The sequence below is a fragment of the Pseudomonas sp. B35(2017) genome (assembly GCF_002113645.1).
GTDB classification, from domain to species: Bacteria; Pseudomonadota; Gammaproteobacteria; order Pseudomonadales; family Pseudomonadaceae; genus Aquipseudomonas; species Aquipseudomonas ekonensis.
This window is the reverse complement of record NZ_NEIZ01000012.1, coordinates 115,344-169,221: the sequence shown is the minus strand read 5'-3', so window position 1 is coordinate 169,221 and position 53,878 is coordinate 115,344. Positions and strand designations below refer to the sequence as shown.

At 65.4% G+C, this 53,878-nt stretch carries 56 protein-coding genes (1 of these 56 running past the window's edge); 24 read left to right on the top strand and 32 right to left on the bottom strand.

Going from position 1 to position 53,878, the window contains the following annotated elements; genetic code table 11:
• Positions 1-175 precede the first annotated feature (175 nt).
• The 8 genes from CAG41_RS19690 to CAG41_RS19655 all read right to left on the bottom strand — a co-directional run bounded on the left by CAG41_RS19690 (position 176) and on the right by CAG41_RS19655 (position 7,913).
• Positions 176-1,459 (bottom strand): FAD-binding oxidoreductase, encoded by a 1,284-nt coding sequence (locus tag CAG41_RS19690; RefSeq protein WP_085707361.1) that lies wholly within the window; start codon positions 1,457-1,459, stop codon positions 176-178.
• A gap of 80 nt (positions 1,460-1,539) precedes the next feature.
• Positions 1,540-2,904, bottom strand: coding sequence for a glutamine synthetase family protein (locus CAG41_RS19685; RefSeq protein ID WP_085707360.1), 1,365 nt, complete (start codon positions 2,902-2,904; stop codon positions 1,540-1,542).
• 425 nt (positions 2,905-3,329) lie between these two features.
• Positions 3,330-4,676, bottom strand: coding sequence for a chromate efflux transporter (chrA, locus tag CAG41_RS19680; protein WP_085639929.1), 1,347 nt, complete (start codon positions 4,674-4,676; stop codon positions 3,330-3,332).
• 179 nt (positions 4,677-4,855) lie between these two features.
• Positions 4,856-5,317 (bottom strand): molybdopterin synthase catalytic subunit MoaE, encoded by a 462-nt coding sequence (gene moaE, locus CAG41_RS19675; RefSeq protein WP_085707359.1) that lies wholly within the window; start codon positions 5,315-5,317, stop codon positions 4,856-4,858.
• A gap of 3 nt (positions 5,318-5,320) precedes the next feature.
• Positions 5,321-5,572, bottom strand: a complete 252-nt coding sequence (locus tag CAG41_RS19670; protein WP_085583364.1) for a MoaD/ThiS family protein — start codon at positions 5,570-5,572, stop codon at positions 5,321-5,323.
• Complete coding sequence (moaC, locus tag CAG41_RS19665) at positions 5,569-6,054, bottom strand: cyclic pyranopterin monophosphate synthase MoaC (RefSeq protein ID WP_085707358.1); 486 nt, start codon at positions 6,052-6,054, stop codon at positions 5,569-5,571. The genes CAG41_RS19670 and moaC overlap by 4 nt, the downstream gene beginning before the upstream one ends.
• Positions 6,051-6,881 carry a formate dehydrogenase accessory sulfurtransferase FdhD gene (gene fdhD, locus CAG41_RS19660; RefSeq protein WP_085583367.1) on the bottom strand — a complete coding sequence of 277 codons (831 nt, stop codon included), beginning with the start codon at positions 6,879-6,881 and terminating at the stop codon, positions 6,051-6,053. The genes moaC and fdhD overlap by 4 nt, the downstream gene beginning before the upstream one ends.
• A 132-nt stretch (positions 6,882-7,013) precedes the next feature.
• Complete coding sequence (locus tag CAG41_RS19655) at positions 7,014-7,913, bottom strand: LysR family transcriptional regulator (protein ID WP_085583369.1); 900 nt, start codon at positions 7,911-7,913, stop codon at positions 7,014-7,016.
• A 298-nt stretch (positions 7,914-8,211) separates the two neighbouring features.
• On the opposite strand from CAG41_RS19655, the gene moaB reads away from it, so the two are divergent.
• The 3 genes from moaB (at position 8,212) to CAG41_RS19640 (ending at position 10,502) form a co-directional block, all read left to right on the top strand.
• Positions 8,212-8,751: a molybdenum cofactor biosynthesis protein B gene (gene moaB, locus CAG41_RS19650; RefSeq protein ID WP_085583371.1), complete on the top strand. Its 540-nt coding sequence runs from the start codon at positions 8,212-8,214 to the stop codon at positions 8,749-8,751.
• Positions 8,748-9,953: a gephyrin-like molybdotransferase Glp gene (gene glp / locus CAG41_RS19645; RefSeq protein WP_085707357.1), complete on the top strand. Its 1,206-nt coding sequence runs from the start codon at positions 8,748-8,750 to the stop codon at positions 9,951-9,953. The genes moaB and glp overlap by 4 nt, the downstream gene beginning before the upstream one ends.
• A 240-nt stretch (positions 9,954-10,193) precedes the next feature.
• Positions 10,194-10,502 (top strand): RcnB family protein, encoded by a 309-nt coding sequence (locus tag CAG41_RS19640; protein WP_085583375.1) that lies wholly within the window; start codon positions 10,194-10,196, stop codon positions 10,500-10,502.
• A gap of 54 nt (positions 10,503-10,556) precedes the next feature.
• Here the strand turns inward: CAG41_RS19640 and CAG41_RS19635 are convergent, their stop codons facing one another.
• The gene (locus tag CAG41_RS19635; RefSeq protein WP_085583377.1) at positions 10,557-11,633 is read right to left on the bottom strand and encodes a sensor domain-containing diguanylate cyclase; all 1,077 of its coding nucleotides are present in this window, start codon (positions 11,631-11,633) and stop codon (positions 10,557-10,559) included.
• Positions 11,634-11,793: 160 nt separating this feature from the next.
• Here CAG41_RS19635 and CAG41_RS19630 point away from each other — a divergent pair, with 160 nt between their 5' ends.
• The 3 genes from CAG41_RS19630 (at position 11,794) to CAG41_RS19620 (ending at position 13,476) form a co-directional block, all read left to right on the top strand.
• The gene (locus CAG41_RS19630; protein WP_139831360.1) at positions 11,794-12,513 is read left to right on the top strand and encodes a hypothetical protein; all 720 of its coding nucleotides are present in this window, start codon (positions 11,794-11,796) and stop codon (positions 12,511-12,513) included.
• A 34-nt stretch (positions 12,514-12,547) separates the two neighbouring features.
• Positions 12,548-13,072 carry a hypothetical protein gene (locus tag CAG41_RS19625; RefSeq protein ID WP_085583381.1) on the top strand — a complete coding sequence of 175 codons (525 nt, stop codon included), beginning with the start codon at positions 12,548-12,550 and terminating at the stop codon, positions 13,070-13,072.
• Positions 13,073-13,137: 65 nt separating this feature from the next.
• Complete coding sequence (locus CAG41_RS19620) at positions 13,138-13,476, top strand: FKBP-type peptidyl-prolyl cis-trans isomerase (protein WP_085583383.1); 339 nt, start codon at positions 13,138-13,140, stop codon at positions 13,474-13,476.
• A 120-nt stretch (positions 13,477-13,596) separates the two neighbouring features.
• Here CAG41_RS19620 and CAG41_RS19615 read toward each other — a convergent pair whose 3' ends face one another.
• Positions 13,597-13,866 (bottom strand): hypothetical protein, encoded by a 270-nt coding sequence (locus CAG41_RS19615; protein ID WP_085634082.1) that lies wholly within the window; start codon positions 13,864-13,866, stop codon positions 13,597-13,599.
• 53 nt (positions 13,867-13,919) lie between these two features.
• Positions 13,920-14,291 (bottom strand): DUF6124 family protein, encoded by a 372-nt coding sequence (locus tag CAG41_RS19610; protein ID WP_085583387.1) that lies wholly within the window; start codon positions 14,289-14,291, stop codon positions 13,920-13,922.
• A gap of 617 nt (positions 14,292-14,908) precedes the next feature.
• On the opposite strand from CAG41_RS19610, the gene CAG41_RS19605 reads away from it, so the two are divergent.
• Both CAG41_RS19605 and dmeF read left to right on the top strand, forming a co-directional pair.
• The gene (locus CAG41_RS19605) at positions 14,909-15,184 is read left to right on the top strand and encodes a metal/formaldehyde-sensitive transcriptional repressor (RefSeq protein ID WP_085656575.1); all 276 of its coding nucleotides are present in this window, start codon (positions 14,909-14,911) and stop codon (positions 15,182-15,184) included.
• 11 nt (positions 15,185-15,195) lie between these two features.
• Positions 15,196-16,125: a CDF family Co(II)/Ni(II) efflux transporter DmeF gene (gene dmeF, locus CAG41_RS19600; RefSeq protein ID WP_085707356.1), complete on the top strand. Its 930-nt coding sequence runs from the start codon at positions 15,196-15,198 to the stop codon at positions 16,123-16,125.
• A gap of 90 nt (positions 16,126-16,215) precedes the next feature.
• Here the strand turns inward: dmeF and CAG41_RS19595 are convergent, their stop codons facing one another.
• The 5 genes from CAG41_RS19595 to CAG41_RS19575 form a co-directional block, all read right to left on the bottom strand.
• Positions 16,216-17,235 (bottom strand): branched-chain amino acid aminotransferase, encoded by a 1,020-nt coding sequence (locus CAG41_RS19595; protein ID WP_085583393.1) that lies wholly within the window; start codon positions 17,233-17,235, stop codon positions 16,216-16,218.
• A gap of 312 nt (positions 17,236-17,547) precedes the next feature.
• Positions 17,548-18,921, bottom strand: coding sequence for a dihydrolipoyl dehydrogenase (lpdA, locus tag CAG41_RS19590; protein ID WP_085707355.1), 1,374 nt, complete (start codon positions 18,919-18,921; stop codon positions 17,548-17,550).
• A 7-nt stretch (positions 18,922-18,928) separates the two neighbouring features.
• Entirely contained in the window at positions 18,929-20,203 is a 1,275-nt protein-coding gene (locus CAG41_RS19585) for a dihydrolipoamide acetyltransferase family protein (RefSeq protein ID WP_085694077.1), read from the bottom strand.
• Positions 20,204-21,262, bottom strand: a complete 1,059-nt coding sequence (locus tag CAG41_RS19580) for an alpha-ketoacid dehydrogenase subunit beta (RefSeq protein WP_085583401.1) — start codon at positions 21,260-21,262, stop codon at positions 20,204-20,206.
• Between the two features lies 1 nt (position 21,263).
• Positions 21,264-22,499 (bottom strand): 3-methyl-2-oxobutanoate dehydrogenase (2-methylpropanoyl-transferring) subunit alpha, encoded by a 1,236-nt coding sequence (locus CAG41_RS19575; RefSeq protein ID WP_085583403.1) that lies wholly within the window; start codon positions 22,497-22,499, stop codon positions 21,264-21,266.
• A gap of 185 nt (positions 22,500-22,684) precedes the next feature.
• Between CAG41_RS19575 and bkdR the strand changes: the two genes are divergently transcribed.
• On the top strand, positions 22,685-23,173 hold the full coding sequence (gene bkdR / locus CAG41_RS19570; RefSeq protein ID WP_007988200.1) for a Bkd operon transcriptional regulator BkdR: 489 nt from the start codon (positions 22,685-22,687) through the stop codon (positions 23,171-23,173).
• A 13-nt stretch (positions 23,174-23,186) separates the two neighbouring features.
• Here bkdR and CAG41_RS19565 read toward each other — a convergent pair whose 3' ends face one another.
• Both CAG41_RS19565 and CAG41_RS19560 read right to left on the bottom strand, forming a co-directional pair.
• Positions 23,187-24,044: a tyrosinase family protein gene (locus CAG41_RS19565; RefSeq protein ID WP_085583405.1), complete on the bottom strand. Its 858-nt coding sequence runs from the start codon at positions 24,042-24,044 to the stop codon at positions 23,187-23,189.
• 123 nt (positions 24,045-24,167) lie between these two features.
• Positions 24,168-25,031: an MBL fold metallo-hydrolase gene (locus tag CAG41_RS19560; RefSeq protein WP_085583407.1), complete on the bottom strand. Its 864-nt coding sequence runs from the start codon at positions 25,029-25,031 to the stop codon at positions 24,168-24,170.
• Between the two features lie 104 nt (positions 25,032-25,135).
• Here CAG41_RS19560 and CAG41_RS19555 point away from each other — a divergent pair, with 104 nt between their 5' ends.
• From CAG41_RS19555 to CAG41_RS19545, 3 genes are all read left to right on the top strand, one after another.
• Complete coding sequence (locus CAG41_RS19555) at positions 25,136-25,486, top strand: helix-turn-helix transcriptional regulator (protein WP_085583409.1); 351 nt, start codon at positions 25,136-25,138, stop codon at positions 25,484-25,486.
• Between the two features lie 136 nt (positions 25,487-25,622).
• On the top strand, positions 25,623-26,867 hold the full coding sequence (locus CAG41_RS19550) for an FAD/NAD(P)-binding oxidoreductase (protein WP_085583411.1): 1,245 nt from the start codon (positions 25,623-25,625) through the stop codon (positions 26,865-26,867).
• A 9-nt stretch (positions 26,868-26,876) separates the two neighbouring features.
• Positions 26,877-27,677: a sulfite exporter TauE/SafE family protein gene (locus tag CAG41_RS19545; protein WP_085707354.1), complete on the top strand. Its 801-nt coding sequence runs from the start codon at positions 26,877-26,879 to the stop codon at positions 27,675-27,677.
• A gap of 39 nt (positions 27,678-27,716) precedes the next feature.
• Here the strand turns inward: CAG41_RS19545 and CAG41_RS19540 are convergent, their stop codons facing one another.
• On the bottom strand, positions 27,717-28,667 hold the full coding sequence (locus CAG41_RS19540; protein ID WP_085583415.1) for a polysaccharide deacetylase family protein: 951 nt from the start codon (positions 28,665-28,667) through the stop codon (positions 27,717-27,719).
• A 352-nt stretch (positions 28,668-29,019) separates the two neighbouring features.
• On the opposite strand from CAG41_RS19540, the gene CAG41_RS19535 reads away from it, so the two are divergent.
• On the top strand, positions 29,020-30,675 hold the full coding sequence (locus CAG41_RS19535) for an MFS transporter (RefSeq protein ID WP_085694071.1): 1,656 nt from the start codon (positions 29,020-29,022) through the stop codon (positions 30,673-30,675).
• A complete protein-coding gene (locus CAG41_RS19530; protein WP_085583419.1) occupies positions 30,672-31,811 on the top strand; it encodes an HlyD family secretion protein in 1,140 nt (379 codons plus the stop codon). The genes CAG41_RS19535 and CAG41_RS19530 overlap by 4 nt, the downstream gene beginning before the upstream one ends.
• A gap of 162 nt (positions 31,812-31,973) precedes the next feature.
• Here CAG41_RS19530 and copD read toward each other — a convergent pair whose 3' ends face one another.
• The 3 genes from copD to CAG41_RS19515 are packed head-to-tail and all read right to left on the bottom strand — an operon-like array spanning position 31,974 to position 33,669.
• The gene (gene copD, locus CAG41_RS19525) at positions 31,974-32,822 is read right to left on the bottom strand and encodes a copper homeostasis membrane protein CopD (protein WP_085707353.1); all 849 of its coding nucleotides are present in this window, start codon (positions 32,820-32,822) and stop codon (positions 31,974-31,976) included.
• 3 nt (positions 32,823-32,825) lie between these two features.
• Positions 32,826-33,185 (bottom strand): copper homeostasis periplasmic binding protein CopC, encoded by a 360-nt coding sequence (gene copC, locus CAG41_RS19520; protein ID WP_085632595.1) that lies wholly within the window; start codon positions 33,183-33,185, stop codon positions 32,826-32,828.
• Positions 33,186-33,234: 49 nt separating this feature from the next.
• Positions 33,235-33,669, bottom strand: a complete 435-nt coding sequence (locus CAG41_RS19515; protein WP_085583425.1) for a GNAT family N-acetyltransferase — start codon at positions 33,667-33,669, stop codon at positions 33,235-33,237.
• 147 nt (positions 33,670-33,816) lie between these two features.
• Here CAG41_RS19515 and CAG41_RS19510 point away from each other — a divergent pair, with 147 nt between their 5' ends.
• Complete coding sequence (locus CAG41_RS19510) at positions 33,817-34,437, top strand: TetR/AcrR family transcriptional regulator (protein WP_085583427.1); 621 nt, start codon at positions 33,817-33,819, stop codon at positions 34,435-34,437.
• A gap of 119 nt (positions 34,438-34,556) precedes the next feature.
• On the opposite strand, the gene preA is transcribed toward CAG41_RS19510, so the two are convergent.
• The 3 genes from preA to hydA form a co-directional block, all read right to left on the bottom strand.
• On the bottom strand, positions 34,557-35,831 hold the full coding sequence (gene preA / locus CAG41_RS19505; protein WP_085583429.1) for an NAD-dependent dihydropyrimidine dehydrogenase subunit PreA: 1,275 nt from the start codon (positions 35,829-35,831) through the stop codon (positions 34,557-34,559).
• Positions 35,832-37,199 carry an NAD(P)-dependent oxidoreductase gene (locus CAG41_RS19500; protein WP_085694066.1) on the bottom strand — a complete coding sequence of 456 codons (1,368 nt, stop codon included), beginning with the start codon at positions 37,197-37,199 and terminating at the stop codon, positions 35,832-35,834.
• A 181-nt stretch (positions 37,200-37,380) separates the two neighbouring features.
• Positions 37,381-38,820, bottom strand: coding sequence for a dihydropyrimidinase (gene hydA, locus CAG41_RS19495; RefSeq protein ID WP_085707352.1), 1,440 nt, complete (start codon positions 38,818-38,820; stop codon positions 37,381-37,383).
• A 624-nt stretch (positions 38,821-39,444) separates the two neighbouring features.
• Between hydA and CAG41_RS19490 the strand changes: the two genes are divergently transcribed.
• From CAG41_RS19490 to sigJ, 5 genes are all read left to right on the top strand, one after another.
• A complete protein-coding gene (locus CAG41_RS19490; RefSeq protein ID WP_085707351.1) occupies positions 39,445-40,929 on the top strand; it encodes an NCS1 family nucleobase:cation symporter-1 in 1,485 nt (494 codons plus the stop codon).
• A gap of 156 nt (positions 40,930-41,085) precedes the next feature.
• On the top strand, positions 41,086-42,369 hold the full coding sequence (locus CAG41_RS19485; RefSeq protein ID WP_085583437.1) for a Zn-dependent hydrolase: 1,284 nt from the start codon (positions 41,086-41,088) through the stop codon (positions 42,367-42,369).
• Positions 42,370-42,445: 76 nt separating this feature from the next.
• Positions 42,446-42,649, top strand: a complete 204-nt coding sequence (locus CAG41_RS19480) for a hypothetical protein (protein ID WP_085707350.1) — start codon at positions 42,446-42,448, stop codon at positions 42,647-42,649.
• Between the two features lie 40 nt (positions 42,650-42,689).
• Complete coding sequence (locus CAG41_RS19475; protein ID WP_085583439.1) at positions 42,690-43,124, top strand: carboxymuconolactone decarboxylase family protein; 435 nt, start codon at positions 42,690-42,692, stop codon at positions 43,122-43,124.
• 3 nt (positions 43,125-43,127) lie between these two features.
• The gene (gene sigJ / locus CAG41_RS19470) at positions 43,128-44,021 is read left to right on the top strand and encodes an RNA polymerase sigma factor SigJ (RefSeq protein WP_085583441.1); all 894 of its coding nucleotides are present in this window, start codon (positions 43,128-43,130) and stop codon (positions 44,019-44,021) included.
• Positions 44,022-44,112: 91 nt separating this feature from the next.
• Here sigJ and CAG41_RS19465 read toward each other — a convergent pair whose 3' ends face one another.
• Positions 44,113-44,322 carry a hypothetical protein gene (locus CAG41_RS19465; protein WP_085583443.1) on the bottom strand — a complete coding sequence of 70 codons (210 nt, stop codon included), beginning with the start codon at positions 44,320-44,322 and terminating at the stop codon, positions 44,113-44,115.
• A gap of 165 nt (positions 44,323-44,487) precedes the next feature.
• On the opposite strand from CAG41_RS19465, the gene CAG41_RS19460 reads away from it, so the two are divergent.
• The 3 genes from CAG41_RS19460 to CAG41_RS28650 all read left to right on the top strand — a co-directional run bounded on the left by CAG41_RS19460 (position 44,488) and on the right by CAG41_RS28650 (position 46,781).
• Positions 44,488-45,984 (top strand): helix-turn-helix transcriptional regulator, encoded by a 1,497-nt coding sequence (locus CAG41_RS19460; RefSeq protein ID WP_085707349.1) that lies wholly within the window; start codon positions 44,488-44,490, stop codon positions 45,982-45,984.
• A gap of 167 nt (positions 45,985-46,151) precedes the next feature.
• Positions 46,152-46,406: a DUF1652 domain-containing protein gene (locus tag CAG41_RS19455; protein WP_085583447.1), complete on the top strand. Its 255-nt coding sequence runs from the start codon at positions 46,152-46,154 to the stop codon at positions 46,404-46,406.
• Between the two features lie 204 nt (positions 46,407-46,610).
• Positions 46,611-46,781: a hypothetical protein gene (locus CAG41_RS28650; RefSeq protein ID WP_170930025.1), complete on the top strand. Its 171-nt coding sequence runs from the start codon at positions 46,611-46,613 to the stop codon at positions 46,779-46,781.
• A 357-nt stretch (positions 46,782-47,138) separates the two neighbouring features.
• On the opposite strand, the gene CAG41_RS19450 is transcribed toward CAG41_RS28650, so the two are convergent.
• A complete protein-coding gene (locus CAG41_RS19450) occupies positions 47,139-47,906 on the bottom strand; it encodes an SDR family oxidoreductase (protein WP_085583449.1) in 768 nt (255 codons plus the stop codon).
• A 36-nt stretch (positions 47,907-47,942) separates the two neighbouring features.
• A complete protein-coding gene (locus CAG41_RS19445) occupies positions 47,943-49,010 on the bottom strand; it encodes a phosphotransferase family protein (RefSeq protein WP_085583451.1) in 1,068 nt (355 codons plus the stop codon).
• A 190-nt stretch (positions 49,011-49,200) separates the two neighbouring features.
• Here CAG41_RS19445 and CAG41_RS19440 point away from each other — a divergent pair, with 190 nt between their 5' ends.
• The gene (locus tag CAG41_RS19440) at positions 49,201-49,596 is read left to right on the top strand and encodes a DUF4280 domain-containing protein (RefSeq protein WP_085583453.1); all 396 of its coding nucleotides are present in this window, start codon (positions 49,201-49,203) and stop codon (positions 49,594-49,596) included.
• 151 nt (positions 49,597-49,747) lie between these two features.
• On the opposite strand, the gene CAG41_RS19435 is transcribed toward CAG41_RS19440, so the two are convergent.
• The 4 genes from CAG41_RS19435 to CAG41_RS19420 form a co-directional block, all read right to left on the bottom strand.
• A complete protein-coding gene (locus tag CAG41_RS19435) occupies positions 49,748-50,290 on the bottom strand; it encodes a toxin-antitoxin system YwqK family antitoxin (RefSeq protein ID WP_085707348.1) in 543 nt (180 codons plus the stop codon).
• Between the two features lie 12 nt (positions 50,291-50,302).
• Positions 50,303-52,312 (bottom strand): type VI secretion system tip protein VgrG, encoded by a 2,010-nt coding sequence (gene tssI / locus CAG41_RS19430; protein WP_085639896.1) that lies wholly within the window; start codon positions 52,310-52,312, stop codon positions 50,303-50,305.
• 64 nt (positions 52,313-52,376) lie between these two features.
• A complete protein-coding gene (locus tag CAG41_RS19425) occupies positions 52,377-53,657 on the bottom strand; it encodes an endonuclease/exonuclease/phosphatase family protein (protein WP_085632607.1) in 1,281 nt (426 codons plus the stop codon).
• Positions 53,658-53,709: 52 nt separating this feature from the next.
• Positions 53,710-53,878, bottom strand: the end of a protein-coding gene (locus tag CAG41_RS19420; RefSeq protein ID WP_085583461.1) for a hypothetical protein. 1,352 nt of this gene lie beyond the right edge of the window; 169 of the gene's 1,521 nt are visible here — the last part of the coding sequence; its start codon lies off the right edge, out of view; the stop codon is at positions 53,710-53,712.

The following is a 53,878-nucleotide window of genomic DNA, read 5'->3' as shown; positions in this document are numbered from 1 at the left end:
GCGTCGGGCAGTGTGGAGGATTACCGGCGGCTGGGGATTGCGGTGGAGCAGTTGCCTGACTGAGGTGTTGCGGTGGGGGCGAGGGCCCCATCGCCAGCAGGCTGGCTCCCACAGGTTTTGTGTTCGCCGCACATTCACTGTGGGAGCCAGCCTGCTGGCGATAGGGCCGATATGGTCAGCGCAGTTTTTCCAGCATCTGGTAGTACCACATCCCCGCCGCCAGCATCGGATTGCCCAGCAGGTTCCCCATCGGCACGCGAATGTGCGAACAGGCGGCGAACGTGTCGAACTGCGTCATCTGCCCGGTGATCGCGCGGCCCATGATCTCGCCCATGATGTGCGTGGTCGCGATGCCGTGGCCGGAATAGCCCTGGCAGTACCAGACGTTGTCGGAGAGCTTGCCCAGCTGCGGGATGCGGTTGATGACGATGCCCATCGCGCAGCTCCACTGATAGTCGATCCTCACGCCCTTGAGCGCGGGGAAGGTCTGTTCGATGCACGGGCGCAGTTCGCCGGCGATGTCCCGCGAGTCCTTGCCGCTGTAGTTGGCGCCGCCGCCGAAGAGCAGGCGGCCGTCGGCGGTGAGGCGGTAGTAGTCGAGGACGAAGCGGCAGTCGTACACCGCCAGGTCCTCGGGGTTGATCTGCCGGGCCAGGTCGCCCAGGGGCTCGGTGGTGACGATGCCGCCCATGGCCGGGAAGATCTTGCCCTTGAGCTGCCCCGGTTCGAGCTTGTGGTAGACGTCGCCGGCCAGCAGCACCTGGCTGGCGTCGATCTGGCCGTGGGCGGTTCTGACGCCGGGCCTGTCGCCGTGGAGGATCTCCAGCACTTCGCTGTGCTCGAAGATCAGCGCGCCCAGGCTTTCGGCGGCACGCGCCTCGCCGATGCACAGGTTGAGCGGGTGCAGGTGCAGGTTGCGGGTGTTCTTGATGGCGCCGTGGTAGAGGTCGCTTTGCAGCAGGTCGCGCACCTGGCTGCGGTCGAGCAGGCTGACGTCATCGCCCATGCCCCGGCGCACGGCCTCTTCGTAGTCGCTGCGCAGGCCGTCCAGGTGGGCCGGCTTGTAGGCGGCGTGCAGATGGCCGTGCTTGAGGTCGCAGGCGATGGCGTATTTCGCCACCCGGTTCTTGATGATCTCGTGCCCGCGCCAGCGCAGGTGCCAGATGAAATCGTCCACGTCGTCGCCCAGGGTGCGGCGCATCTGTTTGCGCATCGCGCCGTCGCCGGAGAGGCTGCCGGTGACCTGGCCGCCGTTACGCCCGGTGGCGCCCCAGCCGATCTTGTGGCTTTCGACGATGGCGACTTTCAGGCCCTTTTCGGACAGTTCCACGGCGGTGGCGACGCCGGTGAAGCCGCCGCCGATGATGACCACGTCGACGCTGTGCCGCCCCTGCAAAGTGGGGTAGTCGGTGTCGCGGTCGAGGGTGGCGGTGTAGTAGGAATTGCAGCGTTCGGTCATGACAGTGTCCACACGGAATTCAAGTCGGTTGCAGCCCCTGTGGGAGCGGAGGCTCCCACAGGGGGATTCAGCAGCGGGGTTCAGGCCTCGGTCAGGTACCAGCGCCAATCCTGCTCACCCACCTCCGCCATGAACTGCCGGTACTCCGCGCGTTTCACCGCCAGGTACACCCCGAGGAAATCCTGCCCCAGCGCATCCCGGGCCCAGGCCGAGTTCTCCAGGGCGGTGAGCGAGGTCAGCCAGTCGGTCGGCAGCAGCTCCTTGGCCTGGGCATAGCCGTTGCCTTGCACCGGTTCGCCCGGGTCGAGGTTGTCCTTGATGCCGCGGTGGATGCTGGCGAGGATCGCCGCGGCCGCCAGATAGGGGTTCGCGTCGGCGCCGCAGATGCGGTGTTCGACATGCCGGGTAGGGGCCGGCCCGCCCGGCACGCGCAGGCTGACGGTGCGGTTGTCCACGCCCCAGGTCGGCGCCAGCGGCGCATAGCTGTTGGCCTGGAAGCGCCGGTAGGAGTTGGCGTTGGGGCAAAACAGCAGCAGCGAATCGAGCAGCGAGGCGAGCATGCCGCCGATGGCCGTGCGCAGCAGCGGCGTGCCGGCAGGATCCTCCGAGGCGAACAGGTTGCGCCCCTCAGCGTCCGCCAGGCTGACGTGCATGTGCATGCCGGTGCCCGCCAGGTGGTCGAACGGCTTGGCCATGAACGTCGCCTGCATGCCGTGCTTGTGCGCCACGGCCTTGACCAGCCGCTTGTAGCGCACGGCCTGGTCCATCGCCTCCAGCGCATCGCCGTGTTCAAGGGTGATTTCCACCTGGCCCGGCGCGTATTCCGAGATTGCCGTGCGGGCCGGAATGCCGTGCAGCTTGCAGGCGCTGTACAGGTCGGCGAGGAACGGCTCGATCTGCTCCAATTCACGCAGGCCGTACACCTGTGTGTGCCGCGGTCGGCCGCCGTCGGCGTCCAGCGCCGGTTGCGGCCGGCCGTTGCCGTCGCGCCGGGCGTCGAGCAGGTAGAACTCCAGCTCGCACGCCATCACCGGGTGGAAACCCTCGGCCTTCAGGCGTTCGATGACCTTGATCAGCAGGTGGCGCGGGTCGGCGATGCTGGCCGGCATGCCTTGCTGCGGGTGCATGCTGACCTGCACGGCGGCGGTCGGAATCTGCCGCCACGGCAGGCGCACCAGGCTGCCCGGCAGCGGGTAGGCGCGGCAGTCGATGTCGCCGACGTCCCACACCAGGCCTGAGTTTTCCACGTCCTCGCCGTGCACGGTCAGGCCGAGGATGGTGCTGGGCAGGGGGCGGCCGCTTTCGTACACGGCGAGCAGTTCTTCGCGGTGCAGCAGCTTGCCGCGCGGCACGCCGTTGGCGTCGAGGATGAACAGCTCGAACATGTCGATGTCGGGGTTCTGCTCCAGAAAGGTACGGGCGTCTTCAATGGCTGCGAATTTCATGTCAATCACTCACGGTGGCGCCGCACAGGCGCGCAGGTTCGGGCCGGACGCGGCAACGGGCCAAGGCCCGGGCGTTCCGGCAGGGATATCGGATGGCAAGGGGAGGGCTGTCGCGGTCCGGACGGACGCGATCAGACGGGCAGGGCGATATCCGGCGGGCGTGCGGAGTGACGCAGCTTGGAGCGGCTCAGGGCCATGGGGAGATTGACGATGCGGTTCATGCGCACCCCCGGTGAGGGAGGGCGCACGCAGAAGAGACGTTCAACGTTTGTCGTTGTTGGGGTGACGTGCTCATGAAGCGTGTTTCCGTTGGCGGAAAACGTCGGCGGCGGGAGTGCCCCGCCAGGCCGGTGTGGCTGGATAGTAAGGGGGAATCCGCGCACAAGTAAACGCCTGATTCCGGCACGTCTGTCGTCGGCGTCGGCTCAGCGCAGCAGGTAGACCCCCAGCCCCGTTAGGGCGCAAACGATCAACACCTCGATCACGCCGCGCTTGAAAAAGAACAGCGCGATGGCCGCCGCCAGGGCCAGCAGCACCGAAAAGACATCGGGCCGGCCGGCGAACCCCTGGGGCCAGAACACATGCCAGGCGAAGAAGCACGCCAGGTTGAGGATCACCCCGACCACCGCCGCCGTGATCGCCGTGAGCGGCGCGGTGAACTTCAGTTCGTTGTGGGTCGACTCCACCAGCGGCCCGCCCGCCAGGATGAACAGGAACGAAGGCAGGAAGGTGAACCAGGTCACCAGCGCGGCGGCGAGCGCCCCGGCGGCGAACGCGTGTTCCGGGCCGAAGGCCGGCTGCACGTAGCCACCGACGAAGCCGACGAACGCCACCACCATGATCAGCGGCCCCGGCGTGGTCTCGCCCAACGCCAGGCCGTCGATCATCTGCGCGGGCGTCAGCCAGCCGTAGTGGCCGACCGCTCCCTGATACACGTAAGGCAACACCGCATAGGCGCCGCCGAATGTGAGCAGCGCCGCCTTGGTGAAGAACCAGCCCATCTGCGTGAACGTACCGTGCCAGCCGAACAGCGCGGTCAGCAGCGCCATCGGCAGGCACCACAGCGCGGCGCCGGCCAACGCCAGGCGCAGCAGTTTCCCCGGATTGAATCGGGCATGCTCGGGCGGCGGGGTGTCGTCATCGATCAGGGCCGGACCGTAGGATTTCTCACCGCTGCGATGGCCGCCGGCCGTGAACCGTTGCGGCGCCCAGCGGCCGCCGACGTAGCCGATCAGCGCGGCGCCCAGCACGATCAGCGGAAAGGGCACGTTGAAGGCGAAGATCGCCACGAAGGCGGCTGCGGCGATCGCCCACAGCCAGGCGTTCTTCAGGGCCCGAGAGCCGATGCGGTGGGCCGCGTGCAGGACGATGGCAGTGACCGCCGGCTTGATCCCGTAAAACACCCCGGCCACCGCCGGCACGTCACCGAAGGCGATGTACACCCACGACAGACCGATCAGGAGGAACAGCGACGGCAGCACGAACAGCGCCCCGGCCACCACGCCGCCCCAGGTGCGGTGCAGCAGCCAGCCGATGTACGTCGCCAGTTGCTGGGCCTCGGGGCCGGGCAGCAGCATGCAGTAGTTGAGCGCGTGCAGAAAACGCTTCTCGGAGATCCAGCGCCGGCGCTCCACCAGCTCCTGATGCATGATCGCGATCTGCCCGGCCGGGCCGCCGAAACCGATGCAGCCCAGCTTGAGCCAGAAGCGCCAGGCCTGGCGCAGGCTGACGGGGTCGGGTTTGGGCAGATCCTTGGGGGGCGTGTCGCTCACCGGCGGCTCCTGGACGAGGTGTTTGGAGCGCCTATCTAATCAGGCTTTTGTGAAGCGAGGGAGTGCGTGAGCGGGCGCTGCGCTTTTTCAGTGGGAATGGGAAGGGCCTGCATGTGTGGTGAGGGCGTTTGCTCCCTCGCCACGAGGCACATTCCGCCGATCCAGTCCTGATGCCGAACTCAAGCGTGGGCCAGGCTCCAGCGGAACGCGGCGGACTGATCGCTCTCCCGGGCCTCGACCCAATGCGCGCCGGCCGGCGTGGTCTCCCGTTTCCAGAACGGCGCGCGGGTCTTGAGCACGTCCATGATGAACGCGCAGGCCTCGAACGCTGCATGCCGGTGCTTGCTGCTGACGCCGACGAACACGATCGGCTCGGTCACCGTCAGCGCGCCCACCCGGTGCACGATCTCCACCGCCAGCAGCGGCCAGCGCTCGCGGGCCTGTTCGGCGATCTGCTCCAGGGACTTCTCGGTCATGCCCGGATAGTGCTCCAGAAACAGCTCGCTCACCGGCTGGCCGACGTTCAGGTCACGCACGTAGCCGATGAAGTTCACCACTGCGCCCACCCGCGGATTCCGGGCGTGCAGGTCGGCGATCAACTGGCCGGCATCGAAGCTTTTGCGCTGGACTCGAACCCCCATGCCTCAGCCTCCCGTGACCGGCGGAAAGAACGCGATCTCGTCGAAGTCCTCGATCGCCTGGTCGGTCTGGCATAGCTCCTGGTTCACCGCGCACATCAGATTGCCGGCGCCGAGCACCTCGCGCCACAGCTCGCCGCGGGCCATGAGCATCTGCCGCACGTCCTCGACGCAGGCCAAGGCGTCGCTGGCGGGGATCTTTTCGCCGCCCAGGTTGAGGCGGTCGCGGTAGCTGGCGAAGTAGTTGATCAGGATCATTGCGGGGTCTCCCATTGAAAGTGGCCGGAGCGGCCGCCCTGTTTGCTCAGAAGGCGGATGTCGCCGATGACCATCGCCCGGTCCACTGCCTTGCACATGTCGTAGATCGTCAGCGCGGCGACGCTGGCGGCGGTCAGCGCTTCGAGCTCGACGCCGGTCTGGCCGGTGAGGCGGCACGTGGCGATGATCTGCACCCGGTCCGGCTCGCAGGCCTTGAGTTCGACGTGAATGGAACTGAGCAGCAGCGCATGGCACAGCGGGATCAGCTCGTGGGTGCGCTTGGCTGCCTGGATCCCGGCGATCCGCGCCACGGCGAACACGTCGCCCTTGGGGTGGCCGTTGGCCTGGATCATCCGCAGGGTCTCAGGGCGCATGTGCACCCAGGCCTGGGCGCTGGCTTCACGCCGGGTCGGCGCCTTGTCGGTGACATCGACCATATTGGCCCGGCCCTGGTCGTCGAGGTGGGTGAGGGTGTCGCTCATTCGGGTTGCTCCTGGATCGGGCTGTAGATTCTCGGGGCGCTGCGGTGGGGGATGTGGATCAGGTTGAGCCGGTGCCGGCGCGCCCAGCGCACAGTCAGCGCGGTGGGTGCCGAGAGGCTGACCAGCGTGCCGAGGCGGGCGCGCACGGCCTTGTGGATCAGCTCCAGGCTGCAGCGGCTGGTGACCGCGACGAAGCCCTGGCGAGGGTCGAGGCCGGCGAAGCGCATCGCGCCGATCAGCTTGTCGAGGGCGTTGTGGCGGCCGATGTCTTCGCGGCACAGCAAGGGTTCGCCCTCGGCGCCGAAGTACAGCGCCGCGTGCAGGGCGCCGCTGCTGCGGGCCATCGGCTGGGCCTGTTCGATGCGCTGGCGGATGCCGGCCAGGTGCGCGGCCGGCGGCAACGGGGCCGGGGGCAGGATCTCCAGTTGCGGCAACGCCTGCTCCAGCGCCTCGACGCCGCACAGGCCGCAGCCGCTGGTGCCGGCCATCTGCCGGCGGTGATCTTTGAGCGCCCAGAACGCGCGGCTGGAGATCTGCACGTCGGCCTGGCAGGCCTGGTCGAACCGGGTCAGGCGGATGTCGTAGATTTCGTCGGGGCTGTCGATGATCCCGTTGCTCAGGCTGAAGCCGCGGATGAAATCTTCGACGTCGCCCGGCGAGACCATCATCACCGCCTGGCTCAGGCCGTTGTAGGTGATGGCCAGGGCGATCTCCGCCGCCAGGGCGGCGTGGGACACCGGGGCATCGTCCAGGTATTCGCGGTAGGCCACCGGCGCCGGGGCGTCGGTGGCGCTGTCGTTTGCGGTCGGTTCAATCGGGCACACCATCGGAAAAAGCCTCGCAGCGCTGAATGGGGATCAGGCTACGGAGGTCCTCGAAGTGCGTCCAATCGCTTGTTCCGATGCGGTGATTGGATTGGTCGATGATGGTGGACAGCAGGTGGTTTCAGGATCAGCTTCTCAAACCCCGGGCGCTTGAATCCCGAACATCCGCCGCGCCTCGGCGAAGCACTTCTCGGCGATGGCCGAACGCGGTTCGGTCTTGCGCATCACCAGCCCCAGCGGGGCCAGCACGCTGGCGTCCGGCAGGTTGATGAAGGCCAGGTGTTCGATGGGCTCTTCCAGCCCGCTGTCCAGCGGCATGATCGAGCAGCAGAAGCCCTGGTGGATCGCCTGCAGCAGCTGATAGGTCGAATCGCTTTCCATGATCGGCTGCGGGTTGAGCCCGCGGCTGCGGAAGCTCAGGTCGATGGATTTGCGGTAGTGCATGCCGGTGGTGATCATGCCCAGCGGCAGTTCGGCGGCGTCCTCCCAGCTCATTTCCGGGCCGTCGAAGTGGAAGTGGCGGGTGTCGTAGAGCAGGCCGACGCGGGTCTCGCCGATCTCGAAGAACTCGAAATAGTTCGGGTTGACGTGATCCAGGTAGCACACCCCAAGGTCCAGCTGGTTGTTGCCCAGGTTCTCGATGATTTCGTCCGAGCTCATCGACGTCAGGCTGTACTTCAGCTCCGGGAACGTGCCCGACAGGCCCTGGATGTAATTGACCGGGTTGAAGTTGCTCAGCGGCACCAGGCCCAGGCGCAGGCTGCCCACCAGTTGCCCCCGGCACGCGGCGGCCTCGGCGAACAGCCCGTCGTGGGCGGCCAGCAGCGTACGGGCCCAGGCCAGCACCCGTTCGCCGGCCTGGGTGAAGCCTTCGAAGCGCTGGCCGCGGTTGACCAGCACCAGGTCCAGTTCATCTTCCAGGTTGCGCAGGCGCATCGACAGGGTCGGCTGGGTGATGTGGCAGCGGGCGGCGGCCTGGCCGAAGTGGCGGGTCTCGTCCAGCGCGATCAGGAACTTGAGTTGTTTGATGTCCATGACGGCACCTGCTCGATGGGAAAGTGGGTATGAGTATTGACGCAGTTGCGCAGGGCGCACGGGGCGCGCAGGGCGCCACGATCCCATCCGTCGCGCCGTGCGTCCAATCGGAGGTTTTTAACGGCCTATCGACGGTCTCTATCGGGCCCGTTCCCAGGGGGGCGGACGAGGGTCGCAACAGGCCGGAAACGGTCGATAGAGCGGGTCGATAGAGCGGTTGGTTAGAGTGATTAGACACTCCTCATAAGTGGCACTTAGGCTCTGGTTCAGTTGAATCGATAACTGCCGGAGAATTCCCGTGAGTGCCAAATCGGATGCCCTGTTCGTTCCCCTGAATATTGCCGTGCTGACGGTCAGCGATACCCGCGACTACGCCAGCGACACGTCCGGCCAGTTGCTGGTCAGCCGTCTGCTGGAGGCCGGCCACACCCTCAGCGAGCGCAACCTGCTCAAGGATGACCTGTACAAGATCCGCGCCCAGGTGGCGAACTGGATCGCCGACGACGGCATCCAGGTGGTGCTGATCACCGGCGGCACCGGGTTCACCGGCCGCGACAGCACGCCGGAAGCGGTGGCCTGCCTGCTGGACAAGCAGATCGACGGCTTCGGCGAGCTGTTCCGCGCCATCTCGATTCTCGACATCGGCACCTCCACCGTGCAGAGCCGTGCGCTGGCCGGGCTGTCCAACGGCACCCTGGTGTGCTGCCTGCCGGGCTCGACCGGCGCCTGCCGAACCGCGTGGGAAGGCATCCTGGCCGAGCAGTTGGACAACCGTCACCGCCCGTGCAATTTCGTCCCGCACCTCAAGCCGGTGCAGGCCTGCGGGCCGCGCGGATGAGCCGCGCGCCGTTGATACCGGTCGAGGAAGCCCTCGACCAATTGCTGGCGATGGCCGACGGGCAACGTCTGCCGGACAGCGAACCGGTGCCGCTCGACGAGGCGAGGGCACGGGTGCTGGCCAGCGACCTGGTGGCGACCCTGGACCTGCCGCCCTGGCCGAACAGCGCGATGGACGGCTACGCCTTGAGTTTGGCAGATCTACACCGCCAGCCGCTGTCCGTGTCCCAGCGGGTCTATGCCGGTCTGGCGCCGGATGCGCTGCTGCCCGGCACCTGCGCGCGGATCTTCACCGGCGCGCCGGTGCCGCCGGGGGCCGACTGCGTGGAGATGCAAGAGAACACCGAAGTGCTGGAGGACGGCCGGGTGCGTTTTCTGCAACCGCTGAAGGCCGGCCAGAACATCCGCCCCCAAGGCCAGGAAAACCGGGCCGGCGATGTGCTGCTGCGCGCGGGCAATTGCCTGGGGCCGTTCGAGTTGGCGGTGGCGGCGGGGCAAGGCATGACGCACCTGCCGGTGGTGCGCCGCCCGCGGGTGGCGTTGCTGTCCACCGGTGATGAACTGGTCGAGCCCGGCCAACCGCTGCGCCCCGGCAGCATCTACAACAGCAACCGCACGCTGCTCAGCCATTGGTTGGGCGAGCTGGGCTGCGAGGTGATCGACGCCGGTATCCTGCCGGACCGTCCGGCGCAGACACGGCTCACGCTTGAGCAGTTGCAGGTGGCCGCGGACCTGATCCTCACCACCGGCGGCGTATCGGCAGGGGATGCCGACTGCCTCGGCCAGGTGCTGCGCGACGACGGCAAACCGCTGCTGTGGAAGTTGGCGATCAAACCCGGCAAGCCGCTGACGGTGGGCCGCTTCGGCGCCGTGCCGGTGATCGGCCTGCCGGGCAATCCGACGTCGGCGCTGGTGACGTTCGGCTTGCTGGCGCGGCCGTATCTGCTGCGCATCCAGGGCGTGGAAGAGGTGATGCCGCTGAGCGTCACGGTGGCCGCCGGCTTCGACTGGCCCAAGCCCGGCAGTCGCCGCGAGTACCTGCGGGTGCGGCTGGAGGCGGGACGGGCGGTGCTGTACCCGAACCAGAGCTCCGGCGTGCTGCTGGGCGCGACCTGGGCGGACGGCCTGGCGGAGATCCCCGAGCATACGACCCACCGTGCGGGCGACCCGTTGCGTTTCATTCCCTTCAGCGAACTGTTCTGAGCCCTGTGCGGGTTGAACGCTGAACCCTGCGCGGCGCCTCGACGGGCGCCATCGCCAGCAGGCTGGCTCCCACAGGTTTGTGTCGTTCACGGATTGAGCAAGGATCCTGTGGGCGCTGGCCCTGCAAGGCATGGCGGCCGTGTCGGCGACTACACTGTCCAGCCATTCGCAATCCGCAAGGAATGATTCCGGCGCTCCACAGTCGGAGTTCAGGTATCCGCCTACCCAGGAGCTTCACCGATGAACAGCAAAACCCTGATCGCCACCCTGGCCCTGGCCGCCGGCCTCGCCGCCACCGGAACACCCCTGCAAGCGGCCGAGACCTCCAGCGCCCCGAGCGTGCAATCCCCGACCGGCAACCGCGCCTTGAAGGTCCACGACCGCGCTCCGGACCTCTACCAACGCAACGAAAAGGCAATCACCGACTGGCGCCGCAAAGGCCTCAGGGATCCCGAGCCACAGGCGCAATGGGTACAGATCGACGACAAATACGTGATGGTGATGATCACCAACGGGACCATTGTTGAGATTCAGCCGGTGGTGCGTTGAACCTGTGGCCACACTTGGTCAGGGAAGACTGATTGCACACCCAGATCCTGAGCGTCACTCGACGCGAGTGCCGCTCAACACCTGACCGCCCCCCAACCGATACTGATTGTTCCCGCTGCGCTTGGCCTCGTACATCGCGAGGTCAGCGATGTGCAGCAGGCGGTCCATGGTCGGCGCATGGTCGGGAAACACCGCGACCCCCAGGCTGCTGCCGATGTGGCGCTGGTCGTTGCCGATGGTGATCGGCGGGGACAGTTCGACGAAGATCTTCTGGCAGATGCGGCGGGCTTCGTCCGGCAGGTTCAGGCCCGGCGCCAGGCCCTGGAGGATGACCACGAACTCGTCGCCGCCGATCCGCGCGACGGTGTCGCTGGCGCGCAGGATGCGCTTGAGGCGGGTGGCGGTGGTGATCAGCACGCGGTCGCCGGCGGCGTGGCCGTAACGGTCGTTGATTGCCTTGAAGCCGTTGAGGTCCACGAACACCAGGGCCACACGGGTCGCGGTGAGCCGCGCCTGCTCCAGCGCCTGAGACAGGCGTTCCTCCAGCACCAGGCGATTGGGCAGGCCCGTCAGCGGGTCGAAGTGGGCCAGGTGCTGAAGGTAACTGGCCGAGGCCTTCTCCTCGGTGATGTCGCGCACCACGCCCATCATCTTGATCATCGTGTCGTGGTCGTTCTTCACCACGTTGCCGGTTTCCCGCAGCCAGCGGATGGTGCCGTCGGGCCAGACCACACGGTATTCCTCGTCGTGGTTCTCGCCGGTCTCCAGGCACCGCAGCTCGCCGGCCCGCACCTTGGCGCGGTCGTCCGGATGCACGCAGGAGCAGAACAGCGCGTAGGAGGGCGTCACTTCACCGATCTTGAACCCGAACATGCCGAAGATCGCGTCCGACCAATACAACCGGTCCGTGTCGACCTCCCAATCCCAGGTGCCGATCCGGGCAAAATACTGACTGCGCTTGAAACGCTCGGCGTCGCCGTCCTGCCGGATGTGCGGGCCCTCGGCGGCGCGGGTCAGCAGTTCGCGGTACTCGGCGAGCTGCCGGCGCAAGGCTCGCTCGCGCCGGATCAAGACAATGATCACAGCCAGCATGACGGTGCCGAGGGCCAGGCTGATCCAGAATTGAGTCATTCAAGCGCTGCTGTCATGGCGTATCGATCCGAGAGTGATGGCGGGTGGCTATCTTAAATCACACGACAATTGGGATGCATCGCATTCTTCCTGATCGGCACTAGACTTGTCGGTTATGCAATGAACGCGGCCACAGGCCTTTGGCAGGGAGACTATCGGTGTGACTCAGCCAAGCACGACAGCGGGAGTGCCTTCGGCAGACGGTTCGCCGTTGTCCACTCACTTCGGCGGGCCGACCCTCTTGTTTGGCGCCTATCTGTTTTTCTATTCCTGGCTGCATCTGTTTTATTACTTCAAGACGTTCGGCATTTCCCTGATCTCGCTGGACATCTCCATTTATTTTTATCTTGCGTTCGCTTGGACGGCCGCGAAGCTGTTCGGCGTGTGGGTTCCGATCATTCTGGCGGTGGGAGCCATTGTTTACGTCGGGCTGAACAGTGCCTGGGCGCTTGATCAGAAACCGTTCTGGCATTTCATTCATAAAGTGCTGTTTGTGCTGTTTCTGGTCGGCGGCTTATGGGGCACAGCCAGTCTGGCCGAGTATTTCGGCACCTTGCAGGCGCAGCAGGTGCGGGACGGCGGTGTGCTGCGCCCCGTTCAACTGCATTTCGAGGAAAAGTACGCGAAGGTTTTCCCTGCGGTGCTTGGGCAGCCTCTACAGACAAAAGACAGCGCGACGGAAGCCGTACTGCTCATCGAAACCGACACGACGTATTACGTGCTGGTGCAGAAAGTGCTGATGAGGACAAACAGCCAACCGCAGCGTTATGACTCGTTCGGCAATGTTTACCAGATACCCAAGAAACAAGTGTCCTACATCGGATATGAAATACCTGACGGCACACGGATCGCCCGGAAGCGCTTCGACTGGCTTCCGTGACGGCAACACTGATTGGATCGATGGCAGGTGTGTGATGAATAAACACGTGATCACGCTGATGTTGACGTTGCTGGCCTATGGCGCCCAGGGCGAACAGATCTTGAAGTTGCCCACCGGTGAAAAGTACCTGGGGCTGGCGACATCCGACCAGTCAGGCATTTTCGTCGACTGCAACAAAGAGCCTCATCGTCTGGCGGACGGTGAGATACAGCCCACCAGCCAGACGTGTGTAGGCAGCGGCGGCATTTATGCGTGGGATCCGACGCTGATAACGATTTCCCCCCTTGAAGTCGTCAGCGTCGATGCGAAGAAAAAACAGATCGAAGTGCGTGAAGGCGATACCGTCAAACTCCTGGATCTGCATGGCATTCCCCCGTCGCGTTTTACTGAATTCACAATAGGCAGTCAGATTGGCGTGGTCGCCGACAAGAAGCGCAGTGCCAACACTTCAATCGTGACAGAGGCGATTTTCGACAAGGACTTCGCCGTGGATGCCAAAGACAAGCAGGACAAAAGCATGGCCTGGAAGCAGGGCCATCCGGACGCCGGGGCCATGTAATGAGTTGCCGAGCGAGTGTTTTTCTGAGAAAAGCCTCCGCTCAATACTCGGAATAAAGCACTGCCATGAACGAACAGCTTCAAGTTATCGATCTGCAGGTGGGCGAAGGCAAGGCCGCCGTCAAAGGCGCATTGATCACCACCCAATACACCGGCTGGCTGGAGGACGGCACCGAGTTCGACTCGTCCTGGAGCCGGGGCAAGCCGTTCCAGTGCGTGATCGGCACCGGTCGGGTGATCAAGGGCTGGGACCAAGGCCTGATGGGCATGCAAGTGGGCGGCAAGCGCAAACTGCTGGTGCCGGCGCACCTGGGGTACGGCGAGCGTACGATGGGCAAGATCCCGCCGAACTCGAACCTGGTGTTTGAGATTGAGTTGCTGGAAGTGTTGACGCGGGAGGATTGAGCCAGGGCTCATGTTTGGCGGTCGGTGGGCCGACGTCATCGCGAGCAGGCTCGCTCCCACAGAGGAGTGCAGTCACCCTGTGGGAGCGAGCCTGCTCGCGATGAACGAAGACGCGGTCTTTCAGGCGGCCATCGCCTTTGCTTCCAGCCGGTGGAACGCTGAGGTTTCCCATGACGGGAACCGGCGTTTCAGCCGTTCGAGCGTGGGCAACAGTTGTTCCGGATCCAGCGCATCGAGCTGTCCGAGTGCCTGCACGGCGGACGCCACTACCGATTCCCTTTCACTTTCGTAGAGCGCCAGGCAGGTTCTTTGGGCCCAGCGGTGATCCCGCTCGTTGAGGCCGATGGACATCAGGGCCGCGACGACGTGTGCATCTGGTTGATGAGGCATGGTCGGTTCTCCCGGTGTGTGGCGAGGAACGAGCGCCCTCGCCACGGGGTTGCTCAGCGGTTGGGCGGATCGATGTTGTCGAGGGCGCGGTTGACGGCCAGTTCGCCCAGCATCACCACTTGGGCGATGCCCAGCACGGTGTTGCGGTAGGGCGGTTCCAGCAGGGCGGCGAAGTCGTTGAGCAGGGTGTTGGCCGAGGCCATGGATTCGCAGGCGTGGGCCAGCAGGGATTCCTGGTCCATGTCCGGGGCGATGAGGAACATCGGCCGGGATCTTCGTCGTTTCGGGGCTTCGGGCTTGAGGTAGTGGTCGAGGGCGCGCTCGGCGGCTTCGTGGAGCTTGCGGGAGTCGGGGGTGGAGTAGGGCGACGTTGGATCGGATTCGTCTGTTTCTGCTTCTGGCGGATTAGGCGTGTACTTGAACATATGTGAGACCTCGAAGATTAAGGCTGCCTACCCGTCGCGACTAATCGAGGGGGAGGCGGCTGCACGCAGGTTAGTCGACCGGCAGGTCTCACGAATCCGGCGCGCCCGAAGGCGCCCTGCGTACAGCCACCATAGAGAGCAGGTACTGAAAAACCCGCCTGAATGGCTGCTTTACAATTCGTGAGACGTCGGGCGACTAAACCCGATCACTGACCCTTCAGTGACGCGAATCAAGTTACCGACGCCCCCCAAACCGCACAAGCCGGCGGATTCTGGCGCAGTTGTAGGCAAAGGCGCAAGGCAACGTAGCCTGGCGGATGATGCTGAAATGATGCTTTATTTTTCGGGGGTTCAGGCCGTCCAGCCCAGTGGGGCCCTCACTGACGCCATCGCCAGCAGGCTGGCTCCCACAGGGGGCTGCGGTGAACTCAGATTCAGCATCCACCCGCGCCCCTCTGTGGGAGCCAGCCTGCTGGCGATGGCGATGGCGATGGCGTCGGCAGAGGCGGAGCATGGATCTCGCGGCACTCCATTCATCCCTTCCCCCGAAAACCACCTTGCCAGGCCCGGGCCGAACGGCGATCATCGCGCCCAATATAGGGGTAGGGGGTATAGGTATGTCGCACACGCACGAACACAAGACCGAGCTGCTCAACCGGGTGCGGCGCATCGCCGGCCAGGTGCAGGCGGTGGAGCGGTCGCTGGAGGCCGAGGCTGACTGCGGCAAGACCCTGCACCTGATGGCGGCGATCCGTGGGGCGGTCAACGGCCTGATGGAGCAGTTCATCGAGGCCCACGCCCGTGAGCACGTCGCCCACCCCGACCTCAGCGACGAAGCCCGCGCCCAAGGCGTGGAAGAGTTGCTGCTGGCCATCCGCCGTTATTCCAAGTGAGCCCTCACGCCATGACGCCCAACGCTCAACGCTTCGCCCACGACCATCAGTTCCTCGGCGCCTCCCACGACGAGAACGCCCGCCGCACCCTGTGGGTGGTGGCGCTGACCTTCGTGATGATGATCGGCGAAATCGCCGCCGGGTATGTCACCGGCTCCATGGCGCTGCTGGCCGACGGTTTCCACATGGCGACCCACGCCGGCGCCTTGGGCATTGCGGCGGCGGCCTATGGGTTCGCCCGGCGCAACGCCAGCAACCGCCGCTACAGTTTCGGCACCGGCAAGGTCGGTGACCTGGCCGGCTTCGCCTCGGCCATGGTGCTGGGGCTGGTGTCGCTCGGCATCGCTGGCGAATCGGCCCTGCGCCTGTTCCAGCCGACCACGGTGGCCTTCGGCGAAGCCACGGTGATCGCGGTGGTGGGGTTGGCGGTCAACCTGGTCAGTGCCTTCATGTTGATGGGCCATCACGGCCATGACCACGGGCATCCCCATGAACACGGCCACGACCACGGTCATCACCACCATCACGACAACAACCTCCGCTCGGCCTACATGCACGTACTGGCCGACGCGCTGACCTCGGTGCTGGCCATCGCCGCGCTGCTGGCGGGCCGGTATCTGGGCTGGGTGTGGCTGGATCCGGTGATGGGCATCGTCGGCGCCGTGGTCATCGCCAAGTGGGCGTACACCCTGATGCGCGACAGCGCCGCCGTGCTGCTCGACGCCACCGACGAGCCGGTGGCCGAAGAGATCCGCGAGCTGCTGGAAGCCTCGGACGATGTGCGCATCAGCGACCTGCACGTCTGGCAGGTCGGCCCGCAGGCGCGGGCGGCCATCGTCAGCGTGGTGGCGGCCGCCGGCGTCAGCGCCGAGGCGATCCGCGAGCGTCTGGCGCCGGTGCATGAGCTGTCGCACCTGACCGTCGAACTGCGCAGCGCCTGACCTGCGGCACGCCGAAAGGCTGACGCACGGGCATGAAAAAGCCCCTCACCGATCGCTCGGTGAGGGGCTTTTGCGTTGCCGGGCGTCAGGTCAGACCTTGACGATCCAGCCCGCCGGCGCTTCGATGTCGCCGGTCTGCACGCCGGTCAGCTCTTTGTAGAGCTTCTGGGTGACCGGGCCGACTTCGGTTTCGCTGTGGAACACGTGCAGGTGGTCCTGGTAGCTGATGCCGCCGATCGGGGTGATCACGGCGGCGGTGCCGCAGGCGCCGGCTTCTTTGAAGTCCGACAGCTTGTCGATGAACACGTCGCCTTCGACCACTTCCAGGCCCAGGCGGGTCTTGGCCAGTTCGATCAGCGACAGGCGGGTGATGCCCGGCAGCACCGACGGCGAGTTCGGGGTGACGAACTTGTTGTCGTGGGTGATCCCGAAGAAGTTGGCCGAACCGACTTCCTCGATTTTCTTGTGGGTCAGCGGATCCAGGTAGATGGCGTCGGCGAAGTGCGCCTTCTTGGCCTGGGAGCCCGGCATCAGGCTGGCCGCGTAGTTGCCGCCGACCTTGGCGGCGCCGGTGCCTTGCGGGGCGGCGCGGTCGAAGGTGGAGATCTGGAAGTTGTGCGGGGTCAGGCCGCCCTTGAAGTAGGCGCCGACCGGGATCGCGAACACCGAGAAGATGAACTCCGGCGCGGTGCGCACGCCGATGTTGTCACCCACGCCGATCACGAACGGACGCAGGTACAGCGCGCCGCCGGTGCCGTACGGCGGGATGAAGCGCTCGTTGGCGCGGACCACTTGCTTGCACGCCTCGATGAACTGCTCGGTGGACACGTGCGGCATCAGCAGGCGGGCGCAGCTGCGCTGCATGCGGGCGGCGTTCTGGTCCGGGCGGAACAGGTTGATCGAGCCGTCCTTGCAACGGTAGGCCTTCAGGCCTTCGAAGCACTGCTGGCCATAGTGAAGGGCGGTGGAGCCTTCGCTGATGTGCAGCACGTTGTCTTCGGTCAGGGTGCCTTTGTCCCACTCGCCGTTGCGAAAGTACGACAGATAGCGTTTGTCGGTCTTGATGTAGTCAAAACCCAGCTTGTCCCAATTGATGCTTTCGTTACCCATGACACCCTCTATCACTGAACAACCGTCGAAACGGTCAAGGCTTCTGACGTTTTTTTGGATGGGCACAACAATACTTCATTCTGATCCGGTTTCGCAGCCCGGACTATCGGATGACGGGCAGATAAATCGTGTCGCCCTTGAGAAATCGCGGGCAAGCCCGCTCCCACAGGCCTCGCGGTGACCGCAGATTCTGCGGGCAGCCTGATCCCCTGTAGGAATCAGCCCGCCGCATCAGTGTGAACGACACAAAACCTGTGGGAGCGGGCTTGCCCGCGAAGGGGGCCATCACTGCCCCCCCTCTATCTTCCTGAATCAAATGTGCAAGGCATGCCCCAAGGCCCGCAGCGCCGCTTCCTGCACCGCCTCGCCCAGGGTCGGGTGGGCGTGGATGGTGCCGCCGATGTCTTCCAGCCGCGCACCCATCTCCAGGCTCTGGGCAAACGCCGTGGACAGCTCCGACACGCCGACGCCGACCGCTTGCCAGCCGACGATCACATGGTTGTCGCGGCGGGCGACCACCCGCACGAAGCCGCTTTTGGACTCCAGCGTCATGGCCCGGCCGTTGGCCGCGAACGGGAAGCTCGACACGATGCAGTCCAGCCCTGCGGCCTTGGCCTCGTCCGGCGTCTTGCCGACCACCACCAGCTCCGGGTCGGTGAAGCACACGGCGGCGATGGCGGTGGGGTTGAACTCGCGGGTCTTGCCGCTGATCAGCTCGGCGACCATTTCGCCCTGGGCCATGGCGCGGTGGGCCAGCATCGGCTCGCCGGCCACGTCGCCGATGGCGTAGACGTTGCGCATGCTGGTCTGGCAGCGTCTGTCGATCTTGATCGAGGCGCCGTTCATCTGAAGGTTCAGCGCTTCGAGGTTCCAGCCCTGGGTGTTGGGCTTGCGGCCGACGGCCACCAGCACCTGGTCGGTCTCAAGGTTCAGGGTTTCGCCGTTCGGGTCGCGCACTTGCAGTTTGCCGTCGAAGCCCAGGACGCTGTGCTTGAGGTACAGCTTCACGCCCAGTTGCTTGAGGGCTTCGTGCACCGGTTGGGTCAGTTCGGCGTCGTAGGCCGGCAGGATCCTGTCCTGGGCCTCGACCACGCTGACTTCGGCGCCGAGCTTGCGGTAGGCGATGCCCAGTTCCAGGCCGATGTAGCCGCCGCCGACCACGATCAGGCGCTTGGGCACCGACGTAGGTGCCAGGGCTTCGGTGGACGAGATGACCGGCCCGCCGATCGGCAGCATCGGCAGGTCGACGGTCTTCGAGCCGGTGGCCAGCACCAGGTGTTCGCACTGGATGCGGGTGTCGCCGACCTCGACGGTCTTGCCGTCGATGACCTTGGCCCAGCCGTTGATGACCTGCACTTTGTTCTTCTTCAGCAGCGCCGCCACGCCGGTGGTCAGGCGGTCGACGATGCCGTCCTTCCACTCGACGCTCTTGCCGATGTCGAGGGTCGGCGCGCCGACGCTGATGCCCAGCGCCGAATGCTGGCTGTGGTGCTGCGTCTGCTGGAACTGCTCGGCCACATGGATCAGGGCCTTGGACGGAATGCAGCCGATGTTCAGGCAGGTGCCGCCCAGCGAGCGGCCTTCGACCAGGATGGTCGAGATGCCGAGCTGGCCGGCGCGGATCGCCGTCACGTAGCCGCCGGGGCCGCCGCCGATGATCAGCAGGGTGGTGTTCAGGGTTTGCATGCGTGCCTCACTCCACAAACAGGGTCGCGGGTTGTTCGAGCAGGCCACGGATGGCCTGGATGAAGAGCGCCGCGTCCATGCCGTCGACCACGCGGTGATCGAAGGAGCTGGAGAGGTTCATCATCTTGCGGATCACCACCTGGCCTTTGACGACCATCGGCCGTTCGACGATTTTGTTCACGCCGACGATGGCCACTTCCGGCAGGTTCAGCACCGGGGTGCTGACGATGCCGCCCAGCGCGCCGAGGCTGGTCAGGGTGATGGTCGAGCCGGACAGTTCGTCGCGGCTGGCCTTGCCGTTGCGCGCGGCGTTGGCCAGGCGGGCGATCTCTGCGGCGCTGTCCCACAGGCTGCGGGCTTCGGCGTGGCGCACCACCGGCACCATCAGGCCGACGTCGCTCTGGGTGGCGACACCGACATGCACCGCACCGAGGCGGTGGATGACCTGGGCCTCGTCGTCGTAACGGGCGTTCATCTGCGGGAAGTCGCGCAGGGCGACGACCAGCGCCCGCACCAGGAACGGCAGCAGGGTGAGCTTGCCGCGGTTGGCGCCGTGCTTGTCGTTCAGGTGCGCGCGCAGCTCTTCGATGGCGGTGACGTCGATTTCCTCGACGTAGCTGAAGTGCGCGGCGCGCTGGGTGGATTCCTGCATGCGCTGGGCGATCTTGCGGCGCATGCCGATCACCGGGATCTGCTCTTCGTCGTTGCGCTGGGCGTAAGCGTTGGCGGCAGGCGCCGAAGCGTTCGACTGACCTTGCGCCAGGTAGGCGTCGAGGTCTTCGTGCAGCACCCGGCCGGCCGGGCCGGAACCGCGCACCAGGCGCAGCTGGATGCCCAGGTCCAGCGCGTGCTTGCGCACCGCCGGGGAGGCCAGCGGACGGTCGCCGGCCTCGCGGGCCACCATCGGGCCCTGGCAAACGGCGGCCGGACGCGGTGCGGCGGCAGGTTTGCTTTCGATGACGGCCTCGACCTTCGGCGCCACGGGGGCCGGGGCTTCCTTGACCGGAGCCGGCGCGGCGGACTCCTTCAGGTTGCCGGCGCCTTCGACTTCGATGCTGATCAGCACGCTGCCGACCGCCATCACTTCACCTGGCTGCCCGCCGAGGGCGATGACCTTGCCGTGCACCGGCGACGGGATGTCGACCATGGCCTTGTCGGTCATGACGTCGGCCAGCACCTGGTCTTCGACGACCAGGTCCCCGACCTTGACGTGCCACTGCGACAGTTCTACTTCTGCGATGCCTTCGCCGATGTCCGGCATTTTAATGACGTGCGTGCCCATTCAGACCTCCATGACCCGTTTCAACGCCGCGCCCACTCGGGACGGCCCTGGGAAATACGCCCACTCCTGCGCGTGCGGGTAGGGGGTGTCCCAACCGGTGACGCGCTCGATCGGGGCTTCCAGGTGATGGAAGCAATGCTCTTGCACCAGCGACACCAACTCGGCGCCGAAACCGCAGGTGCGCGTGGCTTCGTGCACCACGACGCAGCGGCCGGTCTTCTTCACGGACTTGACGATGGTCTCAAGGTCCAGCGGCCACAGGCTGCGCAGGTCGATGACCTCGGCGTCCACGCCGCTCTCTTCGGCGGCCACCTGCGACACGTAGACGGTGGTGCCGTAGGTCAGCACGGTCACGTCCTTGCCCGGACGGGTGATGGCGGCGACGTCCAGCGGCACGGTGTAGTAGCCGTCCGGCACCTGGGCGGCGGGGTGTTTCGACCACGGGGTCACCGGGCGGTCGTGGTGGCCGTCGAACGGGCCGTTGTACAGGCGCTTGGGCTCCAGGAAGATCACCGGGTCATCGTTTTCGATGGAGGCGATCAGCAGGCCTTTGGCGTCGTAGGGGTTGGACGGCATGACGGTGCGCAGGCCGCAGACCTGGGTGAACAGGGCCTCGATGCTCTGGCTGTGGGTCTGGCCGCCGTAGATGCCGCCGCCGCAGGGCATGCGCAGGGTCATCGGCGCGGTGAACTCGCCGGCCGAGCGGTAGCGCAGGCGCGCCGCCTCGGAAATGATCTGGTCGTAGGCCGGGTACACGTAGTCGGCGAACTGGATTTCCACCACCGGGCGCAGGCCGTAGGCGCCCATGCCCACGGCGGTGCCGACGATGCCGCTCTCGGAGATCGGTGCGTCGAACACCCGCGAGGTGCCGTATTTGGTCTGCAGGCCTTCGGTGCAACGGAACACGCCGCCGAAGTAGCCGACGTCCTGGCCGAACACCACGACGTTGTCGTCGCGCTCAAGCATCACGTCCATGGCCGAGCGCAGGGCCTGGATCATGGTCATGGTGGTCGTGGTCATGGCGGTTTCCAGCTGGATATTGTTGTTGTGATCGTTCATCTCAGACCCCCAACTGCTGACGCTGGCGCTTCAAGTGCTCCGGCATCTCTTTGTATACGTCTTCGAACATGGTCGCGGCGCTCGGGATCTGCCCGCTGGTGAGGGTGCCGTGCTGCTCGGCCTGCTTCTGGGCGGCGATGACTTCGGCCTCGATCTCGGCGCTGGCGGCGGCGTGCTCTTCCTCCGACCAGTGGCCGATCTTGATCAGGTGCTGCTTCAGGCGAGCGATCGGGTCGCCCAGCGGGAAGTGGCTCCAGTCGTCGGCCGGGCGGTACTTGGACGGATCGTCGGAGGTCGAGTGCGGGCCGGCGCGGTAGGTGACCCATTCGATCATGGTCGGGCCCAGGCCCCGGCGGGCGCGTTCGGCGGCCCAGGCGGAGGCGGCGAAGGCGGCGACGAAGTCGTTGCCGTCCACGCGCAGGGAGGCGATGCCGCAGCCGACGCCGCGTCCGGCGAAGGTGGTGGCTTCACCGCCGGCGATGGCCTGGAAGGTGGAGATCGCCCACTGGTTGTTGACCACGTTGAGGATCACGGGGGCGCGATAGACGTGGGCGAAGGTGAGGGCGGTGTGGAAGTCCGATTCGGCGGTGGCGCCGTCGCCGATCCAGGCCGAGGCGATTTTGGTGTCGCCCTTGATCGCCGAGGCCATGCCCCAGCCCACGCCCTGAATGAATTGGGTGGCGAGGTTGCCGGAGATGGTGAAGAAACCGGCGTCCTTGACCGAGTACATGATCGGCAGCTGGCGACCCTTGAGCGGATCGCGCTCGTTGGACAGCAACTGGCAGATCAGGTCCACCAGCGGCACTTCGCGGGCCATCAGGATGCTTTGCTGGCGGTAGGTCGGGAAGCACATGTCATCGATGTTCAGCGCCAGGGCCTGGGCGCTGCCGATGGCTTCCTCGCCGAGGCTCTGCATGTAGAACGACATCTTTTTCTGACGCTGGGCGACCACCATGCGGTTGTCGTAGATGCGCGTCTTGAGCATGGCGCGCATGCCCTTGCGCAGGATCTCGACCGGCACGTCTTCGGCCCAGGGGCCGTGGGCGTTGCCCTGGTCGTCGAGCACGCGGATCAGGCCACGGGCCAGGTCTGCGGTGTCGGCGGGCTCTACGTCGATGGAAGGCTTGCGCATCGTGCCGGCGTCGGTCAGATGCAGGTAGGAGAAGTCGGTTTTGCAGCCTGGGCGGCCCGAGGGTTCGGGCACGTGCAGACGCAGCGGTTCATACGCTTGGGTCATGGCTTCTACGCTCGATCTTGTGAATTTCTTGTAGTGAGCTGACAGTCGTTCTTCGGTAAAAGAATTTTTGTCCTACAACAATCATAGGCCCGGCCAAGAAGAATATTTCTCTGTGTTTCGTTGCGCTGAAGATCATTTGCAGATAGAAAATCTGCATAAACATAAAAAACAGGTGGTTTTGTCTCATGCGCAAACTGGACCGTACCGACATCGGCATTCTCAACAGCCTTCAGGAGAATGCGCGCATCACCAACGCCGACCTCGCCCGTTCGGTCAACCTGTCGCCGACGCCGTGCTTCAACCGGGTCAAGGCGATGGAGGAACTGGGGGTGATCCGCGAGCAGGTGACCTTGCTCGATGCGGATCTTTTGGGCCTGCACGTCAACGTGTTCATCCATGTGAGCCTGGAGAAGCAGGTGGAGGAAGCCTTGCAGCATTTCGAAGAGGCGATCTCGGACCGCCCCGAAGTGATGGAGTGCTACTTGATGGCCGGCGACCCGGACTACCTGATCCGGGTGCTGGTGCCGACGATCCAGTCGCTTGAGCGCTTCATGATGGACTTTCTGACCAAGGTGCCGGGCGTGGCGAACATCCGCTCAAGCTTTGCGCTCAAGCAGGTGCGCTACAAGACCGCGCTGCCGCTGCCGGCGAACGGGTTGACCTTGGGCAGTTGAGCCCCACGGGCGGTCAGACGGAGGCGTACCTGTAGTTGAGCGCTTGCGTGTCGATCGTCTCTTGTACGGTGAAGGTCTGCGGCCACGGCGCCGGTTCGTTGTCCGGGTGGAAGACCAGGGTCTGATTCAGCAACGGCTCCGCAAATGGCTTGCCGCTGCTGCGGTGCTGTTGCTTCCAGCGTTCCCACAGCAGGTCCATGTAGCAGTGGTGCAGGAAGAAGATCGGGTCGTTGGGGGAGGACGCTTCCGCCATGTTGCCGCCGATCCAGCCATGCACCGGATTGTGCAACTGGCGTTGGGAGACCAATTCCCATCCGTTGGCATCTTGCTGGTAGGAGGGGCGATTGAGCACGTCGATCACCTCGTCCGGCCCGGGCAGCCTGCCGGCCTGCCCGAAGTTGCGGCGCAGACTGATGTTGTCCGGCGTGGGAGCGATGTCGGTGTCCCATACGGCGACCCTGAACCGGTTGGCCTCCAGGGTGAACGGGCCGCTGATCAGGTGCTGCCGGTCCAGATTGTCGCCGTTGGCGCCCATGAAGTCCGAGGTGAAGGGGTTGTCGGCGCCGGTGAGCTGCCAGTTCCAGTAGGGCAGGGTGATGTCGGGGTCGTCGACGGCGGACTGCAGGGCCAGTTCGAACTGGCGCAGCAGGACTCGGTGCCAAGGGTAGAACAAAGGGGTGGCGTGGGGATTGGGAACCAGCGGATTGCCCCTGCCCATCGAGTTCTTGTGGATCTGCACGAAGTCGTCGTAGCGGCTCTGCTGTCCGGGCCGCAGCACGCTGTCGACATCGTTTTTCAGCGTGAGGACGGCCCTGACGAAACGGGATTTCTGATCCGGCGTCATGTCCCGGTGGTTGATGCGAATGTCCATATTGCGAAAACTCCATTGAATGTTTGCGCATTCGAGTTTCCGCATGGAGGACGCTTCGTTCAATTCGACCCTTTCGCCGGCACCCGTGGGAAAAAGAATCGCAAAGGTGTCGGGCATTCCGCCTCAAAAGGCATTGAGCGGAATTTTCAGGTACGTCACGCCGTTGCTTTCCGCAGGCGGCAGGTTGCCCGCCCGCACGTTCACCTGGATCGCCGGCAGCAGCAGCGTCGGCATGCCCAGCCCGGCGTCGCGCCGGGTGCGCATCTGGACGAACGCCGCCTCATCGATGCCGTCGTGCACATGGATGTTGCTTTTGCGCTGTTCGCCGACGGTGGTCTGGCACTGCGGGCCGCGGCCGGCCGGCGGGTAATCGTGGCAGACGTAGAGTTTGACGCTGGCGGGGAAGGCCAGCAGCTTGTGGATCGACTTGAACAATTGATGGGCGTCGCCGCCGGGGAAGTCGCAGCGGGCGGTGCCGACGTCCGGCATGAACAGGGTGTCGCCGACCAGGATCTGCTCGCCGTCGATCAGGTAGGCCATGTCCGCCGGCGTGTGGCCGGGGACGTGCAGGGCGGTGGCCTTGAGGCCGCCGATCATGAAGGATTCGCCGGGGGCGAACAGATGATCGAACTGCGAGCCGTCGACGCAAAATTCCGGCTCCAGGTTGAACAGCGCCTTGAACACGTCCTGCACCTTGCTGATCGCCTGGCCGATGGCGATCTTGCCGCCCAGCTCCCGGCGCAGGTACGGCGCGGCGGAGAGGTGGTCGGCATGGGCGTGGGTTTCCAGCAGCCATTGCACGTGCAGGCCATGGGCGCGGACGAAGGCGATGATCTTGTCGGCCTGGGCGGTGCAGGTGCGGCCGGCGGCGCCGTCGTAGTCGAGCACCGGATCGACGATCGCGCACTGACCGCCGTCGGCCTCGTAGACCACGTAGCTGTAGGTCGAGGAGACGGGGTCGAGGAAGGCTTCAATCAGTGCGGGCATGGAGATGAACCTGTGAAAGGGGACGAGAAGTCAGTCATGGGTTGCAACACTTTATGTAAAAACATAATGTTCGCAGCTTAAGTGACGTTGAAGGCTTCCTGCAAATGCAATCCAGTCTGACCGAATGTGAAGTCGCCCAACTGCGGGCGTCGGCCTCCAAGGCCTGTTCGCTGCTCAAGGCCCTGGCCAACGAGGACCGGCTGTTGATCCTGTGCCAGTTGACCCAGGGCGAACGCAACGTCGGCGACCTGGAAAAGATGACCGGCGTGCGTCAGCCGACCCTGTCCCAGCAATTGGGCATCCTGCGCGATGAAGGGCTGGTCGCGACCCGCCGTGAAGGCAAGTACATTTTCTACGGCCTCGCCAGTCACGAAGTGATCCAGGTGATGAAAACCCTCTCGGGCCTGTACTGCGGCGCGGTGCTCAAGAGTTGGGAACAGCCCGGACCCCAATAACGAAACACGGCACCTGCGGGAGCGGGCCTGATCGCGATTGCGGTGGTTCAGGCCATGTCGATGGCGAATGTCGCGCCGTCATCGCGCGCCGGCTCGCTCCCGCATCCATCCTTGCGTGCAGCAAAAGGAACAAGCAATGAACGACCAACACTGGGGCCCCTCCATCAGTGCGGACATCGTGGTCATCGGCGGCGGTACGGCCGGCATCGGTTTCGTCGCCAGCCTGCTCAAGCGTGACCCGACCCTGAAAGTCACCGTGATCGAACCGAGCACCCACCATTACTACCAACCGGCGTGGACGCTGGTCGGCGGCGGCGCCTACGACGTGAAGGACACCGCGCGGCCGATGACGTCGGTGCTGCCGCGCCAGGCGACCTGGGTGCAGGCCCTGGTGACCTGCGTCGACCCGGACAAGCGCCAGCTCACCCTCAACGACGACCGCACCGTCAGCTACCGCAACCTGATCGTCTGCCCCGGCCTGCGCCTGGCCTGGGAGAAGATCGAAGGCCTGCAGGAAAGCCTCGGCCGGCACGGCGTCACCTCCAACTACAGTTACCAGCACGCGGCCTACACTTGGGAACTGGTGCAGAACCTGCGCGGCGGCAAGGCGTTGTTCACCCAGCCGGCGATGCCGATCAAATGCGCCGGCGCGCCGCAGAAGGCGCTGTACCTGTCCTGCGATCACTGGCTCCAGTCTTCGGTGCTGAACGGCATCGACGTGGAGTTCAACCTGGCCGGACCTGCGCTGTTCGGCGTGCCGACCTTCGTGCCGCCGCTGATGAAGTACATCGAGAAGTACAACGCCCGGCTGGCGTTCAATTCGAACCTGGTGAAAGTGGACGGCCCGGCGAAGACCGCGTGGTTCGAGGTCAAGGACGCCGACGGCAACGTCACCCGCGAGGCGAAGGCCTTCGACCTGCTGCACGCCGTGCCGCCGCAGGTCGCCCCGGACTTCATCGCGCAGAGCCCCTTGGCCGATGCGGCCGGTTGGTGCGAGGTCAATCCGCACACGCTGCAGCATCCGCGCTACCCCGAGGTGTTCGGCCTGGGCGACATCTGCGGCACCGCCAACGCCAAGACCGCCGCGGCGGTGCGCAAGCAGGTCGTGGTGGTCGCGCAGAACCTGCTGGCCCTGCGCAAGGGCCAGCCGCTGCCGCTCAAGTACGACGGCTACGGGTCGTGCCCGCTGACGGTGGAGAAGGGCAAGGTGATCCTCGCCGAGTTCGGCTACGGCGGCAAACTGCTGCCGACCTTCGCCCTCGACCCGACCGTGCCGCGCCGTTCGGCGTGGTGGCTGAAGGCGACGTTGCTGCCGTGGTTCTACTGGAACGGCATGCTCAAGGGCCGCGAATGGCTGACCGGCCTGTCCAGAGTCGACTGAGATCCGCTTATGTTGCTGGCAAGTCTGTTTGGTGTGGTGATGGGGCTGATCCTCGGCCTGACCGGCGCGGGCGGCGGGATTCTCGCCGTGCCGGCGCTGGTGCTGGGGTTGGGCTGGAGCATGACGCAAGCGGCGCCGGTGGCGCTGTTCGCGGTGGGCAGCGCGGCGGCGGTCGGCGCCATCGACGGCTTGCGCCACGGGCTGGTGCGCTACCGTGCGGCGTTGTTGATCGCGGCGCTGGGGGCGGTGTTTTCGCCGCTGGGCATCTACTTCGCCCATCAGTTGCCGGAGAAGATCCTAATGATCCTCTTCAGCCTGCTGATGGTGATGGTGGCCGGGCGCATGCTGCGCCGCGAGCGCAAGGAAGAGGGGCCGAGCGACCACGGCCATGCCAGTTGGGGGCAGAAGAACTGCATGCTCAACCAGCAGACCGGACGCCTGGCCTGGACCGCCAAATGCACCGCGACCCTCGCGGCGCTGGGGGCGGTGACCGGCGTGGTGTCGGGACTGCTCGGCGTCGGCGGCGGCTTTCTGATCGTGCCGGCGTTCAAGCAACTGACCGATGTGCAGATGCGCGGCATCGTCGCCACGTCGCTGATGGTGATCAGCCTGATCTCCGCCATCGGCGTGGCCGGTGCGTTCCACGCCGGGGTGCGGATCGATAACGTGGGCGCAGCGTTCATCGTCGCCAGCATCGTCGGCATGATCATCGGTCGCAAACTCTGCTACCTGGTGCCGGCGCGGGCCTTGCAGGTGGGGTTCGCCGGGGTGTGCCTGGTGGTGGCGGCCTACATGATGCTGCGGGCCTGAATTTGCGATGACGGCGAGGAAGCGTCCTCGCCGCAAGCCTCAGTGGTTATAGGCCGCTTCGCTGTCGTCGATCAGCGGATCCTTCTCGGTCAGCACGATTTGCGCGATCCGGTCCTTGCGCATGAAGCTCACCTTCGGATGGGACTGGGCGTAACGGATGAAGCGCTCCATGGCCTCGACCATCGCTGGGGTGCCGCCGATGCGGTCGTGCAGGCTGACCGACATCATCCGCCGTTTCTCGGCGCCCTCGGCATACAGGCGGTCGAACTCCAGCACCAGCTGCTGGTAGAACTGCTCGGCGGAGAAGTGCCGGCCCTCGACCAGCACGATGTCGTTGTTGCGCAGGGTGTACGGCACCACGGCGAACTTGCGGCCGCGCACCAGGGTCACGAACGGTTCGTCGCGGCTGACGTCGTCGATGTGGTAGGTGAAGTTCAGGTCCTGCAGCACCTTCAGCGTGTTGGGGCTGCGCCGCAGCCAGTTGGCGTTGTAGCCCACCGAGCGCTGGCCGGTGATTTTCTCCACGGCGGCCACGCCGTCGCCGATGAACTGCTTTTCCTGGGCGTAGTTCATGTTGTACGAATCGGCCCAGCGCATGCCATGGGCCGCCACTTCGTGGCCGCGTTCGGCGATGGCCTTGGCCAGTTCCGGGTGCTTGAGCGCCGCTTCGCCGACCACATGGGAGGTGACCTTGATGCCGGTACGGTCCCACAGGTCGAGCATCCGCCACAGGCCTTCCTTGTAGCCGTAGTCGAACCAGGTCTGCGCCGGCAGGTCGGGGTAGCCCTTGGGCAGCGGGCTGCCGGAGAACGGGCTTTCGGCGCCTTCCGGCTGGCCGCCGGTCTCGAATTGCATCGACACCGAAATCACCAGCTGCGAGCCGTCCGGCCAGGGGCGTTCCTGGGCGAAGGCGAGGGCGGGCAGCAACAGGGCGGCGGCCAGAAGGCTTTTTAACGGACGCAGGGAGCGTCGACGGTTGGACGTGGTCATAGCGAACACCTTGCAGTTGAGAAGTGCGGCAAGGTTGGCATCGGCGGGCGGCGGGAAACATCCGCTGCGGGCGAGATGACCTTTAAACAATTTTTACGAATCGGGCGGGGCAGTGGTCTGCCTCAAGCCCTGCGGTGCCTGGGCCGACGTCATCGCGGGCAAGCCCGCTCCCACAGGTCTTGTGCACGGCACGGTCAATGTGGGAGCGGGCTTGCCCGCGATGAGGCCGTTTCAGTCACCGTCGACAGGGCTGACTCCACGCTATTGCGAGCAGTTCCGATTCCACAGCGGATATGGGTTTGGCCGTGGTTTTGCGTCACACTTGTTCAACTTTCCGGCACAAGGCCTTTCAATGGATCACTACGCCCCGCGCAACTGGCAACCCCACGAGAAGCCCAGCCTGCCGGGTTCCCCCTCGACGCCGCTGCATTCCAACCCCAAGCGCCTGGCCTATGCGCTGGTGGGGTTGCTGGTGGCGTTGACCGGCGGGCTGGGCAATTCGCTGGTGGTCGCCAACCTGCCTTACCTGCAAGGCGCGCTCGGCGCGACCACGGCGGAGATGGCCTGGCTGCCGGCGGCGTATGTGATGACCAACGTGTCGATGAACCTGTTGCTGGTGAAGTTCCGCCAGCAGTTCGGCCTGCGGGCGTTCACCGAGGTGTTCCTGGTGCTGTACGCGCTGGTGACCTTCGGCCACCTGTTCGTCAACGACCTGAGTTCGGCGATTGCGGTGCGCGCCGCCCACGGCATGGTCGGCGCGGCGCTCAGTTCCCTGGGCCTGTATTACATGGTGCAGGCGTTCCCGGCCAAATGGCGGATGAAGGCGCTGGTGCTGGGGCTGGGCGCGTCGCAGCTGGCCTTGCCGTTGGCGCGGCTGTTCTCCGAAGACCTCTTGCAGATCGCCGAATGGCGCGGCCTGTACCTGTTCGAAATGGGCATGGCGCTGCTGTCGCTGGGCTGCGTGCTGATGCTGAAACTGCCGCCGGGCGACCGCTTCCGCACCTTCGAACCGCTGGACTTCCTCACCTTCGCCATCCTCGCCAGCGGCGTGGCGCTGCTCTGCGCGGTGCTGTCGCTGGGGCGGATCGACTGGTGGTTGGAGGCGCGCTGGATCGGCATCGCCCTGGCGGCGGCCATCGTGCTGATCCTGGCGGGCCTGGCCATCGAGCACAACCGCAGCAACCCGATGCTGATGACCCGCTGGCTCGGCAGCGGGGTGATGATCCGCCTGGCCCTGGCGGTGATCCTGATCCGCATGGTCACTTCGGAGCAGTCCACCGGCGCCGTGGGGTTCATGCAGAACCTGAACATGGGCAGCCAGCAGTTGCACAGCCTGTACGTGGTGATGCTGATCGGCAGCATCGCCGGGCTGCTCACCAGCGCGCTGACCATCAATCCTGCGCACTTGCTCCTGCCGTTGATCATCTCCCTGGCGCTGATGGCCACCGGGTCGGTGATGGACAGCTACTCGAACAACCTGACGCGCCCGCAGAACCTCTACTTCAGCCAGTTCCTGCTGGCGTTCGGCAGCACCTTCTTCCTCGGGCCGACCATGGTGCTCGGCACCCGCAACGTGCTGACCAATCCGCGCAACCTGGTGAGCTTCTCGGTGCTGTTCGGGATCTGCAACAACCTCGGCGGCCTGATCGGCGCGGCGTTGCTGGGCACGTTCCAGATCGCGCGCGAGAAGTTCCACTCCAGCCACATCGTCGACCGACTGGTGCTGGCCGATCCCCAGGTGGCCGCCCGCGTGCAGGGCGGCGGCTCGGCGGTGGGCTCGCTGATCGCCGATCCGGGCCTGCGCAACCTGCAAGGCATCCGCAGCCTGGCCAACGCCGCCACCCGCGAAGCCAACATCCTGGCCTACAACGATGTGTTCATGCTGATCGCCGTGATCGCGGTGCTGACCCTGATCTGGATTTCCGTCCGCGCGCTGTGGCTGGTCAGCACCACCCGCACGGTTTCTCCCAAGCCTTCCGTCCCCTCCAGCGGTGCCTCTTCTTCATGACCGAACCGACCGTCACCACCAACGCCATTGCCGCCACGCCCGAGGGTGTGGCGCCGCCGTCGTCGCCCAACACCGAACCGCGTTCCCTGCGGGTGCGGATCATCTCGTCGCTGGGGTTCGCCGCCATCGCCCTGGTCGGCGTGCTGATCGTGCTGTACGCCTGGCAGCTGCCGCCGTTCAGCAGCGCCGTCGAAACCACCGAGAACGCTTTGGTGCGCGGGCAAGTGACGATCATCGGCCCGCAGCTCAGCGGCTACGTGTACGAAGTGCCGGTGCAGGACTTCCAGTTCGTCAAGGAAGGCGACCTGCTGGTGCGCCTGGACGACCGCATCTACAAGCAGCGGCTGGATCAGTCGCTGGCGCAGCTGGCGGTGCAGAAGGCCGCGCTGGCCAACGTGGTGCAGCAGCGCAACAGCGCCGAGGCGACCATCAAGCTGCGTCAGGCGGCGCTGGCCGACAGCGAGGCCCAGGCGCGCAAGAGCGGGGCGGACCTGGCGCGCAACAAGGCGCTGGTGAGCGACGGTTCGGTGTCCCGGCGCGAGCTGGACGTGACCCTTGCCGCCAGTGCCCAGACCACCGCGTCGGTGGCCCAGGCCAAGGCGAACCTTGAGATCGCCCGGCAGGACCTGCAGACGGTGATCGTCAACCGCGGCTCCCTGGAAGCGGCGGTGGCCAGCGCCGAGGCGGCGGTGCAACTGGCGCGGATCGATTTGTCCAACACCCGCATCATCGCCCCCCGTGACGGCCAGTTGGGGCAGATCGGCGTGCGCCTCGGCGCCTACGTCAACTCCGGCGCGCAACTGATGGCGCTGGTGCCGAACCAGAAGTGGGTGATCGCCAACCTCAAGGAAACCCAGATGGACAACGTGCGGGTCGGCCAGCCGGCGACCTTCACGGTCGATGCGCTGAACCACCGCAGATTCACCGGCCGGGTGCAGCATGTGTCGCCGGGCACCGGTTCCGAATTCGCCCTGTTGCAGGCCGACAACGCCACCGGCAATTTCGTGAAGATCGCCCAGCGGGTGCCGGTGCGCATCACCATCGACCCCGACCAGCAGGAGAGCGAGCGGTTGCGGCCGGGGATGTCGGTGGTGGTGAGCATCGACACGGCGGCGGGGGACACCCAGCCGCACTGATTCCCGGCAAGTCCTGCGGGCCACTGCCCCTGTAGGAGCGAGACTGCTCGCGATTGCGGTCTGTCAGTTGCATTAATGCCGGCAGGCCCACCGCTATCGCGAGCAAGCTCGCTCCCACAGGTTTTGTGGCATTCGCAACAGAGGTGAGCGCCCGCTGAGGCTTCAGGCGGCGATCATCGGCGGCAGGGTGCCGAGCAGCGACACCGCCGCCACTGCGCCGATCCCCAGCAGCCATTCCAGCGTCACGCTGCGCCTGAGGGCAGCGGCGCGCCGTTCGCAGTCCTTGATCCGCAGGCGGTTGAACAGCGCCAGCCCGAGCATGCCGAGCACCAGCAGCGCCTTGATCAGCAGGATCAGGGCGAAGCCCGTGAACAGCGGCGTCGGCCACCACTGGCCGGTCAGCGCCCGCACGTTGATCAGGCCGGTGACCAGCAACCCCGCCACCAACCCGTAGCCGATGCCGCTGAAGCTACGCAGCACCGGCGCGATGGCGATTTGCGGCCGGCGCAGGACCCTCACCAGCACCCGCAATCCGCCGAGCCAGGCGCCGACGCAGGTCAGGTGGACGATCTGGTTGAGGATCAGCAGTTGCCCGTGCCAGCCGTCGAACATGGCGCCGTGGCCGACCGGCGCCAGCGTCGCCAGCAGCAGGGCGGCGAGGCCCTGGCGCAACGGCCGGCGCGTGCGCCAGGGCGTGAACAGCAGCATCAGCAGCAGGGCGTTGAGCAACAGGTGCCAGCGCCAGACCTGGCCGAAGAACGTCTGCTGCGACACCAGCGCCAACGTCTGCGGATCGAACGCCGCCGCCAGCGAACCGGCCATGCTTGCGGTGACCAGCAACGCCCAGACGACGCCGCTGACCAGGGCCACGGCCGCCAACCAGCGGCTGGAGCGAAGGTCCGCGTCTGTCGCATCAGCCTTGAGCAGCAGCGGCCGGAACAGCCAGGCCCCGAACAGCGTCAGCACCACGGTGAAATGCAGGAACCGGCACAGCACCAACGCTTCGGCCATGGACTATTGGCCGACCTTGAACTGATAGGCGCCTTCGCTGTTGTGCGTGTCGACCGACACCGCGTGCCATTCGACCTTGTACTTGCCGGCGGTCAGCGGCGCCTCGGGGGTGACGATCAAGGTCTTCTTGTCATCTTCGGTGGTCAGCGGCTTGACCGTCACCGGCGCGCCGTCGCGGGTGATCGTGACCTTGGTGAACGTGGTCTCGACGCCTTCGGAAAACTTAAGGCGCAGTTCCGTCGGCGCGGCGACGGTGCTGTCGGCGGCCGGCACCTGGGATTTGAGGTGGGCGTGGGCGAACGCCTGGGAAACGGTCAACGACGCCAGCAGGGCGCCGGCGGTCAGCAGGGTTTTCATCGGCATGGGGCAGTTCCCTTTCAGTGAAGTCGCGGGGCTGAGTATAGAGCGCGCCTCAGTCGGCCTTCAGGCGCATGTGTATGACCGGAAACGGTCGGCCTTCGCCGTCGGTCTCCGAGCGGCCGATGTCTTCGAAACCGTAGTGCCGGTAGAAGCCGTGGGCCTGGGGATTCTGTTCGTTGACGTCGACCTTCAGCCGCGGGCGCCGGACATGGTCGAGCAGGCGGCGGCCGATGCCCTGGCCGCGCTGCGCCGGGTCGATGAACAGCATCTGCACGGTGTCCGCATCGGTCGCGATGAAGCCGGCCGGGCTGCGGTCGGGGTTCTCGAACACCCACACGTCGAGGGCCGGCAGGTAGGTGTCGCGCACCAGCGGGAACAGCCGCTGGATGTCGTCTTCGGGCAGGAAGGCGTGGGTGGCGCGCACCGAGCGTTCCCACAGGGCGGCGAGGGCGGGATCGTCCGCAGCGATGCGCTGGCGAATGTTCACGGGCAGGATCCTTCAGCGGATGACGGGGAGAAGGGGGGCGATCCTAAACCAGATGAGCCGGCCTGTGTGTGAAGAATCGTGCCTGGCTGTCGCCCGCTGCCCAGAGCGGATGCTAGTCTTCAACAACGTTGTCGACAGGGAGCCCTCATGGGCAATCACAAGATCGGAATCCGCCGCAGTAACGTCGAGAAGATCCTGTTGGCGGCGGAAAAGGTGTTCGCCGAAAAAGGCTTCGGCGGCACGGCCATGGCCGACATCGCCGCCGAAGTGCAACTGCCGCGCTCCAACCTGCATTACTACTTCAGCACCAAGGGCGAGCTGTACAGCGCGGTGCTGCTGGATCTGCTGGACGTGTGGAAGCAGGACGCGCTGTGCTTCGAGATGTTCGACGACCCGCGCGTGGTGCTCAGCAGCTACATCCGCGCCAAGATGAACCACTCGCGCAGCCGCCCCTACGGCTCCAAGGTGTGGGCCAACGAGATCATCCACGGCGCGCCGACCCTGGGCGAGGCGCTGGACGCCAGCCTGTACGACTGGGCGAAGATGAAGGAAGCCAAGATCCGCCAATGGGTGGAGGACAAGCGCATCCTCCCGGTGGAACCGTCGAGCCTGCTGTACATGATCTGGGCCTCGACCCAGCACTACGCCGACTTCGACCATCAGGTGAACATTCTCAACGAGCACCAGCCGCTGTCGGACATGCAGTTCGAGCGGGCGGTGCAGACGGTGACCGGGGTGATCCTGCGGGGGATCGGGCTGGAGCCCTGAGCCCTGAGCCTTGAGCCTTGAGGTGCCGGGGCGGGCCTCATCGCCAGCAGGCTGGCTCCCACAGGAAGAATGTGGGAGCCAGCCTGCTGGCGATGGCGCCGGTTCAGGCGCCGCCGCCCTCAAGGGCTGACATGGTAGGGATTGCGCGGATCATGGTTCCAGTCCAGGAACGGCTTGCCGGACTCCACCGGCACCATCTCGATGCAGTCCTGCACCGGGCAGGTGATCTGGCACAGGTTGCAGCCCACGCATTCCTCATCGATCACTTCATAGGTGTGCGTGCCGTCCGCCTGGCGCAGGCTGGCGATGGCCTGGTGCGAGGTGTCCTCGCAGGCGATGTGGCAGCGCCCGCAGCCGATGCACGCCTCTTGGTCGATCTTCGCGATCACCTGGTAGTTGATGTCCAGGTACTTCCAGTCGGTGGTGTTGCCCACCGCCCGCCCGGAGAAATCCGCAAGGCTGGCGTAGCCCTGACTGTCCATCCAGCGTGACAGCCCGTCCTTCATCTCCTCGACGATGCGGAACCCGTGCAGCATCGCCGCCGTGCACACCTGCACCGCGCCGCTGCCCAGGGCGATGAACTCCGCCGCGTCGCGCCAACTGCCGATGCCGCCGATGCCGCAGATCGGTAAGCCATGGGTCTGCGGGTCGCGGGCGATTTCCGCCACCATGTTCAGCGCGATCGGTTTGACCGCCGAGCCGCAGTAGCCGCCGTGGGTGCTTTTGCTGCCGACGGTGGGCAGGGCGACCATGTGCTCCAGGTCGACGCTGGTGATGGAGTTGATGGTGTTGATCAGCGACACCGCATCGGCGCCGCCCCGGTGCGCGGCGCGGGCGGCGACGCGGATGTCGGTGATGTTGGGCGTCAGCTTGACGATCACCGGCAGCGAACAGTAGGTCTTGCACCAGCGCGTCACCTGCTCGACGTACTCCGGCACCTGGCCGACCGCCGCGCCCATGCCGCGCTCGGGCATGCCGTGGGGGCAGCCGAAGTTGAGCTCGATGCCGTCGGCGCCGGTGGCCTCCACCAGCGGCAGGATGCGTTTCCACGATTCCTCCACGCACGGCACCATCAGCGAAACGATCAGCGCCCGGTCCGGCCAGTCCTTCTTCACCTGGGTGATTTCCCGCAGGTTGATTTCCAGCGAGCGGTCGGTGATCAGCTCGATGTTGTTGATGCCCAGCACCTCGCGGTTGGCCCCGTAGTGGGCCGAGTAGCGCGAGGACACGTTGACCGCCGCCGGGTCCTCGCCCAGGGTTTTCCAGACCACGCCGCCCCAGCCGGCCTCGAAGGCGCGCACCACGTTGTAGGCCTTGTCGGTCGGCGGCGCGGAGGCGAGCCAGAACGGGTTGGGGGCTTTGATGCCGGCGAAGACAATCGAGAGATCGGCCATTTACGCAGCCTCCACGTTGAGCGTCAGTTGGGCATTGATGGCCTCGGCGGCCCGTTTGCCGTGCTGCACCGCCTGCACGGTCAGGTCCTGGTCGAGGCTGGTGCAGTCGCCGCCGGCGTAGACGCCGGGAATGCTGGTCTGCAGGTGCTCGTCCACCTGGATCCGCTCGCCTTGGCGCTTGAGTTCGCGGGCCAGCGGGTCGGCGAGGGCGGCGCCGTCGAACGCCTGGCCGATGGCCTTGAAGATCGCGTCGGCGGCCAGCTCGAAGGTTTCGCCGGTGGTCTGCAAACGGCCCTCCACCAGATGGGTGCGGGCGAAGCGCATGCCGCGCACGTGGCCTTGGCCGTCCAGCAGCACTTCCTCCGGTTGGGCCCAGGTCAGCAGCCGCACCTGGTTGGCCTTGGCGATGTCCTGTTCGTGGCCGGTGGCGCCCATGTCCGCCGCGCCACGGCGGTACACCAGGTTGACGTCGCGGGCGCCGAGGCGAGCCATCTGCACGGCCATGTCGATGGCGGTGTTGCCGGCACCCAGCACGATGCAGCGCTCGGCCAGGGGCAGTTGGGTGAGGTCGTCGGCCTGGCGCAGTTCGCGGATGTAGTCGGTGGCGGCGAGCAGGCCGGGGGCGTCTTCGTGGGGCAGGCCCAGCTGCTTGCTGGCGTTGAGGCCCAGGCCGAGGAACACCGCGTCGAACTGCTGGTGCAGTTCGCTGAGGGTGAGGTGGTCGCCGAGCCTTTGGCCGTGGCGGATTTCGATGCCGCCGATCTGCAGCAGGAACTCCAGTTCCTTCTGCGCGTAGTCGTCCACCAGCTTGTACTTGGCGATCCCGTATTCGTTGAGTCCGCCAGCCTTTTCCCGTGCCTCGAAAATCACCACGTCATGGCCGTGCATGGCGCTGCGGTGGGCGCAGGACAGCCCGGCGGGGCCGGCGCCGACCACGGCGATGCGCTTGCCGGTGCTGGCCGCCCGCCGGAACGGGTGTTCGGTGAAGTGCGCATTGTCCACGGCATAGCGCTGCAGCAGGCCGATCAGCACCGGCGCGCACTCGTGGGCGTTGTTGCGCACGCAGGCTTGCTGGCAGAGGATTTCGGTCGGGCACACCCGCGCGCAACTGCCGCCGAGGATGTTGGCCGACAGGATCTTCTGCGCGGCGCCGGGCACGTTGTCCTGGTGGATGTTGCGGATGAACGAGGGAATGTCGATTTCGCTCGGGCATGCGTTGACGCACGGGGCGTCGTAGCAGTACAGGCAGCGCGAGGCTTCCAGGTGCGCCTGGCGGTCGTTGAGCGGCGGCGCCAGGTCGGTGAAATGGCCGGCCAGGGCGGTGGCGCTTTCGTGCGGGTGCGGGAGGTGGTTCAGGGACTCGATCACGGTGGTGTGCCTCACGGTTATTTGAGGTTCTCTGCCTCTGTCGGGCAGTGGTTTTGTGGTGCTTGAAAGGGCCCCATCGCTGGCAAGCCAGCTCCCACAGGTTCTTGGGTGAACACAATCGTTGTGTGCGACTGCAATCACTGTGGGAGCTGGCTTGCCAGCGATAGGTCGAAGGCCGATTTCAGCGTTTCACGGCAGTGGGCTTGTGCTGCTCGGCCCGCTTGCTCAGCAGGTCGAACACCGCCGGGTACGCCGGCCGCTCGATGTAGCGCCCGGCCCCGCGTTCGGCGCGCAGGTCGCCGTCGGCCCAGACCACCCGGCCCTGGCTGATGGTGTGGCTGGGCACGCCGCGCACGGTCTTGCCTTCGAAGATGTTGAAGTCCACCTGCTGATGGTGGGTCTTGGCGGAGATGGTGCGGGTGCCTTCGGGATCCCACAGCACCAGGTCGGCATCGGCGCCGACCCGGATCGCGCCCTTGCGCGGGTAGAGGTTGAAGATCTTGGCGGTGTGGGTGGAGGTGAGGGCGACGAAGGCCTGCATCGACAGGCGCCCGGTGTTCACCCCTTCGTCCCACAGCACCGCCATGCGGTCTTCGATGCCGGCGGTGCCGTTGGGGATCTTGCTGAAATCGTCGCGCCCGGCGGCTTTCTGCTCGGCGCAGAAGCAGCAGTGGTCGGTGGCGGTGGTGTGCAGGTTGCCCGATTGCAGGCCGTGCCACAGCGCCTCCTGATGCCCGCGCGGGCGGAACGGCGGGCTCATCACGTAGCCGGCGGCGGTCTGCCAGTCCGGGTGACGGTAGACGCTGTCGTCCAGCAGCAGGTGCCCGGCCAGCACTTCGCCGTAGACCGGCTGGCCCTTGCCGCGGGCGTAGGTGATTTCGTCCAGCGCTTCCTTAGTCGAGACGTGCACCAGGTACAGCGGCGTGCCGAGGGTCTCGGCGATGCGGATGGCCCGGCTTGCGGCTTCGCCTTCGACCTGGGAGGGGCGCGATAGCGGATGCGCCTCGGGGCCGGTGATGCCCTGGGCCACCAGCTTGCGTTGCAGGTGATAGACCAGTTCACCGTTCTCCGCGTGCACGGTGGGCACGGCGCCGAGTTCCAGGCAGCGTTCGAAGCTCGCCACTAGGGTGTCGTCGGCGGCCATGATCGCGTTCTTGTAGGCCATGAAATGCTTGAAGCTGTTGACCCCGTGGTGGTGCACCAGCTCGGCCATTTCCTCGCGCACCTGCTCGCTCCACCAGGTGATCGCGACGTGGAAACCGTAGTCGGACGCAGACTTTTCGGCCCAGCCACGCCACTGGTGGAAGGCTTCGAGCAGCGATTGCTGCGGATTGGGAATCACGAAGTCGATGATCGACGTGGTGCCGCCGGCGAGCCCCGCCGCCGTGCCGCTGTAGAAGTCCTCGCTGGCCACGGTGCCCATGAAGGGCAGTTGCATGTGGGTGTGCGGATCGATGCCGCCGGGCATCAGGTATTGCCCGCTGCCGTCGAGCACTTCGGCGCCGGCCGGAACATCGAGGTGTTCACCGATGGCCTTGATCACGCCGTCGGCGCAATACACATCGGCGCGGTAACTTTCATCATGGGTGACAACGGTGGCGCCACGGATCAACAGAGACATTCCGGATTCCTCGCAGGCATGACCGGCTTGTGCCGGTTCTAGGTGTTTTTATCGTTGGCCAGCGCTGAGTGAATGAATCTTGTCAGGGCTGTCAGGAATAGACGCTAGTCGCAGATATGAGATTGGGCAAGATTATTTTTCATAAGCTTATAAGTTGAATAACTTGTTGATTTAGAAGAATAAAAAACAGAAATCACCAAAATGGTGAGGCCCTTCACCATTTTGACGCGCTTGACAGGATGCAAATATGGTCAAGATTTCCTATGTGAAATCAGCCGCTTGAAACCGGGCGGAAAGCGATGCGCCATAACGAAAATAAATGTGATGCACCAAGTTGAGTCCTGACAGTTCGGACAACTTGCCCGGCATTCGGCCTGAGTGCCCGGACAACTTTCCAAGGACTTTGCGAACATAAAATTAAACTGATGGATATCAGTGGCTTGACCCGTTGCAAAGGCACCGCCCGAGCGTCCTGCGCAGAACCCGGCACGCAATTTGATGCCGTCGCTGACGCCTTGGCCGGTGCGTGAACGTTGTCGATTCCTCCGGCCATCGTCCGGCCCGCACCTTCGTGCGCAGCCGCCTGATGAGCAAAAAAATAATCAGAAGAACAGTGGAGCGGCCATGCAACAGAACAGATCGCAAGTGACCGAGCGCGACGGCTTGTTCGAACTCGACGCCGGCAGCGACGTCCTCGACAGTCCCCGTTACAACCACGACATGGCGCCCACCCGGGTGCGTGAACGCACCTGGAACAAGTGGCACATCACCGCGCTGTGGATCGGCATGTCGATCTGCGTGCCGACCTACACCCTGGGCGGCGTACTGACCGCCTATTTCGGGCTGACGGTCGGCGAGGCGCTGCTGGCGATCCTGTTGGCCAACGTCATCGTGCTCATTCCCCTGACCCTCAACGCCTTCGCCGGCACCAAGTACGGCATTCCGTTCCCGGTGCTGCTGCGGTCGTCGTTCGGGATCCTCGGCTCCAACGTACCGTGCCTGATCCGGGCGCTGGTGGCGTGCGGCTGGTTCGGCATCCAGACGATGTTCGGCGGGTTGGCGATCCACTTGTTTCTCGGCTCGGTCTTCGAGGGCTGGAAGTCCCTCGGCAGTACGGGGGAGGTGATCGGTTTCATGGTGTTCTGGGCGCTCAACCTGTGGGTGGTGATCCGCGGCGCCGAATCGATCAAGTGGCTGGAGACCCTGTCCGCGCCGCTGCTGGTGGCGGTGGGGCTGGGGCTGTTGGTGTGGGCGATGCCCAACGTGTCGATGACGGAATTGCTGGCCATCCCGCCGAAACGCCCCGAGGGCGCCAGCGTGGTCGGTTACTTCGCGGCAGGCCTGACGGCGATGGTCGGCTTCTGGGCCACGCTGTCGCTGAACATCCCCGATTTCAGCCGCTACGCCAGAAGCCAGAAGGACCAGATCCTGGGGCAGATCTTCGGCCTGCCGCTGACCATGTTCCTGTTCGCCGCGTTGGGCGTGGTGATGACCGCCGCGTCAGTGAAGCTGGTGGGGGTGACCGTGTCCGACCCGGTCAGCCTGATCGGCCACATCCAGAGCCCGGCGTGGGTCGCGGTGGCCATGGCGCTGATCATCATCGCCACGCTGTCGACCAACACCGCCGCCAACATCGTTTCGCCCACCAACGACTTCCAGAACATCGCCCCGCGGATCATCGACCGTACCAAGGCGGTGCTGCTGACCGGTCTGGTGGGGCTGCTGCTGATGGGCCATGAACTGCTCAAGAAGCTCGGCCTGATTGTGTCCGACGTCAGCCTGGAGACCGTGTACTCGAACTGGCTGCTGGGCTACTCCAGCCTGCTGGGGCCCATCGCCGGGATCATGGTGGTGGACTATTTCCTGATCAAGAAACAGCGCCTGGACCTGGCCGGCCTGTACCGCGACGACGTGTACCCGGCCTGGAACACGGCGGGGTTCATCGCCTTCGGCGTGCCGGTGGCGCTGACCCTGCTGTCGCTGGGCAGCGATGCCTTCAACTGGTTCTACAGCTATGGCTGGTTCACCGGCTCGGCGTTGGGCGGGTTGATCTATTACGGGCTGTGCGTGTTGCGCACGCAGCCTGCGGCCGTGAAAACGGCGGTGTAGCGGCCGGCCCCTTCGCGGGCAAGCCCGCTCCCACAGGGTTTGGGTCGGACACAGCATCGGTGTGCGACTTCATTCCCTGTGGGAGCCAGCCTGCTGGCGATGGCGGCCCGACAGACACCGCAGAAACATCCATAAGAACTGCCTGAGGAGATCCCCATGAACGCAGCCGTCGACGTCCTGCAATCGACCCTTCAGCACATCAACCGCGACCGTCTGTGGCAGTCGCTCATGGAACTGGCCAAGCTCGGCGCCACGGTCAAGGGCGGTGTCTGTCGCCTGGCCCTGACCGACCTCGACCGCCAGGCCCGCGACCTGTTCGTGCAATGGTGCCGGGACGCCGGCTGCAGCGTCAGCATCGACGAGGTCGGCAACATCTTCGCCCGGCGCCCGGGCCGCAACCCGGACCTGCCGCCAGTGATGACCGGCAGCCACATCGACACCCAGCCCACCGGCGGCAAGTTCGACGGCTGCTTCGGCGTGCTGGCCGGCGTCGAGGTGCTGCGCACCTTAAACGACCTCGGCGTGGAGACCGAAGCGCCGCTGGAAGTGGTGGTGTGGACCAACGAAGAAGGCTCGCGCTTCGCCCCGTGCATGATGGGCTCCGGGGTGTTCGCTGAAAAATTCACCCTGGCCGAAACCCTGGCCAAGGTCGACGCCGACGGCATCACGGTCGGCGAGGCGCTCAACGCCATCGGCTATGCCGGGCCGCGCAAGGTCAGCGGCCACAAGGTCGGCGCCTATTTCGAGGCGCACATCGAGCAGGGGCCGATCCTTGAGGACGAACGCAAGACCATCGGCGTGGTGCTCGGCGCACTGGGGCAGAAGTGGTTCGACCTCAAGCTGCGCGGTGTCGAGGCCCACGCCGGGCCGACCCCGATGCACCTGCGCAAGGACGCCCTGGTCGGCGCCTCGGTGATCGTCGGCGCGGTCAACCGTGCCGCCCTCGGCCACCAGCCCCACGCCTGCGGCACGGTCGGCTGCCTGCAGGCCTATCCCGGTTCGCGCAACGTGATCCCCGGCGAGGTGCGCATGACCCTGGACTTCCGGCACCTGGAACCGGCGCGCCTGGACTCGATGATCGCCGAAGTGAAGCAAGTCATCGACACCACGTGCGAGGAACACGGCCTGACCTATGAGCTGACCCCGACCGCCGACTTCCCGCCGCTGTACTTCGAAAAGGGCTGCGTCGACGCCGTACGCAGCGCGGCCAAAGGGCTGGGCCTGTCGCACATGGACATCGTCAGCGGCGCCGGCCACGACGCGATCTTCCTCGCCGAACTGGGCCCGGCCGGCATGATCTTCGTGCCGTGCGAGGGCGGCATCAGCCACAACGAAATCGAGAACGCCGCACCGGACGACCTGGCGGCGGGCTGCGCCGTGCTGCTGCGGGCGATGCTGGCGGCTTCGGCGGCGGTGGCCGGGAGGCAGCAGGCGGCCTGAGTCCGACGCCGCAGGCAGCGGGGCCGGGCATCGCGCAGAGATCAGCGGCTGGCTGACGGGGCAGGGCGAGGACTGGTTGCTGAACGTCATCGGTATTCGCGACGGCGAGAGCCGCTTTCTTGCGGATCCGCCGATCAGCCAGGACAAGCTCAGCCGCCTGGTTGCGCTTGACTGGTACGCCGGGGAAGCCGTTCTGCAACCGTTGATCCTGCGCAAGGAGCTGCTGCGGCTGGGGCTCTCAGCGAAATGTCGAGTCTCGTGTCACAAGCCGCGAGGCTGAATCGTCATCCCGTTGAATCCCTCAAACACGGAGCAACGCGATGTCGTCCAACACTCAAGCGGTCAACCTGCAACACGCCATGCCCCAGGTCTTCGACAGCCTGGCCCAGGTGCATGTCAGCCTCGGCGCGCACGACCTTGCGCCCTCGCTGGTGCACCTGGTTCACTTGCGCGCCTCGCAGATCAACCAATGCGGTTTCTGCGTGAAGATGCACAGCCGCGAAGCGCGGGAGGCCCAGGAAAGCAACGAACGCCTGGACCGCCTGATCGTCTGGCGCCACGTCAGCGATTTCAACGCCGCCGAGCGTGCGGCGCTGGCGTGGACCGAGGCATTGACCGTCCTCGACCCGCACACTGACTACGCCCCTTTGCGCAGCGCCCTGCGCGAGCATTTCAACGACGGGCAGATCGCTGCCTTGACGGGGGAGATCGGCATGATCAACCTGTGGAACCGTTTGCAGGTGTCGAGGCACTGACCGATGAATCTCGCTGAGGACAGCGTTGCCACCTTTCAGGCGCGGCGGCCGTTTCTGCTCGGCCTGGCCTACCGCATCCTCGGCTCCCGCGCGGAGGCCGAGGATGCGGTCCAGGAACTGTTCATCAAATGGATGGAGGCCGACCGGGCCTCCATCGCCACCCCGGCGGCCTGGCTGACCACCGCCTGCACCCGCCATTGCATCGATGCGCTGCGTTCGGCGCAGCGCTCGCGGGTCGATTACGTCGGCACCTGGCTGCCCGAGCCGATCCACACCACCCACCATGAGTCGCCCGAGCACATGCATGAGTTGGCCTCGTCGCTGTCCACGGCGTTCCTGCTGATGCTCGAACGGTTGAGCCCGAAGGAGCGTGCGGCCTACCTGCTCCATGACATCTTCGATTTCGACTATCCGCAGGTCGCCGCGACCCTGGGCATCCAGGAACCGGCCTGCCGCAAACTGGTGTCCCGCGCCAAGGTGCGGATCGGCGACGGGCAGGGCCGCTACCGGCCGGAGCCCGAACGCCAGTCGCAACTGCTCGATGCCTTTGAGGCCGCCATCGCCGGCGGTTCGACCGTGTCGCTCAGCGCCCTGCTGAGCGAAGACGTCGAACTGTGCGCCGACAGCGGCGGCAAAGCGTCGGCGATCCGCCAGACCCTGTTCGGCAGATCGGATGTGCTGGACTTCGTCGGGCAGTCGCTGCATGCCTACTGGCAGGCGCAGGAATGGCTGCCGGTGGAGATCAACGGAGCGAAGGGCGTGCTGATCAAGGCGCAGGGCGAAGTCACGGCGGCCATGACGTTCGGCTTCGACGGGGGCGGGCGGGTGAACCGGATCTACATCATGCGCAACCCCGACAAACTGGCGGGGCTCGGGGAAGGTTTCAGCGTCATTTGACCTGTGGGAGCGAGCTGCTCGCGATGGCGGTCTGTCAGTCACTTGTTGTGGTGGCTCAGGTTCGCCATCGCGGGCAGGTTCGCGCCTGCCGTCATTCGACCTTATCGGTCTGGCCCGCCGACTGCTTGCGCCGGTCCTTGCCGTTGGGGTTGCCGGTGTCCAGCAACCGTCGTTCGATCATCACGGTCTGCAGCGCCAGGCGCTCGGCCGGCGCCATCTGGTGCTCGCGTTTCTTGAGCTCCAGCAGGATCGGGGTGGACCAGGTGCGGTAGACCTGTTCGGCGGTGTTGTCGCTCGTCATCTGTCTCTCCTTGATCAGGTGCTTGCGGGTCGCTGAGTCGTTAACGTTAGTCGAGAATTCCTTGCGGGGCTAACGACCGGACGGGCGGAGCGGGGCGCACCTCGCCCGCACGTTCCGGGACGGGCGTGGTCACAACCCTCACACCCCCTAACCTGTGGAGGGCCGATGAGCCGAGATGTCCTGATCAGCGAAACCAACCGCCGCCAGCTGCAGCAGATCATTGCGGGCCTGTCCGACGGCGTGATCCTGATGGAGCCCGACCGGAGCATCCGCTGGGCCAACGAAGCGGCGCTGGCGATGCATGGCGTCGACCGCGTCGAGGCGTTGGGCAAGGATGCCGAAGACTATGCCGGGCGGTTCAGCCTGCGCTACCGCAACAACCATCCTTTGACCCTTGAGCAATACCCGCTCAATCGGGTGGCGGCGGGCGAGTCGTTCAGCGATGTGCTGGTGGAGGCCAGAGCCGCCGGTGATGATGAGCGCACTTGGGTGCACAGTGTGCGCAGCCTGGTGCTGACCGACCGTGACGGCGAACCCGAGTCGCTGGTGCTGATCATGAGCGACGTCACCGATTGGGCCAACGCCGAGCAGCGCTTCGAGAAGACCTTCCATGCCAACCCGGCGCCGGCGGTGATCTGCCGGCTCAGTGACCTGCGCTACATCAAGGTCAATCCGGGCTTCCTGGAAATGACCGGCTACAGCCGCGACCAGGTGATCGGTGCGTCGACCTACGAGCTGGACATTCTTGAGCAGGCCGAACGCAAGGACCTGGCGATCCAGCGCCTGCGCGAGGTGGCGACCATCCCGCAGATGCAGGCCGAGCTTCGGCTACCCGACGGCGGCAGCAAGCAGGTGATCGTGGCCGGCCAGCCGCTGCAGCTCAACGATGAGGACTGCATGCTCTTTTCCTTCGTCGACATGGAGCTGCGGCACAAGGCCGAGCTGGCGCTGCGCGAGAGCGAGGAGCGGTTCGCCAAGGCTTTCCGCCTGACGCCGGTGCCGATCCTGGTGTGCAGCGCCGACGAGCAGCGGGTGATCGATGTCAATCAGGCGTTCCTCGATGCCTTGGCCTATGGCGACGACGAGGTGATCGGCAAGACCGTTGCGCAACTGGATTTCATCGCCGACCCGGCGAGCCGGGCACGGCTGATGACGGCCCTGGAGAAGGCGGGCCGGGTCGACCGCGTCGAGGTGCAGGTGCGCAAGAAGGACGCTGAGCTGCTGGAGTGCGCGGTGTCCGCCGACACCGTCAACATCCACGACCGGCCCTGCTACCTGCTGGTGCTGATGGACATCACCGAGCGCAAGCGCACCGAGCTGGAACTGGTGGCGGCGATCGAGGAGGTGATGAAGGACGCCTCGTGGTTCAGCCGCACGCTGATCGAGAAACTGGCCAATGTGAAGAAGATCAACGCACCGCAGTTGCCGGGCGTTGCGTTCACCGACCTCACGGCCCGGGAGCGCGATGTGCTGGGGCTGATCTGCGAGGGCCTGGCCGACAAGGAGATCGCCGCGCGGCTGAAGCTGGCACCGAACACGGTGCGCAACCATGTGGCGACGGTGTATTCCAAGCTCGACGTGCACAGCCGCAGCGAGGCCATCGTCTGGGCCCGGGAGCGGGGGCTGTTTTCCGCCGGGTGGGGCAACCGGGGCCAGCGGTAAGGTGCAAATGCACTAGTGGAGGCGGTGCAAATTCGGGTTCTTGCCCGCCGGGTCGATTCTTAAGCTGGCGGGGCGCCTGTCGTGTGCGCCCCTGAGAACCGCTGAAGGATCCGCCCCATGAACCATTCTCCCTTCATCACCGCAAGCTCCCCCACAAGGCGCTTGCTATGATCACGCTGGCCCAGCTGCGGGCCCGGCTTGAGCACAGCTTTTCGCCCTTGGCCTGCGCCTGCACGGTGGACGGCGAGCACTCGCTGACGGTGAAGCTCTATCACCCGGTCTCCGGGCAAGTGGATCTGGTGATCAGCGGCCTGAGCGTCGATGCCTTGCGCACGCCCGAGGCGGTGGCGGCGCTGGTCGAGGAGCTGCGTTACGAGTTGCAGTGCAATTCCCTCGACGCGTCGGATCCGGGGCTGGCCTGACGCGGAATCGACAGCCCGCCCGGCTGCGCGGCGCCGTTTCACTGGCGCTTGCGGGTGGCTGAGCTATAAAGAATGAGTGGTGGGTTTCCCGTGGCCGGGTGGATCAACGCGCAGCGGCGGGAATTGAGTCATCCATTCATCGCGGGCCAACCTATGAACAGACTTGGGAAACGCGTGCTTGAACCCTTGCCGTGGATTTTCGCCATGGCCCTTCTCGGCGGCTGCGCCAGCCCTCCGCCACCTCCACCGGCCCTACCGCCGCCAGAGCCGGTGCGCACCTGCCAGACCCTGGAAAACACCGACGTGTCCGGCGACATGTACGCCGACGGCCAAGTGACCCGACACACCACCACGACCCGCTGCGTCACCCAGTGACATTGCGGTGTGCAGGGCTCCTGCGAACACCTGAGATCCCCTGTGGGAGCCAGCCTGCTGGCGATGGCGGTGGGTCAGCCACCAGAGAGGTCGGCAGTGCCGGCCAAATCGCTGGCAAGTCGAATCGTCGCACCGCAGCTCCCACAGTTTTTGGTGGTGAGCATGATTCTTGGGAACACCCGGGATACCTGTGGGAGCTGGCTTGCCAGCGATAGCGGTGGATCAGGCACTAGAGATGTCGGCAGTGCCGGCCTCATCGCCAGCCTGCTGGCGATGGCGGCGGGTCAGGCAACAGAGATGTCGGCAGTGCCGGCCTCATCGCCAGCAGGCTGGCTCCTACAGTTTTTTGGGCTGGGATCAGGACAGGAAACCGCCGTCCACATTCAGCGAAACGCCGGTGGTGTAGCTCGACGCGTCGCTGGCCAGGTACAGCACGGCGCCGGCCATTTCGCTCGGGTCGGCCACGCGCTTGAGCGGGATCTGCGCCAGGGCGGTCTTGAGGATGGCGTCGTTCTTGACCAGCGCCGAGGCGAACTTGGTGTCGGTCAGGCCCGGCAGCAGCGCGTTGCAGCGGATGCCGAACTGCGCGCATTCCTTGGCGAACACCTTGGTCATGTTGATCACGGCGGCCTTGGTCACCGAGTAGATGCCCTGGAAGATGCCCGGCGAAACGCCGTTGATCGAGGCGACGTTGATGATGCTGCCGCCGCCGTTCTCGCGCATCAGCTTGCCGGCCTCCACGGACATGAAGAAGTAGCCGCGGATGTTCACGTCCACGGTCTTCTGGAAGGCGCCGAGGTCGGTGTCCAGCACGTTGCAGAACTGCGGGTTGGTCGCGGCGTTGTTGACCAGGATGTCCAGGCGTCCGAACTGTTCCTTGATCCCGGCGAACACCTGGCTGATCTGCTCCATTTCGCCGATGTGGCAGGCGATGGCGGTGGCCTTGCCGCCGGCGGCGATGATCGCGTCGGCGACGTGCTGGCAGCCTTCGAGCTTGCGGCTCGAGACGATCACGTGGGCGCCTTGCTGGGCCAGCAGTTTGGCGATGGCTTCACCGATGCCGCGGCTGGCGCCGGAGACGAAAGCGATCTTGCCGTCGAGGTCGAACAACTGAGTCTTGGACATGGGGTTTCCTTGGGCAATGGGGCTCGGGCGTTGAGCTCAGAGGCTGGATTTCGAAATGACCTGCAGGCTCATCTGCTCCAGCAGCTTGTTCATGTGGATGAACTGCGCGAAGCGTTTGTCCTGGGTCTGGCCGTGGTAGAAGCGGTAGTAGATCTGCTGCACGATGCCGGCCAGGCGGAACAGGCCGTAGGTGTAGTAGAAGTCGAAGTTGTCGATGGCGATCCCGGCGCGCTCGGCGTAGTAGTCGACGAACTCGCGGCGGGTCAGCATGCCCGGCGCGTGGCTCGGCTGGCGGCGCATCAGTTGCACCGGCGCCGGGTCGTCGGCCTGGATCCAGTAGGCGAGGGTGTTGCCCAGGTCCATCAGCGGGTCGCCCAGGGTGGTCAGCTCCCAGTCCAGCACGCCGATGATCTGCATCGGGTTGTCCGGGTCGAGGATCACGTTGTCGAAGCGGTAGTCGTTGTGGACGATGCTGGAGGTCGGGTGGTCGGCCGGCATCTTGTCGTTGAGCCAGGCCTTGACCGCTTCCCAGTGCGGCGCGTCCGGGGTCAGGGCCTTTTCGTAGCGCTCGCTCCAGCCTTTGATCTGGCGGGCGACGTAGCCTTCGGGCTTGCCCAGGTCGGCCAGGCCGCAGGCCTTGTAGTCGACCCGGTGCAGCTCGACGAACTTGTCGATGAAGCTCTTGCACAGGGCTTCGGTCTTCTGCGCATCCAGGCCCAGTTCCGGCGGCAGGTCGGAGCGCAGGATGATGCCCTTGACCCGTTCCATCACGTAGAACTCGGCGCCCATCACCGATTCGTCGGTGCAGTGCACATAGGCCTTGGGGCAGTACGGGAAACCGTCGCGCAGCTGGTTGAGGATGCGGAATTCGCGGCCCATGTCGTGGGCGGACTTGGCCTTGTGGCCGAACGGCGGACGGCGCAGGACGAACTCCTGCTCCGGGTACTCCAGAAGGTAAGTCAGGTTCGATGCGCCACCGGGGAACTGACTGATCCGCGGAGTGCCGGTCAGGCCCGGAATGTGCGCCTTGAGGTACGGGTCGATCAGGCCGGCGTCGAGTTCTTCGCCGGAGCGGATACGGGTGGACTGGTCAGTAAGCGCCATGCTTATCCCTTCTGCTTATTTTGGAGGCCAGACATCATTGGCTAATCTAATGGCGTGCCGGACGGGTCACAAGGGCGCGCCGGTCTTATAGGTTAGCGTGTTGGCGGATAATCACCCTCGGGAATGTGCGCCCGGCGGCGCGGCAGGCTAAGGTTTAGCGGGTCTGCGGCTTTGGGCAAGGAGCTTTGAGATGGGCTGTCCGCAAGTCTGTGCCGGCGCCACGCTGCAATGCAGTTTCGGCGCCGCGCCGTCAGCGCTCAACGTGCTGCCGGTCAACCGCACGCTGACCGGCGGGATGCCGGCGGCGAACATCATGGATCACATTCCGCTGGTCAACATCCTGCCGTTCGGCATGTGCATGAGCATGGCTAATCCGATGGTGGCCGCCGCCACAGCGGCGGCGCTGGGGGTGCTGACGCCGATGCCGTGCATTCCCGCCACCGCCACGCCGTGGATCCCCGGCGGCGCGCCGACCTTGCTGCTGGGCGGCATGCCGGCCATCGACGCCAACAGCACGCTGATGTGCAACTGGGCGGGGGTGATCAAGATCGCGATGCCGGGGCAGGTGCAGATGCTCATCCCCTGAGGCCTTGCGCCGCAGGGACCGGCCCCATCGCCAGCAGGCTGGCTCCCACAATGGAGAGCCATTGACCAGCAGTCCCTTGCGAAAGCCAGCCACCATTCCCTTGTGGGAGCCAGCCTGCTGGCGATGAGGCCCGTCCTGGCGACCGGTGCCCTCAGGCCTGCTGCGGATCCGTCCAGCGCCTGAACCACCAGCGCACCCGCGAGATCGGCTTGCCGTCGGCGTCCAGTGGCCGGCCGTCGTCGGCGAACGCCTGTTCCGGTTCCACCAGTTGCCCGTTCAGGTAGCGCGCCTGAACCGCCGGTTTGCCGTTGGGATGGAACCGCTGATAGCGCCCCTCCCGCACGCCGTCGCGGTAGAACTCGGCCTCGGCCAACTGCCCGTCGGGAAAGAAGTTCGATGCCTCGCCGTGCAGCAAGCCGCGCCGGTAAGTGGCCTTGCGCTGCAGCCAGCCTTCGGGGGCGTAGAAACTGGCGACCCCTTGCAGCTTGTCGCGCACGAACGGCAACTGCGCCGAGACCTTGCCGTTGGGGTGATAGAGCAGGGACGTGCCTTGCAGCTCGCCCTGGCTGTAGTTGAGGTTCGCCTGGGCCCGGCCGTCGTCCTTGATCTGCAACGCACCGTCGAGCTGCCCGTCCTGCAGGCGGCCCTTGAGGTGCCTGTCGTCCTGCTGCACATCCAGCGGTGTGATCGCCATGCCTTTCCCCCGTCAGTTGACCTGCACCAGCCCGCCCTTGATGGTCAGCATGCCGCCGCCGTCCACGGTCTGCGACGCGGCGCCCTTGTTGGTCAGGCTGATGCCGGCGTCGTTGGTCAGCGTAGTCCCGGCCTTGTTGTCCAGCGAGGTGCCGGCCTGGTTGGCCAGTGACGTGCCGGCCTTCTGGCTGATCGACGTACTCGCCTGGACCGCCAGGTCGGCGCCGCTCTTGATCGTGAAACTGCCGCCGCTCTGCAGGGTGAGGGTGCCGCTGACCTTGATGGTCAGGTTGCCGTCCACTGTCAGGCTGTAGTCGCCGGTGACCTTGTCGGTGTAGTTGCCGCCGGTGCTGTGGTTCTGGTCGGCGCCGACCTTCACGGTGCGGCTGTCCTTCACGTCGAGCGAGTCGCTGCCGGTCTGGATGGTCACGCTGCGCTTGCCCTTTTCCAGGGTCACGGTTTCGTCGCCGTCCTTGACCGTGCGGGTGCGGGCGTTCTGCACCGTGAGGGTCTCGTCGTGGCCGACGGTGGCGGTGGTGTCGTTGAGCACGTTGACCTTCAGATCCTTCTGCGCTTGCAGGAACACTTCCTCGGCGTCTTTCTTGTCCTCGAAGCGCAATTCGTTGAAACCGCCGCCGCCCTTGGACGACTGGGTCTTGATGCCCGACTGGGTCTGGTTGGCGGGCAGGGCGTAAGGCAGGGCGTTGTCGCCGTTGTACACGCAGCCGGTCACCAGCGGCCGGTCCGGATCGCCGTCGATGAAGGTCACGATCACCTCCTGGCCGATGCGCGGCACGAACTGCATGCCGAACCCCTTGCCGCTCCAGGGCAGCACCACGCGCACCCAGCAGGAGCTGGTCTCGTCGTTCTTGCCGTCGCGGTCCCAGGGGAACTGCACCTTGATCCGCCCGTACTCGTCGGTCCAGATCTCCTCGCCGGACTTGCCCACCACCACGGCGGTCTGCGGGTGCATGCGCGGTTTGGCCGTGAGCCGCTGCGGACGGAACGGCGTGGCCTTGGGGATTGCCTCGAAGCGGTTGCGGTAGTCGAGGTGGCTGGCGTCGTGGACGACCCGCGTCACCACCCAATCGACGTTCAGGCTCTCGTCGTCGTGGCCGTCGAGGGTGAACCAGTGTCCCGGCACCAGCCAGCGGCAGTCGCTCTCGCCGACGAAGCGCTTCTCCTCGCTGCGCAGGCCGTCGACCCGCAATTTGGTCAGCGCATCGCCCCGGGCCTTGGCGTTGTAGCCGCCGGGGTGCTCGTACACCGAACGCGGCCCGGCCACGGCCTCGGCCTGGCCGTAGAGCGAGGTGGTGGGTGTGGTGAATTCATAATCGGTCGCCCGGTACACCCCGGCCACGGCCTGCACGCACACTTGGCCGGTGCGGATACCGTGCAGCTCACGCTCGCCCAACTGCTGGCCCAGGTACTTGACCTTCGGCCCGTTGGGGATCTGCACGAAGGCATCGTTGCTGTCGCCCAGCACCAGGGTGTGCTTGCCGTCGTCGTGGGTGAAGAACCAGAAGATCCCTTCCTCCTCCAGCAGGCGCGACACGAAGGCGAAGTCGGTTTCGCCGTACTGCACGCAATACTCGCGGGGCGTGTAGCTGCCGGTCAGCGAGAGCTTGAAGTCGCTGAATCCGTGGGCGTTGAAGATCGTGGTGACGATGTCCGAGGTGCTGAGGTTCTGGAACACCCGGTTGTTGCTGGCCAGGTTCAGCCACCACAGCCACGGGCGCAGCAGCAGTTGGTAGCGTTCGGCGGTGGCGTCGGCCGGCAACTGGCGGATCTCGGCGACCAGGCCGTCGAACGGCCGGCTCTGCGCATCGTTGTGCAGGGTGGTGGTGACGTGGGTGGCGACGGCGCTGCTCAGGGTGAGGGCGGCGCCGTCGTTGAGGCCGTTGAGAATCTGGGAGCCCAGCGCGTTGAGCGCTTCGTCGCCGGACAGCGACTCAGGGAACAGCGCCGACAGCGAAGAGGCGGTGAGGGAGAGGCTGGTGTTGCTGTCGGTGGCGCGGGGCATGGGGGGGCCTGCTGGGGGAAGTCCGGTTCGTGGGTGGCGGTGTCGAGAGGCATGCGGCCCCGACTTACTGGTAATCGATGCCGGTGACGTAAAGCGTGATTGCCGCACCGCTGCCGCCGGGCCCGGAAAACGACGGAAACTCGAGAATGGCCGGCCAGGTGACGCCCGTCTGTTTCTTGTACCGAAAGCTCGCCACCAGGTTGGTGCTGGATGCAACCCGCAGGGTCTTTGCGTTGGCCCAGGCCCAGTAGGTCGCGCCAACCGGCGCTTCCATCACCACCGGTGACGATTTGAACGAACCGAAACGCAGGGTGACGGGCTGCTCCGCCGCGCCGAGCCGATGCCTCAGCGAGGCGCTGAGATGAGGGTCTTCGGCGATGTGAACCAGAAACATGGCCTCTTCGTCGTGTCTCTTGCCGAAATAGAACACGGGGAAATGGTCGCTGCGAATCACCTCGCCATGGCTGATGCGCCTGATGGCCTTGAAGCCGCCGCTGCCGTTCGGCGTGCCTTCGGCATACCCGTCGCATTCGCAGCTCCAGCGATAGGTATCGGTGACGTACGCGTAGTCGAGCACCCGAGCGGCCGCCACGTATTCATCCTCGGTGATGGCCTCGTCCCACTTGAACCGCTTTTGCCAGTGTTCAAGGGTTTGCAAGGGCACATCGATGCCTTGGTCGAAGTCGTACACATACTCGACATTGAGGCGCCAGTCCCGCTGCGCCTGCTGGCGCGTCTTGTTGATGATCTGGATATGGGTGCCCGCGGTGGGGGGGCAGTTGGGTTGCAGGGGCTTGTGGCCCCGGGGATGGATGACCTTGTGGTTCTCGTGGGGCATGGCGTTGAGGTCGCCCCCGAAGAAAATCAGTTCACGGAAACTTTCGCGGTAGTTTTCGACGATGAAGTTGATGGTTTCCGCCGTCAACTCGACGGCCTTGTAGGACGAATTGGCGTGGTAGAACGCCAAGGCGTCGTGGTTGTACCGGTGCCGTATGATGATCGGCGCACGCCGCTCAGAGGCGCCCAGCACGTAGCCGGGCAGCATCTGAAAAGCCCCCGCCAATTCATTCCTGACGAACACCATCGAACCCAACGTGGTGTCGATGCGGATCCCGCCTTCGTTGTCCAGGGCATGCACCAACTGATACCCCTGGGCATTGAGAAGCTTCTCCACGCTCACGTTCGGCGTACCCGTGGTGCCTGTCTCGAAGAGCGCAAGCAGGTCCGGCCTTCTGATGAGCAGCACTTTGATCAGGTAGGCGGCTTTTGCCTGGTAGGCCTCCGATTCCTTTTTGCTCTGGTTGTTGAGGTGCTGCGTGTTCCACATGAGAATTTTGTAGGGCATGACAGAGACCTGTAGTGAGGCGTGTACAGAGAAACAGTCGGTCGTCCGCCGCTCAGAGCATGCGGACCTTCCAGTCATCGATTTGCGTCGCGCCGCCCATGCAGGCACAGAAAGCCTCAAGGATCGTGACCGCATGATGCTCATGCAGAACCGAGCCGGCGGACATCAGGCTGGTGGTGGAGTGGCCGAACAGGGGCGGAGGAAGGTCGGCCCTGTCGCAC

Excerpts from the sequence above, each read along its gene's own strand:
- CAG41_RS19595 (WP_085583393.1), bottom strand. The coding sequence starts at position 17,235 with ATGGGTAACGAAAGCATCAATTGGGACAAGCTGGGTTTTGACTACATC.
- CAG41_RS19550 (WP_085583411.1), top strand. The coding sequence starts at position 25,623 with ATGAACGACCAACACTGGGGCCCCTCCATCAGTGCGGACATCGTGGTC.
- moaC (WP_085707358.1), bottom strand. The coding sequence starts at position 6,054 with ATGAGCGACACCCTCACCCACCTCGACGACCAGGGCCGGGCCAATATG.
- CAG41_RS28650 (WP_170930025.1), top strand. The coding sequence starts at position 46,611 with ATGGCCCTTCTCGGCGGCTGCGCCAGCCCTCCGCCACCTCCACCGGCC.
- CAG41_RS19460 (WP_085707349.1), top strand. The coding sequence starts at position 44,488 with ATGAGCCGAGATGTCCTGATCAGCGAAACCAACCGCCGCCAGCTGCAG.
- CAG41_RS19465 (WP_085583443.1), bottom strand. The coding sequence starts at position 44,322 with ATGACGAGCGACAACACCGCCGAACAGGTCTACCGCACCTGGTCCACC.
- CAG41_RS19440 (WP_085583453.1), top strand. The coding sequence starts at position 49,201 with ATGGGCTGTCCGCAAGTCTGTGCCGGCGCCACGCTGCAATGCAGTTTC.
- CAG41_RS19490 (WP_085707351.1), top strand. The coding sequence starts at position 39,445 with ATGCAACAGAACAGATCGCAAGTGACCGAGCGCGACGGCTTGTTCGAA.
- hydA (WP_085707352.1), bottom strand. The coding sequence starts at position 38,820 with ATGTCTCTGTTGATCCGTGGCGCCACCGTTGTCACCCATGATGAAAGT.
- sigJ (WP_085583441.1), top strand. The coding sequence starts at position 43,128 with ATGAATCTCGCTGAGGACAGCGTTGCCACCTTTCAGGCGCGGCGGCCG.
- CAG41_RS19530 (WP_085583419.1), top strand. The coding sequence starts at position 30,672 with ATGACCGAACCGACCGTCACCACCAACGCCATTGCCGCCACGCCCGAG.
- tssI (WP_085639896.1), bottom strand. The coding sequence starts at position 52,312 with ATGCCCCGCGCCACCGACAGCAACACCAGCCTCTCCCTCACCGCCTCT.
- CAG41_RS19670 (WP_085583364.1), bottom strand. The coding sequence starts at position 5,572 with ATGATCCTGATCAACTACTTCGCCAGCTACCGCGACCGCCTCAACCTG.
- CAG41_RS19560 (WP_085583407.1), bottom strand. The coding sequence starts at position 25,031 with ATGCCCGCACTGATTGAAGCCTTCCTCGACCCCGTCTCCTCGACCTAC.
- CAG41_RS19605 (WP_085656575.1), top strand. The coding sequence starts at position 14,909 with ATGTCGCACACGCACGAACACAAGACCGAGCTGCTCAACCGGGTGCGG.
- CAG41_RS19565 (WP_085583405.1), bottom strand. The coding sequence starts at position 24,044 with ATGGACATTCGCATCAACCACCGGGACATGACGCCGGATCAGAAATCC.
- fdhD (WP_085583367.1), bottom strand. The coding sequence starts at position 6,881 with ATGGTGTGCCCGATTGAACCGACCGCAAACGACAGCGCCACCGACGCC.
- CAG41_RS19425 (WP_085632607.1), bottom strand. The coding sequence starts at position 53,657 with ATGCCCTACAAAATTCTCATGTGGAACACGCAGCACCTCAACAACCAG.
- CAG41_RS19690 (WP_085707361.1), bottom strand. The coding sequence starts at position 1,459 with ATGACCGAACGCTGCAATTCCTACTACACCGCCACCCTCGACCGCGAC.
- CAG41_RS19580 (WP_085583401.1), bottom strand. The coding sequence starts at position 21,262 with ATGAACGATCACAACAACAATATCCAGCTGGAAACCGCCATGACCACG.
- CAG41_RS19615 (WP_085634082.1), bottom strand. The coding sequence starts at position 13,866 with ATGCCTCATCAACCAGATGCACACGTCGTCGCGGCCCTGATGTCCATC.
- CAG41_RS19685 (WP_085707360.1), bottom strand. The coding sequence starts at position 2,904 with ATGAAATTCGCAGCCATTGAAGACGCCCGTACCTTTCTGGAGCAGAAC.
- CAG41_RS19435 (WP_085707348.1), bottom strand. The coding sequence starts at position 50,290 with ATGGCGATCACACCGCTGGATGTGCAGCAGGACGACAGGCACCTCAAG.
- CAG41_RS19640 (WP_085583375.1), top strand. The coding sequence starts at position 10,194 with ATGAACAGCAAAACCCTGATCGCCACCCTGGCCCTGGCCGCCGGCCTC.
- CAG41_RS19655 (WP_085583369.1), bottom strand. The coding sequence starts at position 7,913 with ATGGACATCAAACAACTCAAGTTCCTGATCGCGCTGGACGAGACCCGC.
- copC (WP_085632595.1), bottom strand. The coding sequence starts at position 33,185 with ATGCCGATGAAAACCCTGCTGACCGCCGGCGCCCTGCTGGCGTCGTTG.
- CAG41_RS19455 (WP_085583447.1), top strand. The coding sequence starts at position 46,152 with ATGATCACGCTGGCCCAGCTGCGGGCCCGGCTTGAGCACAGCTTTTCG.
- dmeF (WP_085707356.1), top strand. The coding sequence starts at position 15,196 with ATGACGCCCAACGCTCAACGCTTCGCCCACGACCATCAGTTCCTCGGC.
- CAG41_RS19485 (WP_085583437.1), top strand. The coding sequence starts at position 41,086 with ATGAACGCAGCCGTCGACGTCCTGCAATCGACCCTTCAGCACATCAAC.
- CAG41_RS19545 (WP_085707354.1), top strand. The coding sequence starts at position 26,877 with ATGTTGCTGGCAAGTCTGTTTGGTGTGGTGATGGGGCTGATCCTCGGC.
- CAG41_RS19585 (WP_085694077.1), bottom strand. The coding sequence starts at position 20,203 with ATGGGCACGCACGTCATTAAAATGCCGGACATCGGCGAAGGCATCGCA.
- CAG41_RS19475 (WP_085583439.1), top strand. The coding sequence starts at position 42,690 with ATGTCGTCCAACACTCAAGCGGTCAACCTGCAACACGCCATGCCCCAG.
- CAG41_RS19445 (WP_085583451.1), bottom strand. The coding sequence starts at position 49,010 with ATGGCGCTTACTGACCAGTCCACCCGTATCCGCTCCGGCGAAGAACTC.
- CAG41_RS19535 (WP_085694071.1), top strand. The coding sequence starts at position 29,020 with ATGGATCACTACGCCCCGCGCAACTGGCAACCCCACGAGAAGCCCAGC.
- CAG41_RS19620 (WP_085583383.1), top strand. The coding sequence starts at position 13,138 with ATGAACGAACAGCTTCAAGTTATCGATCTGCAGGTGGGCGAAGGCAAG.
- CAG41_RS19540 (WP_085583415.1), bottom strand. The coding sequence starts at position 28,667 with ATGACCACGTCCAACCGTCGACGCTCCCTGCGTCCGTTAAAAAGCCTT.
- CAG41_RS19610 (WP_085583387.1), bottom strand. The coding sequence starts at position 14,291 with ATGTTCAAGTACACGCCTAATCCGCCAGAAGCAGAAACAGACGAATCC.
- CAG41_RS19625 (WP_085583381.1), top strand. The coding sequence starts at position 12,548 with ATGAATAAACACGTGATCACGCTGATGTTGACGTTGCTGGCCTATGGC.
- bkdR (WP_007988200.1), top strand. The coding sequence starts at position 22,685 with ATGCGCAAACTGGACCGTACCGACATCGGCATTCTCAACAGCCTTCAG.
- CAG41_RS19450 (WP_085583449.1), bottom strand. The coding sequence starts at position 47,906 with ATGTCCAAGACTCAGTTGTTCGACCTCGACGGCAAGATCGCTTTCGTC.
- glp (WP_085707357.1), top strand. The coding sequence starts at position 8,748 with ATGAGCCGCGCGCCGTTGATACCGGTCGAGGAAGCCCTCGACCAATTG.
- CAG41_RS19575 (WP_085583403.1), bottom strand. The coding sequence starts at position 22,499 with ATGACCCAAGCGTATGAACCGCTGCGTCTGCACGTGCCCGAACCCTCG.
- CAG41_RS19510 (WP_085583427.1), top strand. The coding sequence starts at position 33,817 with ATGGGCAATCACAAGATCGGAATCCGCCGCAGTAACGTCGAGAAGATC.
- moaE (WP_085707359.1), bottom strand. The coding sequence starts at position 5,317 with ATGGGGGTTCGAGTCCAGCGCAAAAGCTTCGATGCCGGCCAGTTGATC.
- preA (WP_085583429.1), bottom strand. The coding sequence starts at position 35,831 with ATGGCCGATCTCTCGATTGTCTTCGCCGGCATCAAAGCCCCCAACCCG.
- CAG41_RS19555 (WP_085583409.1), top strand. The coding sequence starts at position 25,136 with ATGCAATCCAGTCTGACCGAATGTGAAGTCGCCCAACTGCGGGCGTCG.
- copD (WP_085707353.1), bottom strand. The coding sequence starts at position 32,822 with ATGGCCGAAGCGTTGGTGCTGTGCCGGTTCCTGCATTTCACCGTGGTG.
- CAG41_RS19635 (WP_085583377.1), bottom strand. The coding sequence starts at position 11,633 with ATGACTCAATTCTGGATCAGCCTGGCCCTCGGCACCGTCATGCTGGCT.
- lpdA (WP_085707355.1), bottom strand. The coding sequence starts at position 18,921 with ATGCAAACCCTGAACACCACCCTGCTGATCATCGGCGGCGGCCCCGGC.